This window comes from Cohaesibacter marisflavi (genome assembly GCF_900115225.1).
Lineage (GTDB): Bacteria > Pseudomonadota > Alphaproteobacteria > Rhizobiales > Cohaesibacteraceae > Cohaesibacter > Cohaesibacter marisflavi.
This window is the reverse complement of the sequence record NZ_FOVR01000012.1, coordinates 115343-172085: the sequence shown is the minus strand read 5'-3', so window position 1 is coordinate 172085 and position 56743 is coordinate 115343. Positions and strand designations below refer to the sequence as shown.

The window sequence follows — 56743 nt, the reverse complement described above, 5'->3', positions numbered from 1 at the left end:
AAAGCGACAGAAGCCGACACGGTTTCGGATCTGATCAAGCGGTACGCCACGATATCGAAAATACTCTTCCCCCACGGTGCCGGTGATAGGAACGGTGGTGGACCAGGTCCGCCGCGCCCTGTCCACCATCCGCCGCTGAAACGCCAGATCTTCTTCTTTCTGGCGAGCCTCTCGCTTTTTGACCTCACGCATGAACTTTGCCTTCTCGGCTTTGCTCATGGTCTTCCAGCCAAGCCAGTCTTCGGCCCAGGCGAGCGCTTCCTTCTTGTCCAACCCCTTGCAAAGACAGATCAACCCGAAGATGTCGCCTTTCACGTCATCATCCGCATAGTCCTTGAAAGCGCCTTTGGCGTTGCCGCCAATCCAGACAACAAAGCTCCCTGCCCGCCGGTCATGCCGCACAGGGCTTTTCGCGGTGTAGTTATTGCCCGTGGCCTTTCCGTCAGGGACCAGCTCTTTCACCAGTCGCAACACATCATCCTGAAGCGCTGCCTTCACCTCTTGCAGTCGACTAGCCATGTGCGCCTCCATGGATCTCCCCTGCCATTTCATCCAGCAGATGATCGATTGCAGGATCATCCCTGCTCTCTTCGATCTGGCGAAGGCTTTTGGAAACGGCCTGCTTCGAAATACCGGCAACACCTGCTGCCATCACAAGCGGCACATTGAGTTCAGTCACGATGAGATAGAGCGCCCGTTGGCGGCAACGGCTCGCAGCTGCGCGTGCGGGGCTCTGTTTGTCTTGGGCTTGAGGATTATCGGCCAGCACAAGCGCAACATTCAATCCGGCCACATCGGCCAGTCTAGCCAGCAGCATTCGATAGGCTGTTGTCGAGAGAGCCCTGTCATAGAGAGCTGCGCGTTTTGCTTCGTGCGCTTTCTGGGCAATGGCCCGCTCCATGCGCCGCAGGCTGGAAGGACGCGGAATTGCCTGCCCTGCCCGCCAGCGATACCATTGGCGCACTCGGACATTGGCTAAGACACAGATTTCTGCGATTGAAAAATTCTGATCCGCACAGGCAGAAGAAATTTTGTCCATCTTGTGCACAAACACATCAAAAGATGCACCCTGTGCACTCTCGGTTGACAAAAGACATGTCTTTTTGGCTTTTTGCAAAGTCTTGCTGTTTTCTCGGCGTCTTCCGCTGCCTCTCATGGACTAGTCCTCCCGCCGCTCTGATGGCCGCGCAGAACGCAAAGCGTTAAGTGCCCGCTGTACTCGCTCAAGATCAGCTTCCGCTTTCTGCTGATCTTCGGCCGCTCGCAGCCGGTCCACCCAATCAAACCCGCCATTGCGTTTCATTGTGCGAATGCAGTCATCATCCATCGCCGCTTTCAGCAGTGCGGGCCCATAGGCGTGTAGAAGCCGTATAAAGTGCTCAAGGCGTGGAGAAGAAAGCCCTGCCAGCCAGCGCTCGACCGTGCGTGGTGGCAGTTTGGCTTTCCTGCCCACTTCTTTAGCGGTGTTGGTTGGATGTTGCTTCCGCAGAAAATCCGCCAGCCTGTCGCGCAAGATGGCGTCACGTGCGCATAACAAGGGGTCTTGTAGTGTGGATCTGCGTTTGATGAAGAGAGGATACTTCATTCTGTTAGCTCCATGTTTCTAGAGGGAGCATCAATGAAGTCGGAGGCCTTTAGCTGAAAATTCGAAGCAAGAATAAACCTCTTAATCATTCTCAGGGTCAAATTCTGTTGACCTCTAAGAACGCGAGAAACAGTCATGCGAGACACGTTGGCGTTACGAGCGAACTCCGCTTGGCTTATGCCTTCGTTTTCTAAAAAGAGTTGAAGAGGATGAAGAGGTGGATCGTTTGTCATGATCGACTTGTAACATCATAGTTTAATTTCTTCAATTCAAAATGTAACATAGAGGGTTATTCCATGTTACAAAATTTACAATATGCTTGCGCTATGGATCAAAAAGAGCTTCAACCCAACTTTATCAGACAATGGCGAAAGCACCGCGGATTAACTCTGCGAGAGCTTGAGGAAAAGATGTTTGATGAAAATGGGGATACTACGGTTTCATTCGTCAGTATCGGTAGAATTGAAACGGGTAAGCAGCCGTATAATCAATTGGCACTAGAAGCTATAGCTAAAGCGCTGGACACAACACCTGTTGCTTTGATTTCCCAACACCCTGACGATGTTGATCCGCTCACCGATTTTATAAAAGGGCTATCAGATCAAGAGAAACTGAAAGCCCTTAATGTTTTAAAAGCGATGTTTACATCTCGTTGAATTGACGGGATTCTTAGTGTTCAAATCCTTTAGCATTAACGCACCTTCGGTTGGGTCTATACCCTTTTGGCACATCCGCCTTCGCCATCATTTCCACATCTCCGCGCATTTTAAGATCTTTTGTTCGATCGAAAACCGCTTCAGGATTTTCAATATAGTTTGAAGCGTCGAGTTCCATCATTATACATGCTGGTGTCGTGTATTCTTCTAAATTGTGAGAAACCAAGACCGGCCCTTGATATAGCTCCAAAGCTTCAGTTTGGCTTATCCCTAAAATTGCTCCCGCACTCAGCGCAAGAAAATGGATGCAGCGTTTCCTCACCTCTAACTCCTTTTGGTTGGATTAAGACTCTTTTCTCCTTAGAAGTGTAGCTCTTTGGTTTTGTTATTTTGTAACGTCAGTATTTAATTCACTTGATTTTTGTAAACCGTGATGTTACATGTCCTGCTAATGCAATGAATTCGATTTTACCATTTGAGAGTACAAAATGATGACTCCAACCCTCATTCAGACCCATTCTATGACACTTAATCGTCAGCAGATTGTCTCACTGCTGGATGTTACAGAAAGTGGCTTTGACCGTGCTAGGCCAAAGCTTGAAGAGGCAAATTTCCCGAAAAAACTACCCGGAATGAACCGCTGGTCCAAACCGGCTGTCATCGCCTGGATCAAGGCAAGCGGCAATCAGGATCTGATGCTCCGGATCCTCATTGGTGAGCCCAATGAGCCGGAAGAAGAAGAGCTGGAAATTCCGGATGTTCCAGCCGAACTAGCTGCAAGATATGGTGGGGTATCAGTATGAAACTCACCCTTCCTGCCAACGTTCCGGTAACATTTTACCCGACGTTGGGCGATGATGACCGTAAACGCTTTTCCCTCATGCAGCCCATAGGCGACATAACAGATGAACGCGGCGGCTCTGTGAAGGCGCTGACGGATGGTCGCGTAATAGAGCTGCGCCATTCCAGCGAAGCGAAGGTAATTGTCAATCTCAATGACATTCTGGCCGAAGTGATCAAGGCCACCTTCTATCGCCTCCACCTCGATGCCACTCTTCCCAAAATGGAGAAATCAAAATGAAGAAGTCCCCGAACGAATATGATGCCTATGTCGGCGCTCGCGTGCGCATGGCCAGGTCCATTGCCGGCATAAGTCAGGAGAAGCTCGGTGAGCATCTCGACATCACATTCCAGCAGATCCAGAAATACGAAAAAGGGTCTAACCGTATCAGCGCGTCCAAGCTGGTGGAAATCAGTCACGCCCTAAACAAACCAATCAGTTGGTTCTTTGAAGACATCGAGAATAACAGCAAGGGTGATGACGGATTGGAAACAGCCTTCCAGTCGCCTCTTGGCAGTCGCCTTCTGCGCACCTTCTATCAAGCCACAAATGAGCAGCGAAAAATGATTGCAGATCTTGCTGCCACTGTCGTGGGCGGCAATCAGAAGCAAAGCGCCCCCGCAGAATGAAAAAGCTGCCTGTAGCATTAGCGACCAAACCACTGCTACAGCCAGCTCCAATTCATACGATGTGACATCGCCCTCCTATCTTGCCCGTAAAAGCAACCATGGGCAACACCTAAGGGGCGAGCCTAACGGCTTGCCCCATTTTTTTTTGCCCACGAACATGAGGGAAATGTCACGCAGATTTGCCAAACATATGACTCATAGGATCCTCGATGGCAAAAGTTACTCTAAAAATTCCATATGTCGTTTGGCGAGATGGTCGGCCACGGTTCGTGCCTGGGCCGAGTGTACGCGCTCTGGGCTTTACGGGGTGCGATCTTAAGCACCCCGATGGAACTTGGCTAACCCTCGATCAAACCATCGCCTGGTCGGAAAGCTTTGGGAATGAGCTAGAAGTCAAAAGACAGCAAGCCAAACTGAAACAGAAGGCATCAAAGAAGAAACCACGCAACCTTTCCCGGCAGGGTTACATCACGGTTGGCGAGCTATTGGCTAAGTGGCTTGTGGAGCGCAAGACCGAGCATATGCAGACTGGAAAGCCATCCAGCAAGACGCTGCGGAGCTATGACTATAACATTCGTGCGTTTCAGGACTTTGATGAAGAGCTTTGGACGGCTCCGGCCGTTTCCGTCACCGACGTGCTTGCCAGTGGCATTTACAAAAAACTGCGCACCGAGAAGGGTGTCTCTATGTCCAAGGCGATCATAAGCACGGTGCGCCCTGCATGGCGTTGGGCAAAAAAGGAGATGGGACTTGTAACCAACAATCCTTGGAGTGATCTGCGCATGACGACTCCGCAGCCTAGATTGCGCGTCGGCACGGTTGATGAGATGAAGCTGCTGATTGCAACTGCGGACGCCATGGGGCGCCACGATGTAGGGGATGCAATTATGCTCGGGATCTGTTCAGGCCAGCGACAAAACGATCGCTTGCTGTTTCAGCTCTCAGGAATGGATGATCATGTTTTGACATTCAAGCAGTCCAAGACTGGCGCTATAGTTCAGATGCCTGCAATCCGACCCTTATTACAACGCCTTGCTGCAGCCAAGATCCGTAGAGAAAAATTCCGCAAAACCTTCCCGACTCTTTTGGTCGATGAGAAGTATCGCTGCTGTTGGGATCGGGGCGACGATGGTGATCGATACCGAAAAGAGTTTCGCAAAGTCTGTGACAGGGCTGCTGAAAAAATGCCGAGTCTCAAAGGGTTCAGGGATCAGGATCTGCGCGATACGGCCGTGACATGGCTCGCCAATGCGGGCTGCACCCTCCCCCAAATGGCTTCCATTACCGGTCACTCGGTCGAGAACATCCATAAGATTTTGAAGCACTATCTGGCCCAAACACCGGAACAGGCTTCCCTCGCCGCCCAAAAGCTTCTCGTCTACATCGAAAAGAATGGTGATTTATGAGATTGCGTCGAGGGAAAATTAACCACGGGACTCAACTTGGACAATCGTTCTTGAACTGTACAATTGTAAGCATTAGTTTGTTCAAAGATAAGAACAAATAGAGAACTGAAATGCCTCAGCAAAAGATTTCGAAATTGCGACATGATGTCGAAAACATTCAGGGACTAGCTGGCACATTGGTGCTACTTGATGGCTATCCTGGAGAATATGAGAAGAAAGTTCGGTCAGCGGTCCATTGCTTGCACAGCTATCTGGAAAGCTATATCGATGAGCTTGTGAGGGAATTTGACGACTTGGAAGAAGCCACCAAGTCCATATGAGATACATTGCTAATCGGGGTGCCTAGTCTCAAGGCACTCCCTGTAACTCGATGAAACATAAGAAGTTTCAGTCCCTTAGAAGTCAGCTGCTCTATCCAACTGAGCTAAGGGGCCATCTTGTTGCGAAGGGAACTGTATCCCCTGCTGGGTATATCTGCAGCATGGAAGTGCTGCTGAGATTAGTGGGTCCAGTTTCCCTCAACGCGCGTGGTGGAGAAATTGTCAGAGTAAGCTTTGACGTTTCTCTTGCGCTCTTTGGGTTTCATAACCAGATAGTCGATATTCTCACGTTCAGCATATGCTATTGCGGCTTCTTTGGTGGGAAACGACAAATTAATCTGCTGGCGTGTATCCGCTGAAGACATATGGCCCATCAGAGGGTCGATTTTTCGGGCAGAAACGGGTTCAAAGGTCAAATGCCAATCCTGACTTGTTGCCTGACCGGACTGCATGGCATTTTTCGAGGGTTTGAAAATTCTCGCTTTTGTCATGGTGCCCTTTCTGACAGGTCTGCCGAATAACCCCATTGAATGGTCGGAGCGAGAGGATTCGAACCTCCGACCCTCTGGTCCCAAACCAGATGCGCTACCAGGCTGCGCTACGCTCCGTGCCAAGCATCGGGCTGATCATGAAACCAGCCCGAAGCGGAATGGCGATTGAATAGCAACAGCATGCCTCCTGGGCAAGCGCAAAAGATGACTCTCTGTCTATTTTGATAATTTGGGTGTGAACAATTGATGAAGCAGTTCGTCACCCACTTTGATATTAAGCTTGTCCACGGTTCCTTTCGGAACTTCAAGAACATATCGAACCGGCCCTGCGGATCCGATGACAGATTCAGAAAGTGGCGTGGTTCCCTTGACGATATGATGGATGCGACCGTCAGGCTCTACAAAGATCATATCAAGGGAAATATAGGTATTCTTCATCCACATATAGACGGGTTCGGTCTTATCAAAGTCGAAGAGCATACCATTTCTATTCGCAAGCTTTGTGCGATACATAAGCCCTTTCATCCGGCTGGATTCATCAAGCGCCAATTCTACCTTGAAAGCGTGGTTTGTCTGCCCACTTTTTATGATGAGATGGGTTTCATCCGATAAAAAGGCCCCGACTTCATCTTCTGGTATCGTTTCTGGAATCTGAGCTGAGTGGGCGTGTGCCGAGAGCCAAATGGCCAAGCCAGCATAAACAATCAGACTAAGCAGGATCAGTGACTGGAGTGAAAATTGGCTTTTGCGCATCTGCATTGGAAATTACCTTAGGTAGGGCGCTGGCAACGAAAAAGCTGCCACGCCCGACGGAGTATCCTGTGAGGGCTGGCACAGATCTATATTTAGACTCAGAAATGGGCAATGAAATGACCAAGCCGAAGACTTGGTGCCGGCAAGAAAGAAAATAAGGTCAATCTAATGGGATGAAGGAATGTGAGCACCGGTAGACGGGCGAATTTCAGTGGCCATCTTCCCTTTTGGGCTGGGGCCATATCTGACAAGCACTTCCTGATGCGGGCGCAATTCGGTGAGGCCATAAATGCGCAGCGTTTCCATATGAATGAAAATGTCAGCGGTCCCCTCACCTTGTGTCAGAAAGCCAAAGCCTTTTTCCCGGTTGAACCATTTCACCCAAGCTTTTTCCAACTCGCTGGTGGGGTTCACTTTGACATGGGTGTTTGCTGGCGGAAGCTGTGATGGATGGACGGCGCTGCTCTCATCCATGGAAAGGATGCGCAGGGCCTGAAGCCCTTTTGGGCCTTGCAGAACTTCACAAACAACGCGCGCGCCTTCATATGCAGTGCGGTATCCGTCGCGGCGCAGGCAGGTTACATGGAGCAATATATCCGAGCTGTTATCATCCGGCACAATGAAACCGAATCCTTTTGCAACATCAAACCATTTGATTTTGCCTGCAATTTGCGTGACGTCCAATGCCGCATCATCGGCAGTGCCAATGTCAAAAAGTTGCTGCTCTGGTACGACTTTCACACCCATAGCCCTGCCTCAACGCAATTCGTAGCCTCGTTCCCGACTCAATACACTGGTCGATTCTCGGAACGAGGATATCATCTTGACCAGAGACTGCATCAATAATTTTTTAACTTTTTAAGTGATTGGGGTTTGAGACTCTTTGCCCGGAACAAGCTTTTGGCAACTGCCCAAATAATGGTCCTGCAAGTGATCAAATAGTAACTGACTTCCTCAAGAATAGCGTCAGGCTATCAATTTCATGATTGAGCCTATTTCTTGTTGGGACGTCATATCGGCGAGTTCGTCAAGGGGTGTTGAATCTCTATTGATTATGACCAGCTTAGCGCCATGCTGCTTGGCAATTTGCGGGAGTCCTGCGGCTGGATAGACAACCAAGGAAGACCCGAGAACGATAAAGAGATCGCAGTCTCCGGACAGTCTCATCGCACGCATCATTTTTTCTTCCGGCATCGCCTGTCCAAAATTGATGATGGACGTTTTGACCAATCCACCGCAGTGGGGACATAGAGGAGAGTGGCCGGTTTCTTCGATGTGTCGTTTTGCTTCTGCCAGGGTCATTTCCGCGCCGCAATCAAGGCAACTGGCGACGGTTCCGTTGCCGTGAATCTCGATGACTTTATCCGGATTCTGGCCGCTTCTCTGATGCAGTCCATCAATATTCTGGGTGATCGTGCAGTCCAGTTTCCCGCGCTTTTCAAGACGCACGAGCGCTTTGTGACCCTCATTTGCTTCCGCTGCCAAAAATTCTTCATTTTGGATGAAACGTCTACGCCAGTCTTCTAGACGCGTGTCTTCATCTGCAACGAAATCATCAAACATGATCGGGTCCATCTTAGCCCATAGGCCATTGGGAGAGCGAAAGTCGGGGATGCCGCTTTCAGTGCTGATGCCTGCCCCGGTGAAGGCGACGATATGATCGGAATGGTCAATCAGTTCCAGGAGCTGTTGGGCAAGCTGTACAGGGCTATTGAAATTCATTTCATCAATCCTATAGTTAGTGGACGACTTTATTCAGCTCTAGGGAAGCATTCATATGAAATATCTCCATACGATGGTGCGAGTTAGCAGCATTGAAGAATCTCTCGATTTTTATTGCAACAAACTCGGTCTGAAAGAAGTCCGCCGTTCAGAAAATCCCGATGGGCGTTTTACGCTCATTTTCCTCTCGGTTGATGGTGAGTTGGAAAATTGCGTTGAACTGACCTACAACTGGGATCCTGAAGAATATGGCGAAGGTCGCAACTTCGGCCACCTCGCTTATGAAGTAGACAATATTTATGAATTTTGTCAAAAATTGATGGACGCCGGTGTTGTTATCAACCGTCCGCCTCGCGACGGCAATATGGCATTTGTTCGGTCTCCTGATAATATCTCTATCGAGTTGTTGCAGAAGGGTGATCCGTTGCCACCGGCCGAGCCATGGGCATCCATGAAAAATACCGGTAAATGGTAAGCCAACATCTGCGTTGACCTGTTGTCGCGTATAAATTCCAGCCTTTCCGATTGTTTCGGGAAGGCTTTTTTGTAGCCTGATAGTGGAACATATGCGCTGTCATCACATAATCGATACAACGGATGGGTGGATGGTTGTTAGCTTTCCATGCATTCGCGCGGGCACATTATATATTCACCATTTTCAGGGCTATAATGGATTAGAATCAGTATTTCTTTGTAGATTTGGTTTGCTCCAATTATCTCGGTACCGGCAACATGTAGGCGCATATGGCTAATCCCACAGAACCCCTGTTTTTCTCCGAAGCAATCGTATTTCTGGGCGCGGCTGTCGTTGCGGTTCCAATTGCAAAGAGAGCCGGAGTTGGTGCGATTATTGGCTACCTCATCGCAGGCATTGTGATTGGGCCATTTGGGTTGGGGGCAATTCAGTCCGTTGAAAAAATCCAGCCAGTGGCCGAGTTGGGCGTCGTCTTGTTGTTGTTTGTGCTCGGGTTAGAGCTCAATCCAAACCGGTTATGGCGCATGAAGAGCGATATATTCGGGCTGGGAACCAGCCAGATCCTGTTGACCGGGTTCGTTCTTTCCGGTGTCATGATTTTGCTCGGGCTTCCCAATACGGTTGCCATCATCGGCGGCTTTGGCATGGCGCTTTCATCGACGGCATTTGCTGTGCAAATTTTAAAAGATCGGGGCGATTTTTCGTCTGTCTATGGGCAGCGTGCTTTTGGTATCTTGTTGATGCAGGATATTGCCATAGTGCCCTTGTTGGCGATGGTAGATATTCTTGTATCAGGCGGCGCTACACACGCAGAAAGCTCAGCCTGGAACCAGATCGGAATCACGGTTGCTGCCGTGCTTCTAGTGATCGTCGTTGGTAAGTATCTCCTTTCCCATCTGTTCGCTATTCTGGCCAATACGCAAGCGCGCGAAATGATGCTGGCGGCGGCGTTATTGGTGGCACTTGGCAGCGCGGCGTTGATGCATTGGGCTGGATTGTCGATGGCTTTGGGGTCTTTTCTGGCTGGCATCATGCTCGCCGAATCCAGCTACCGGCACACGCTTGAAGCTGATATCTTTCCCTTCCGCTCGCTCCTGATGGGCCTCTTCTTCATGACAGTGGGCATGACACTTAATTTGCCAATCACACTAGCTTATCTCTGGCAGATTATTGTTGGCGTAATCGTGGTCATGGGGCTGAAGGGGCTGGTTTTGTGGCTTCTTGCGAAAATGACCGGCTCTCCGAACGCAGACGCCATGAGAATTGCTGTTACCCTCCCTCAAGCTGGCGAATTCACCTTTGTTCTGTTTGCTGCTGCCACCTCAACCGGTTTTGAAAGCGATCTCTTCACGGTCATGTCTGCGGTCGTCATTCTCTCCATGATCATGACGCCGCTGGTGGGCAAGGCCTATGCCGCCTATATCGCTCGTCGAACCGTCACGGGGGAACGAGAACCAGATGCTGCCCCTGAGAAATTTGACGATCATGCTCCACAGGTACTGGTGGTGGGGTTTGGGCGTTTCGGCATGGTGGTGGCCCAGATGCTCATGTCCAACGGGCTGGGCGTCGTTGCCATTGACAACAATGCGCGCCGGGCTGTTCAAGCGCGCCGGTTGGGCCTTCCCGTTTATTATGGCGATGCGACACGCGAAGATGTGCTTCGGGCTGCGGGGGCTGAAGATGCCCTGCTTATAGCGTTATGCGTTGAGAATGAACAGGTGATGGCCCATGCGATCGAGCTAATCAAGCAGTGCTTTCCCAAGGCCAAAATCTTCTGCCGTGCGACGGACAGGGCACATGCTGTGCAGCTCGCCTTAAGCGAAGTTGACTACCATATTCGAGAAACCTTCGAGAGTGGCATCACCTTCGGGCGGGAAGCTCTTGACCAGCTTGGCATCTCAACGGAGCGAATTGTTGAGATCGAAACGGAGGTCAGACAGCAGGATCTTGAACGCGTTGTTCTTGATTCCGAATCCGACGCAGCAAAGAATAGCGAGAAACTAAAAGAAACGACCGCGCCCGACAAATCAAAGAAAAAGAGTGCTGTCGGCTGAAGGAGCGAGCGCTTGGCATATGCTCTGCTCGCTCATTTCTTTACAGCTTATTTGGGAATGGCAATTGGGTAGTCGGGATATTTTGTCCATTCGGCCATAGAGCCGTCATATAGACGCACATCCTTGTTACCTAGCAATTCATGCGAGACGAACCAACCCAATGAGGCTCTGTGGCCAGAATTGCAAAAAGCGATCTGGGGGCCGCTCATAGGAATATTGCGGTCGGTAAAGATCTTTTTGATTTCCGGCAGAGACAGAAACTGTCCACCCTTAATCGGTTCTACAAGCTTGTCAAAGGGGAGGTTTTTTGAGTTCGGAATGGTCCCGGGCCGTGCGCCCCCTACCTTGCCATAAAATTCGCCCTCGGAGCGATAGTCGACGAAGGATGTGCCTTTTTTCCATTCTGCCAATATTTCTGCGGCCTCAGGCGCCTTGGAGAGATCGGCCATAGCCTCATAATCAACCCGATTGACCGGTACAGGCTGTTTCGACCAATTCGCTTCGGGTAGTTCGCTATAGGCAATCAGGCCGCCATCAAGAATGGAAATTTCTTTATGCCCTAAAATCTTGAAAGTCCAATAGACTCTGGTTGCTATGGCCATTTCATTTGCATTGACGCCGATTGGCGCCAGAATGACATGGGTGTCCTTGGATATACCCAGAGAACCGATCAGTTCAATGAGATAGCGCGTGTCGGGCAACGACATGCCTTTTTTGGGCTTGGGTTGTCGCCATTTATTGAAATCGGTGTTGACGGCCCCGAGAATATGAACGCGGGCATATCCTTCTGCGGGTTGCAGATCCAGTATGGTGATGTTTTCATCAGCATAATGAGTTTGCAACCATTGGGGCGACACAAGTGGGGTCGCGGCTTGAGCGACGCCGGTAATTGTAGAAAAAACAATCCCCGCGCAGACAGAGAGCGCTGCGCGAAGGTAAATGGATGGATCTTTAATATGGCATTTCAAATTCATCGAGACGCAAGCCTTCTGTTGAACTTAAACTGACATATTAAATAGCACTTTCCTCAGTAGAAGACCAAGAGGAGAATAATGACGATTGCCAGTGCAATAAACGCCCACATTTGCGGGCCGCCCAGAAAGCCCTTTACTGCCGCTTCTTCAGCTTCCGCCTCGAGTTCTTCAACCGGGTTTTTTGCCTCGTGAAGAACGTCTTCAAACTCGGGTTTATCATTGCTCATGTCATTTCCCTCCAGTTGATCAAATTCGGCTACAAAGCGCGAAAAATAGTCCGACACGATTGCCTTGCTGACGGTGGGGTCATTTTTGACCAGCTTGCCATTCAGTGTCGTATGCAGAGTGCTGTTTAACTCAAGGACCGTCATTTCCCCCTCTTCTTCAGTGAGGGTGATTTTATGACCGCCCTTTGGCAATAAAGCTGCAGGATCTGTTCCTTGCCAATCTACTTCAAGATAGGGACTATATTCCCCCGCATCAACGAAGTGATACAGATAATGGATGATTTTTCCATCCAAGACGGAGCTATTTATGGTCGCAAGAAGTGTATTTGAGTCCAGTTGTTCAACGTCAATACAATTAGGAAGGAGTCTTTTTAAAGTTACGGGCGACTTAAGACATCTCTTTATTCTTTTGTAATTTGCTGGAAGTCTATATTCACTCTTAAACTGCATGGGGGTGCCTTATTTCGTGTCGTGCGCCTATTGCTATTTGAATGCTGGTTTGGCATGTGGCAGCTATTTCGTTCCTTCGATCATAACATGCGGGATCCGTATTTTTAACTAATATGTTGGCCCGGTACAAATTCGTGTTCGTCATGAACGAGAAAATACCTACTTTGTGACTGGAAAGAGCCGCTTTTGTTTGATATCAAACACGCCTTATCCCGAATAGGAGTTATCTATGAGCGTGTCCGAGACATCCACTCTTGCGACAAGGGTCAAGAGGCCTGAACGAAGCGAACTACTGATGCCTGCAGGTAATCTAGAAAAGCTGAAGATGGCGGTGCTTTATGGCGCTGATGCGATCTATATGGGCACGCCAGACATGAGTCTCAGAACCAAGTCCCAGATGACGCTGGAAGATGTGGTTGAGGGGATCGAGTTCGCCCATGCACATGGCAAGCGGGTTTATCTAACGCTCAATCTGTTTTCTCACAACAAGGACATCGACAAGCTGCCGCAATATGTCGAGACAGTGCGCAAGGTGAAGCCGGATGGGCTAATCGTTGCCGATCCGGGTGTCTTCATGTTCGTCAAGGCGCAAGCGCCCGAGTTGGAATTGCATGTCTCAACGCAGGCAAATGTTTGTTCGTGGCAATCGGTTAAATTCTGGGAAAGCCAGGGAGCCAGCCTCGTTGTTATGGGGCGTGAGGTTTCTTATCCGGAGCTCGCCGAAGTGCGGGAGAAATGCCCTGATCTGAAGCTTGAGGCCTTTGTGCATGGCTCCATGTGCATGACCTATTCCGGCCGCTGCCTGTTGTCGAACTTCATGGCTGAGCGCGGCGCCAATCAGGGCTCATGTGCCAACAGCTGCCGCTGGAAATATAAGGTGCATATGAAGTTGCGCGATGGCACTGTGCGCGAACTGAAGCTGAGCGAAGAAAATCTGGAACTGTTCGACTTCTTCCTAGAGGAAGAGCAGCGCCCCGGAGAATTGATGCAGATTGTCGAGGATGAGCGCGGTTCTTACATCCTCAATAGCCGTGATCTTTGCATCATGCCCAAGCTGCCAGACTATCTTTCTATTGGCGTTGATAGCCTCAAGGTCGAAGGGCGCGGCAAAAGCCCCTATTATGTGGCCCTTGTTGCGCGCGCCTATCGAATGGCGATTGATGATTGGTATGAAGACCCGGACAACTGGGATCCTGAAGCCTATATGGAAGAGCTGGCTACGGTTCCGAACCGCGGTTACACGCTTGCCTTCCATGAAGGGCGCTTGACCAACTATGCGCATGGCTATGAAGAAACCTCGACCTTTGCAGAGTGGGAATTTGCGGGCATGGTCAAGGAAGTGCGCGATGATGCCTTTGTTGTTCTGGTCAAGAATAAGCTCGAAGCCGGTGATGTTTTCGAGTTTGTCTCCCCTCACCTTCGTTCGCCCATTCCGATCCGCCTTTATGAATTTGAGGATGCCAAGAATGGCAAGATAAAGGATGTGGTCAATCCGGGCACCAATCCTGAAATCCGCATTCCCTTCTCGCTGTTTGATCACGAAGATCCTGGCTTGCTGGCCCAGCATGTGCCCGTTATGACCGTCGTACGCAAGGAACGCGCCTTGACGCCGGCGCAGTGGGCGCGACTGAAGCATGATGCTGAAGCCCATGAACTTGAGCTAGGTACCGGCGATGAAGGTCTCTACGGCCGCAAGAATGTGAAGCTTCAAGACGCTCTGGATGCAGACCAGACAAAGCGCTCAACCAAGAGCCCGCGCCTTGGCACAGAAGGCTGCTGTGGTCGTGGCTGTAATGGCTGCACCATCTTCTGGAATGATCCGAAATATGAGAAGGCGCGTACGCTGCTTGCCAAAAATGAACAAGGCAAACTGCTGACCAAGCAACAGGCGCAGCAAGAAGTTATCAAGAAGGTTTCATAACAAATAAAAAGGGAGGGTTTGGCATCCTCCCTCCTTTATATGCAATTGGAATGTTTGCTTTTATTCAGCCGCAATAATACGGGATTGGACGCAGTAATCCGTGTGGTGCACGACATCACCCAGCTCGGAAATGGTTTCGAGCCATTCGCGAATGACAGCGGGATCTGAGGGGGCGGCCTGTACGCCGGGTTTCAATTTGCCCTTAAAGGCGGCTTCCGTCGCCAGACTGACGGTGTTGGCGACAAGACGCGCCATGGCGCTGGCATGTCTGGTTCCGACGCTATCCATACTTTTGGCCTTGTGCCAGATTGTGATGCCGTTTCGCATAACTTTTAATTCAACCGTCAGCACGACGCGATCAAATTCGCCATCTTCATACCGATAGTCTGCCCAGAGCTTGTCGCTTAGAGGGCCAAGCTCGGCATCCACCTTGTCCGCTTCTGTTGTTTCAATGGTATTGAAAATATCTTTCCATGCTTCGGCCCAACCATTCAGGCGCAAAGTACCGCGCACGAAACGCTTCATGGTCCAGTCTTCCGAGATGCCATAGTGCGGCATGAAGACAACCGAGTTGCGGTTTGGGTAGGACTGGAATGTTTCCATGCCCTCAGCAAGGGCCACATCATAGGATTTTACAGCGTCCCATGGTTTGGCGATGTCGATTTCCTTGCCTTCAACGATGGCTTTGGCTGGGTTTTTCAGCGCCTTGAGGACGCCAAGGGGCGACCAACTGAATTTGTAAGTAAAGTCGTTGGCAATGGTTGGAAAACCACCACAATAGGATTGGTAGTCGTGCTCGTTGTCGGGCGAGAATTGCGGACTGGCTTTATAGTCTTCAATGAGCAAATGAGAGAGTAAATGGTCAATGCCGGGGTCGAGCCCCACTTCATTGATGAAGATAAGTCCCTTTTCTTTCGCTTCCGCATCAAGCTCGACCATCTCCGGGCTGATATATGATGAGGAAACAAAGTTTGCCCCCTTCTCAAGGCATAGCTTGGCGATGTTGAGATGCATGGAGGCGGGCAACATGGAAACGACAATGTCGCCCACTGCAATTGCCTTTGCCAACTCGTCGTTGTCGGCTGTATGCAGCGTTACGTTGCCGGTAAGGCCTTTTGTTGCTGCCTTGGCTTTTTCAAGATCCTGCTCCCAAAGATTGACGGGGTAGTCTTTGGCGACAAGTCTGCGGATGCCGGGAACGGAGGCCAGTCCGGCGCCGAGCCAGTGAATTTTCTTGAGTGGTTCGCTCATTGATAACGCTCCAGAGGAAGGGTGTTAGGCAGCTTCTGACTGTCTTTTGTCTGAGCTTTGCGCTTCCTGGTGGGGCGTTCAAGTGGCTTTGTCGGTTACTTTGGCAAAATGACGGGCATTTTCGTCAATCTGTTTGTGCTAATGACGCAAATGGACAGAATGCCAATGAATTGGGCATGCCTAATAATTAATCTCTGTGCATTAGTCTTTCGTTTTATGCTTATCCCTAATGGAGCGAAATAAAATATGTTCTTGCGAGTCAAAAAGGCCCGACAGATGCCGGACCTTTGATGCAATGGCTAAATGATGCGCTTATCAGGACACATGTTCGGTCAGGTGGAACTCATCCCCATGCGCCTTGATTTCTTCAAACCAGCGATGGATCGTTGTAGGATCTGACGGTGCTGCGGATACGCCCGCAGGGAGAGAGCCTTCCAAAACAGTTTCAACCGCGAGGCTAACAGTAATGGAGACGAGCCGCGCCATGGCTGAGAATTCTTTGCTGCCTTTGGAATCAAGGGCATAGTCTTTGTGCCAGACAACCTTGCCATCTTTGCTGGCCTTCAGGTCAACAACCAGAACAACCCTGTCCGGTTCGCCCTCATCATAAGCATAGTCCGTCCAGAGCTGCTCGCTCATGGCCGCCAGTTTTGCATCGCCATCCGGACCTGCCAATTCATTTTCAACGAAATGGAAAATATCGGCCCACGCATCTGACCAGCCATCAAGGCGCAAGGTGCCGCGTACGAAGGTGTGGACGTTCCAATCGCTGCCCATGCCATAGGCTTGCATGAAGGGCAAGGAGTTGCGGTTTGGATAGGACTGAAAGACTTCTGCGCCACCTGGCAGATTGGCAGAATAGTCTGAAATCGCATCCCATGGTTTCTGTGTGTTGACTTCCTTGCCGCCCATGATGGCTTTTGCCGGGCTTTTGAGAGCCTTGAGAACCCCAAGGGGAGACCAGCTGAATTTATAGCGGAAGTCGTTGGCAACAGCTGGGAAGCCGCCGCAGAAGGACCGGAATTCGTGGCTATTGGCCGGATCGTAAGCGTCGCTTGCCTTGTAATCGCTCATAAGGAGATGGGCTAGCAAATGGTCAAGACCGGGGTCGAGGCCCACTTCGTTGACGAAGGTCAGCCCCTTGGCCTTTGCTTTTTCGTCCAATGCAGCCATTTCCGGACTGACATAGGAAGACGAAACAAAATGAGCGTCTTTCTCAAGGCAAAGTTCGGCAATTTGTAAGTGCATCGTGGCAGGCAGCATGGAAACAGCGACATCTCCGGGCTTCAATTCTGCACTGAGAGCATCAAGGGTGAATTCCTTGACATCGAATGAGCCGCTCAATCCTTGCGTTGCTGCCTCTGCTTTGGAGAGGGTACGGTTCCAAAGTGTGATTTCTCGATTTTTGGAAATAAGGCGGCGGATACCCGGCACGGAAGAAAGCCCCGCACCAAGCCAATGAATATGTGACATACTACTGTTTCCCTCGTATTTTGTTTCCCTTTGGTATACCAGTATTTTTGTCACCTGCAAGGCGTGACTGCCTGACTTGTCGAAAGAATGGCATTTGTTACAGGGGTAGCTTGATTTTTGCCTGTTGTTCGCAATACATCATCTTAACAGAACCAAAACCAGAGCATTCCACTGTCCGATTAAAAGTGAGACCCGCTATCGATGCAAAGTGATATAGACATTGCCCGCGCCGCCACACTGAAACCAATCGCCCAGATAGGCGAACACCTTTCTATTCCCGCAGAACAGCTAATCCCCTTCGGACATGACAAAGCCAAGCTCTCGCAAGACTGCATGGACGCACTGGCAGATCGCCCCAATGGCAAGCTTATTCTGGTGACGGCCATAAGTCCTACTCCCGCGGGGGAAGGCAAGACAACCACCACAGTTGGGTTGGGTGATGCGCTCAATGCGATTGGCAAGAAGGCAAGCGTCTGTATTCGCGAAGCCTCGCTGGGGCCCTGTTTTGGCGTTAAGGGTGGCGCAGCTGGTGGCGGCATGGCGCAGGTTGTTCCGATGGAAGAAATGAACCTGCATTTCACGGGTGATTTTCATGCGGTAACAGCGGCGCACAATCTGCTCGCCGCGATGGTCGACAATCATATCTACTGGGGCAATGACCTCGATATTGATGTACGGCGGATCAAATGGCGTCGCGTTGTTGACTTGAATGACCGATCCTTACGGCAGATCACGACAGGGCTTGGCGGTGTCGCTAACGGATTTCCTTCAGAATCAGGGTTTGATATCACCGTTGCCTCAGAGGTGATGGCCATTCTTTGTCTGGCAGAAAACCATAAGGATTTGCAGCGCCGTTTGGGCGACATTATTGTTGGCTATCGAAGAGACCGTACACCTGTTTCTTGCCGAGATATCGGCGCCGACGGGGCCATGACGGTTTTGCTCAAACAGGCCATTCTGCCTAATCTGGTGCAGACGCTGGAGAATAATCCTGCCTTTGTGCATGGCGGCCCTTTCGCTAATATTGCTCATGGCTGCAATTCGGTGCTTTCCACCAAGGCTGCACTCAAGCTTTCCGATTATGTGGTGACGGAAGCTGGCTTTGGAGCAGATCTTGGAGCGGAGAAATTCTTCAACATCAAGTGCCGCAAAGCAGGTGTCGCGCCTGATGCTGCCGTGATTGTGGCAACTATCAGGGCGCTCAAGATGAATGGTGGCGTAGCCAAGGCCGACTTGGGCACCCCGGATGAGGATGCCGTTTTGGCTGGATGTGCGAACCTTGGTCGCCACATCGAAAATGTCAAAAAGTTCGACGTTCCTGTCGTTGTTGCTATTAATCATTTCACCTCGGACACCGTAGAAGAAACCGCCGTGGTGCAGCGTTATGTTGAGAGCATGGGGTGCAAGGCCATTCTGTGTACGCACTGGGCGGATGGCTCCAAAGGGGCTGTGGCGTTGGCCGAAGCCGTTGTAGCCATGACAGAGCAGGAAAAGCCGCAATTCAAGTTGCTTTATCGGGATTCCATGTCGTTCGTGACAAAAATCGAGATTGTGGCCAAGGAGATTTATGGCGCAAAGGGTGTTCTTATCAATCAGAAGATCCGCCAGCAACTGGAGCAATGGGAAGCGGAGGGCTATGGCGAGCTGCCTGTTTGTATGGCCAAAACCCAATATAGCTTTTCAACGGACCCGACGCTCCTGGGGGCACCAAGTGATTTTGACGTCCCTGTCAGAGAAGTCCGTCTTTCTGCCGGGGCCGGTTTCATCGTCGTGATTTGCGGGGAAATCATGACAATGCCAGGACTGCCGCGCAAACCGGCGGCCCTGTCTATCCACCTTAATGAAAAAGGCGACATTGAAGGCTTGTTCTAAGGAGTCTATAGCTGTTGGCAACTTATTGCCGCATGAGCATGGAATCACACGTCTTGAAAGAGAGAAGCACATGACCGCAACACGCATTGATGGCAAGGCGATTGCCGCAGCGCTGAGAGAAAAAATTGCCGTTGAGGGCAAAAAACTGATCGATGAGACTGGCGTCGTACCAGGCATTGCGGTGGTCATTGTTGGTGAAGACCCTGCCAGCAAGGTTTATGTCGCGTCCAAAGGCAAAGCTGCCAATGAATGCCATTTCAAATCGGTGGAACATGCTCTGCCAGCAGATACTTCAGAAGACACACTCTTGTCTCTTGTAGGCGAGTTGAATGAAGATGATAGCATTCATGGCATTCTCGTTCAGCTCCCCCTGCCCGATCATATTGATGAATCCAAGGTGCTGGAATTGATCCGCCCTGACAAGGATGTTGACGGGTTCCATCCAATCAATGTGGGACTGCTCACTGCAGGTGCCAAAGACAAGGCCATGGTGCCCTGCACGCCAGCGGGGTCGCTTATTCTGGCCAAGAGATCTCTGGGCGATCTTTCCGGCAAATCCGCCGTGGTGGTCGGGCGCTCCAACATTGTAGGCAAACCGATGGCGGCTCTTTTGCTGGCAGAAAGCTGCACGGTGACCATCGCGCATAGCCGGACAAAGGATTTGCCAAGCGTTGTGAAGGCTGCGGATATTGTTGTTGCTGCGGTTGGTCGCCCCCAAATGATCAAGGGCGACTGGATCAAGGATGGTGCGTGTGTCATCGACGTGGGGATCAACCGCATCCCCGCTCCCGAACGTGGAGAAGGCAAAACGCGGCTTGTTGGCGATGTTGATTATGATGGCGCTGCAGAGCATGCGGGTTTCATAACGCCGGTTCCGGGTGGCGTTGGTCCGATGACCATTGCGTTGCTGATGGCCAATACACTCACCTCCGCACGGCGTGCCGCTGGCTTGGAAGACCTTGACTATGCAGCGCTTCTTGGCTGATGCGCTCGGACTGTGAGGCGGTTTGGTCTGGCTCATCAAAGAGCCGTCCACATAACCTTCTACTCATTGAAGTGTCATGAATTTGATCTTATCTTTAAAGGGCCGGAACGGTCTGATGGAGTAAATGATGCCTAACAAAGACGTCACTGAATATCTTATTGCGAAAGTGAAATCGGAAGGTTTGCTTGAAGGTTATAAGCGTGCACGCAAACCCAAGCCACCTCAACAGAGTGACGATACCTTCCTGAAGGCTGGCTATCGCATTTTGGAAGAAACTGGCGCCATGCCGCGCGAAATCGAACTGAAGAAGGCCATCGCCGAAGAGTTCGAAAAGTTGAGCGAAGCCAAGACTGACGAGGAAAAAGAAGAGCATTTCCGCAGATTGGCTGAACTGCAAATGGTGCTTGGCGTAGAGCAGGATGCCCGTCGCAAATTCTATACCGAATGATCTTTATGCATCATATGAAATGAAAGAACCCGCCCTGTTTCAAGGCGGGTTTTCTTTTGGCTCACTAATGCTAAACTATTCTATTTATTCATTTTTTAGGCTACGTTATATTCCAACGCAGCATCCAGAAGATAGTCCGAGACATAGTCGGAAAAGGAATTTCTGACAAGAATAGCATAGTGATCACGCGTTGCCCTTTGCCATATTGTGACATCGCATCGCGCATATAGGCTATTGACGCAGTGCCCCTTTCTCCATTTATTGGAATAGAAATCAATTGAGCAGCCCTTGCTTAGCACATCGCGAGAGGATGGCCCCGCAAGGGACAGCATGACTTTGCTATTTGAGATATCAACCAAAGCACAGTGATACTCTGCGAGAGCCAAAGCCATCTCCGGCAGAGGCTTTAAAGAATCTGTTTCATTGGCAATGATCAGCCACTCATCAGGTCCCATCCAGAGAGCGGCAACTTCGCCTTTCTCCTGACTGCTGCATGGCTTGACTGGAAGGGGCGACCCGATCAGATTTTTGACTGCCGCCAGAAACGATTTGTCCGCACTATCGCCGCGCAACGTGATCAAATTAGGCTCACTTTCAAGCGAAAGAGTAACGGCTTGGCCGGAGCCGTTTTTGAGTAGATCTCGTTTGGCATATAAAGGGGATTGAGCTGAAAGGTGCTGCAAGTTATCCATCCCGATGGGCTCCTTCAATGTCATAGAAAATCGGGTCGACAATCGTCACCTTGTGCCAGTTACCCAATGAGAAGCTGTGTAGCTGCTCGCCCTTCCGGCCAAGACCACCTTGAATGAGAGCAAGCGCGATGGAATGACCCAGATGCTCACTCCAGTAACTGGATGTGACATGCCCCACCATGGGAATTGGTGTTGGCGCGTCGGGATTTTCAACGATCTGCGCCCCCTCTTCCAGAACAAATTCCGGGCTTTCTGTCATCAATCCCACGAGCTGCTTGCGATCACTGCGCACAGTGTCCGGTCTGGCGTGAGATCGCATGCCGATGAAATCCGGTTTGTTTGTGGAGACAATCCAGTTGAGCCCGAGGTCTTGCGGTGTCTGCGATCCATCAGTGTCTTGCCCAACCAGGATATAGCCTTTTTCGGCCCGCAAGATATGCATGGCCTCGGTGCCATATGGCGTTATATCCCATTCCTGTCCAACGTTGGCCACATGGCTCCAAAGAGCAAGTCCATATCGTGCCGGGATATTGATTTCATAGGCCAGTTCTCCAGTGAACGAGATCCGGAATATGCGGGCCATCACGCCGCCGATCTGGACTTCTTTGTGCGTGAGGAACGGGAAGGCTTTTGCGCTCCAATCTTCGTCAGCGTTGAGCCGCTCCATGACATCCCGCGCTTTGGGGCCATTGATGGCAATGGTTGCCCATTCTTCCGTAATAGAAGTGCAGTAGACCTTGAGATCAGGCCACTCTGTTTCCAAATAGTCTTCCATATGGCTCAAGACATGTGCTGCACCAGCAGTCGTTGTCGTGGTGACGAAATGCGTGTCATCAAGGCATGTGATGACGCCATCATCCAACACCATGCCATCTTCTCCGCACATGATGCCATAGCGACAATTCCCGGGCTTCAGGTTCGTGACGGAGTTTGTGTAAAGCCGATTGATGAACTCGCGTGCATCCGGCCCTTGAATATCGATTTTCCCCAAAGTCGAAACGTCGAGCATACCGACGCCCTTGCGTACCGCCTTGCATTCTCGCCTGACCGCTGCGTCCATGTCTTCGCCTGCTCTGGCATAGTACCAAGGGCGGTTCCATTGACCGACATTTTCAAATAGTGCTCCGGCCTTCACATGCGCTTCATGCATCGGGGTTGTGCGCACGGGGTCCGTCAGGGGGCCAACAAAGCGTCCGGCGACTGCCCCGAATGAAACTGGCGTATAAGGCGGACGGAAGGTCGTGGTGCCCGTTTCTTCAATGGAAGATGCGGTTTGCCTAGCCAATATAGCCAAGGCGTTGATGTTGCCGGTTTTGCCCTGATCCGTTCCGAAACCACTTAAGGTATAGCGCTTCATATGCTCAACGGAGTCAAAGCCCTCTCGCTTGGCAAGGGCAATGTCTGCGGCAGTCGTGTCATTTTGAAAATCAACGAACTGTTTGAGTTTCCCTTGATCCGCCGGATTTTGTGCGGGGACCTGCCAGCAGGCCTCGGACACACCGGTGTCAGGTTCCTCAACCGCATAACGGCGGGCCGTTTTTCTTGTAGGTTTACCGTAGGCCGTTGCTGCTTTGATGCTCTCACGGCTGCCCGCACGCAGCGCCTCGTTCAAGCTGAAGTCACCATTGGCCGCTCCAATGACGGAGCATTCTTTCTGGCCGTATATATCCGGCACAAATGCGCATATTTCTGCGTCATAGCGCAGTTTGCCAGAAGCCTGACTAAAGAGATGAACAGCCGGACTCCAACCGCCAGACATCATCAGAATGTCGGCCTCAAACCGCTCCTCCTTGCCGGTGATCGCATGACCGTTCCATGGTGCAGCATTGACCCCCTTGAAGCGATTGACACCAAGTGTCGCGGTTACAACATGGCCAGACAATAAACGCGTTCCGGTAGCGAACAGCTCTTCAACCAGTGGGCCCTGAGGTTCCTGCCGTGGGTCGATGACGGCAACAAGATCGCCACCAGCCTTTTTGAAATCCAGCGCGGCCTCATAAGCCGCGTCATTGTTGGCAAACAGGATGGCGCTTTTGCCCGGAAGAACAGCGAAGCGATTGACATAGCTTTGAACCGCGCCTGCGAGCATGATGCCCGGCCGATCATTGTCTGAAAAGACCAGAGGCCTTTCATGGGAGCCTGTGGCCAGAATGACCTTGTCAGCGCGAATGTGCCATAGGCGCTCTCTCACATTGGCTGGGGTGGATGCCTCTCCCTTGTGATCAAGACGTCTTTCAATGGCAATGATATAATTCTGGTCGAAATAGCCAATCGCAGTGGTGTTCGGCAAAAGAAGCGCAGTGTCACAGGTTTCCAACTCTGAAGTGACGCCAGAAACCCAATCCATTCCACTTATCTTGTCGATGGTTCGGTTTTGAGAAAGCAGAGAGCCTCCAAATTCGGGCAAAGCATCAACCAGAGCCACCCGTGCCCCGGAAAGTGCGGCGTCTCTGGCGGCTGCCAATCCTGCTGGCCCCGCTCCGACCACCATCAGGTCAACATGTCTGTGCATATGGTCATAGACATCGGGATCCGGATCGCTCGGCGCTTTGCCCAATCCTGCGGATCTGCGGATGATTGGTTCAAACACCTTCTGCCATAGCGTGCTTGAGCCGAACATTGTCTTGTAATAGAAGCCGGCGCTCATCAAACGTTGGGCTATGCCACTTAATCGTCTTGCATCATATCGCAAAGAAGGCCATGCGTTGACCGACGCGGCAATGAGCCCCGGATGCAAATAGGTTTCCGTCGCTTTGGGGTTTGGTTCGCTGCGGTTGGACACATTGATTTGCATTATTGCGTTGGGTTCTTCAGGCCCAGCGGTCATGATGCCGCGCGGTCGGGCATATTTCATGGAGCGAGCAACAAGATGGATATCGTTGGCGAGCAATGCGGACGCCAGCGTATCACCCTCATATCCCAGATAGTAGGTGCCATTGAAGCGAAGCCGGATCGGAACGTCGCGATTGATCCGCCCGCTAGAGGGCAGTCGATTGACACTCATTTCGCGCCTCCTTTCCGGCTCTCTTTTTTAAGTTCCGCAATAGACGGTTTCTCAAGGGCCGTGTAGGAGCCGATGATTGTGTGATTGCTCGTGTCGCGCAAAAGATTGAACCATCGGCGACACCCATGGACATGGAACCAGCGTTCGCGCATGAGCCCCTTTTTGTTGGGGCGGCCAAAGAGATAGGCTCCCCACGCTTCGTCTGAAACCTCGGAGGGGGAGTCAGGGCGTTCAATATGAGCCTCACCGCCATAGGAAAACTCGGTTTCGTCACGGTCACCGCAATAGGGACATTTGATTTTCAACATATGCTCAGTTCCCTCTAATGCGCGACGCCAGCGGCGCCATGTTCATCAATCAAGTGACCTGTCGAAAACCGATCGAGCGTGAAGGCTGCGTTCAACGCGTGCGGCGCTTCATTGGCGATGGTGTGTGCGAAAACAAAACCGGATCCGGGTATGGCCTTGAACCCTCCGGTGCCCCAGCCTGCGTTGAGATAAAGATTCTTAACTGGCGTAGTTGAGATGATCGGGCAAGCGTCTGGAGTTGTATCGACGATACCACCCCACATGCGCATCAGTTTTAGACGCGAGAAGATTGGAAAGAGTTCCAGTAGGGCAGAAATCTGAAGCTCCACCACATGGAACGAGCCCCGTTGAGCATAGGATTGGTAAGCATCAATGCCTGCTCCCAGAACAAGCTCGCCTTTGTCTGATTGGCTCACATAGACATGGACAGCGTTCGACATGACGACTGTATCGAGCACGGGCTTGATTGGCTCGGAAACCATGGCTTGCAAGGGATGACTGGTAATAGGCACAGCAAAGCCAGCCATTTCTGCTAGAACCGAAGAGTGCCCAGCGGTGCAAATACCGATCTTGTGAGCCGTTATGGTGCCGCGATTGGTTTCAACTCCAGTTACGCGGTCGCCTTGCCTGGTAATGCCTGTGACTTCGCAATTCTGGATGATATCAACGCCGCGCATATCGGCTGCGCGCGCGTAGCCCCAGGCAACGGCATCGTGGCGCGCCGTACCTGCCCGTTTTTGTAGGGATGCCCCAAGAACCGGATAACGGGCCTTCTTGTCTGTGCGAATGATCGGGCAGAAGGCCCTCACCGCTTCTGCATCGAGCCATTCTGCATCGATACCATTGAGCTTATTGGCATTTACCCGTCGCTTTGTGTCTCTAACATCCTGCAGGCTATGGGCCAGATTGAGAACGCCTCTTTGGCTAAGCATGATGTTGTAATTGAGATCTTTGGAAAGCCCCTCATAAAGTTGCAGCGATTTTTCATATAGATGGGCGGCATCATCCCAAAGATAATTGGAGCGTACGATGGTTGTGTTGCGTCCGGTATTTCCTCCGCCGATCCACCCCTTTTCCAAAACCGCAACTTTTCGAACGCCATGGTTTTTTGCCAAATAGTAGGCAGTAGCAAGACCATGCCCTCCTCCACCAATAATGATGACATCATAGTGGTTTTTTGGAGTTGGGCTCCGCCATTGCCTCGGCCAATCCTGATGGTAGGTCATGGCGTTGTGAGCGAGAGATGCGAATGAAAAGCGCATTGAATTGCCTCAATGGTGATTGCTGGTCAGCTGCATAGTCCTATTGAATCAGTTTTTTCCCTTAATGGTATGGAAGCCGACCATAGCGTCGAAATCAACCCAGACGAGATAATGCTTTTGTGCGTTTCTAGGGTGTTAGGTGCATTGAAACTAATTTCACGACTGATTTAGAGTTAGTATTTATTACCCTTATTTATTTTTAGGGTAAGTTTTTAATCCTCATGGGTCTCAATCAGAGCTTCAAGCAAACGACATTTCTTCGGAGCCATGTTAATTGCCGGGCAACCAAACGGGGCACGACTGCTAATGGGCTAACACTGTCGCGTGTCTCACGCGACCATGTGCTTGATTAATCGCATTGCGATAGCGGAATATTGACCGGACGGCTACGAATATCTGCTACATGAATTAGAATATCTGGCTGTCTATCATGACGTGCAAGGAAGGAGGTATTTATAGTCATTATGGGCGAAAAACGTCGCTATTGTGCCGATTTTCAAGACTATCCGCGATGAGGTTGAGCATTACTTGGATATGGAAATATATATATTGTATTTACCATTTTTCTTCTTCCATTGCGGCGTGTTTTGTCCGATGCATTGCTCCTGATTGATTTTCGAGCAAATTGGGAATTTTTGTGGCAAATATTTCGTCATTGACCGCAGTTTTAGCGATTTAAATTATAAATTCGTTTAAATAACTTTCATTGAAATCACTTTTCAAAACGGCACACATGACGTTTTTGTAAGTAATTTCATGATTTTAGATGAAAATATTTTAGATTAGAATTGGTATTTGTAACATTAATGTGAAATTTCCAAACAGACGTAAATCTAATCTTTGAGTTTTGATTTTTGTGATGTAATCTTTAAGCGTTGGTTTTTCTGAAGCGTTTGGTTTGCCGCGCGCGTAAGCGGCTACTCAGGGCCTCACGAAGAAGATGACTACCCCATGGTGTACATGAGGTACCCATGGACAAGACCCTTAAGTCAAAAGGAAATTTGAAATGGCAACCGGAACTGTTAAGTGGTTCAACCCAACCAAGGGCTATGGCTTCATTGAGCCAGCTGAAGGTGGAAAAGATGCGTTCGTTCACATCTCTGCGGTTGAACGTTCCGGCCTAACAACCCTTACCGAAGGTCAGAAGGTTGAATATGAAATGGTTGAAGGTCGCAACGGCAAAGAAAATGCCGATAGTCTAAAAGTGCTTGGCTAAAGCGATCTAACAGTCCATTGAAGGCTTAAACAATCTTGAGACCCTGGTGCCAGCATCGGGGTTTTTTGCTGTCCATATTTTTGTGGCATGTGTCTCTTTTGTCTATTTATTTTTCTCTTCCTCTTGCAGAAATTTGATCTTATTCCTACCTAGTCTATAGTGAGTCCGTACCAATCAACGGGCTCGGTTAAGGAAGTGTCTTCACGCACATGTCACGCCAACTGCGAAGCATTCTTGTTATCATGCTTTTGTTGTTCGGGCTTTATGCCGGGACAGGTAAGACATTTGCGCTTGATCACAAGCAGCCGGTGTCTTGTAGCGAAGCGACCAAGATTTCCGCCTCTGACGGCACGCAATTAATCGGCTGCGGTGAAGAACAGCAGTATCAAACCTGTTCTTCAGATGGTTCGTTTTCTTTTTTCCTGATTAAAAGCGACCTTGATACGCACAACGGGCCTTTTCATATCATCCCCTACTCTATTGTAGAGATAGATCTTAGGGGAGCGACCATTCCGCCTGATACCCCTCCTCCCATATCCTGAAGTGATGAGAATTTTTGTTCGTGTTTAGCCCACTCTTTTCAGGAGTGGCGCCAATCGCGATTGCAGTGATCGTTTATCTCGCAGCAAAGCTTAGTAGAGTATTGTGCGCTCTTGTTGACGCGCAGAAGCTCCTTAGACGGCGTTGTAAAAGGCATTTCTCATTGTCTGACAGAGGACAAATTATGGGCACACCAAACAAACATGCGACCATTATGGGTGAGCGTATGAAACCGGAATTGTCGGAACAGGATGAACTGACGCAGTTTCTGCGCAAGGCATCCAGTTTGGGGTTTTCGGGAAAGGAAATAGATCAGCTCAAGGCTCGATACGGGGCGCACATTGATATTGAATTGCGATAATCGGCCAGCGCCAATTCTCGGCATAGACCCTTGAGGCTTGGCTCTAGGGCTATTTTGAAGGCGGCCTCGCCCGCAATTATATCCTTTACCCGCATTTACAGTAAGCTGCTACTCAGCAGCTTACGCGGGACTTGACTGCACATATAAAAACGCTGACGCGGTCTTGTGAACCACGCCAGCGTCAATCTTTATAAGCTCAAAATCTTGCGCTTGCGCCTTAGTCTTTGAGGTTCTCTAGAGCAGTCCAGAGCTCTTCGAACAGGGCTTCGCAGTCGCGTGGAGAGTTGGCGACCAGCGGATCAATCATGAAGCCACTGAAGATCTTCTCCTTGTCATTTTCCATGACACCTTCCAGCACAAGGCCCTGCACCGTCAGGTTCCGGCTCACGAGGGACTGCACAGCAGCAGGCAGAATGCCGCAAGATACGGTTTCGATCTTGTTTTCGCTGACCAGACCGTAGCTTTCCACGATGCTGCCCAAAGGAGCAAAGTTGTTCTGCCCCGTGTTCGGCATGTTCACCTGTGTACGGCAAGGCTTGTCGGCAGCACCGCTGAGCGCCTCAATCATCAAGACACCTTCTTCGCCCGAAGGTTTGAGGTCGGATTCAAGGAATTCCTGGCGGGCTTCGTCCTGCGATGCCTGGCGTTTGACGCGCCATTCGTATGGCGTGAGAACAACGCCCCAGCTATTCAGCTCTTCACCGCTCTTGATATACCATGGAATGAACTCTGCCAGATGGCGGTCCCCCGCTGCTCCAAGTACGCCAAAGCGCTTGAACAGATCCTTGGCAATCTCGAAGTCGGAGTCAAACCAAAGCTCTTCCTTGGTGCGGTTTGCAGCATTGGCTTTCAGGGTATCAACATCAAGAGGCTTCATGGCCGACTTGAATTCTTCGAAGATGTCTTTGCCGTTCCACTGTGCGCCTGTTGCGAAGGTGAAGTGGTTCACGCCAGCAATGTCGAGTTTGATGTCATGACGTGCTGGAAGCGGCACATCATAATGCTCGCTTACCCACTTGCAGAGCATTTCCTGCGTGTGGAACACTTCGTGGCAGCAACCAACGGCCTTGATGTTCGGCTGTGCGGCTACGAGAGCCGCGGTGCACCATGCCATAGGGTTGGTGTAGTTGATGACCCATGCATCAGGGCAAACGTCCATGATGTGATTGGCGAAATCAGCCATGACCGGAATAGACCGAATGGCGCGAGCGATGCCGCCAGGGCCCGTCGTGTCACCAACGCTTTGGTAGATGCCATATTTTTCAGGGATCTTGAGGTCTATGAAACGGTTTTCGGTCGGGCCAGGTTCAATGGAAATAACGACAAAATCCGCACCAGCCAGTGCGCGGTCGAGATCGGCCTCGACCTCAACTTCGAATTTTCCGGTTGCTTCCGGGCGGGAGAAAATGTGCTTGCTGACTTCTTTGTTCTTTTCAGCAGCTTCATTGTTGATGTCATACAGAACGAGACTGCCGCTAAGGGTTTTGGAAAGAGCGAGGTCGGCCATGAGGTGCAGAGCCCACTGCTGACTGCCTCCTCCGATATATGCGATTTTTACGTTTTTCATAAGCTAGGCTTTCGAGTTTGTAATCATGTGAATGAGTTAAACTGAGATGCGGCCAGCACCGTAGACCCTGGTCGCCAAAATTGGCGGCCAAGAGCCATTTTCAGTGACGAGGAACCTGTGATCAGAGCCCGATAAGGCGTGGCAGGAACAGCGTCAGGGACGGAACGTAGGTAACAAGCAACAGCACACCGAATAGAACCGCGAAGACCGGGAGAAGGAACGGAATGATCTTTTCGATCTTCGTATCTCCCACTGCCGCACCTACGAAGAGCACGCAGCCAACAGGCGGAGTGATGTTCCCGATACCGAGGTTGAAAATCATCATTACGCCGAAGTGGATCGGATCCATCCCGAACATGCCGGTACAGATTGGCATCAGGATCGGTGTGAAAATAAGGATCGCTGGTGTGGCGTCCATGAAGGTGCCCAGAATGAGCAAGGAGATGTTGATGATCAGCAGCAGAACGATACGGTTATCGGTCAGTTGCAGAAGCGTTTCGCCGATCATCTGCGGGATCTGGGCATAAGCCATGATCCAGCTCATCAAGCTCGAAACGGCCACCAAAAAGAGAATAACGCCGGTTGTAAGGGCGGTATCGCTCAAGGTTTTCAGCAGCATTTTGCCACTGATGGTTCTGTAGTAGAAAGAAAGCAAAAGGCTGTAGACAACAGCAACCGCAGCACCTTCCGTAGCGGTGAACACGCCACCAACAATGCCGCCCATCACGATGACAATCAGCATCAGGGCTGGTACTGCGTCCCAGAAGACCTTCAGTTTCTGACCGAACGTGCGGTCGGATTTCTCGGTTGGCAGGTTGTGCTTCTTTGCCATGAAGTAGGCTACGATCATCACGGCTACACCCCACAGGATGCCGGGAATCCAGCCGCCCATGAACAAGCCAGCGACAGAGACGCCACCACTGACGATCGAGAACAGGATCAGCAGCCCGCTCGGCGGAATAAGCATGCCGACGGGGCCGGATGCAATGTTGATCGCAGCGGAGAAAGCCGGGTTATAGCCCTTTTCCTTCTGAATCGGGGCCATAGTGCCGCCGATAGCTGCTGTGCAGGCCATGCCAGAACCGGACAATGTACCAAACAGCATGTTGCCCATAACGTTGGCGTGCGCCAGCGCACCTGGCATGCGGCCACCAAACATAAGAGCAAGATCAATCAGCTTCCTGGCAATGCCGCCATGGTTCATGATGTTGCCGGCAAGCATGAAGAAGGGAACTGCCAGCATCCCAAAGCTGTTGATGCCGCCGAACATCTTCTGGGCGCCCTGAAAGGCCACCATATCAAAGGGCAGAATTACGAGGATCGCCGCCAGAGAACTCAGGCCGATACCGATTGCAATCGGAATGCCGGAGAACATGAAGACCAGAAACAACGGCAACAGGATCATAATGACGAGATTAGTATCCATTCGAACCGCTCCTTATATCTTTAACGACCTCAACAAAATTTTGGGTTTTGAGCAGGACTGAAAGGAATCCCGAGAAGGGAATAATCATATACACCCAGTTCATAGGTAGGTTCATGCTGTCCGAATACTGACCCTCACCTATGAGGACCAATGCGATGCCGCCCTTGATCATGACGATCAGGCAAAACACCAAAACACATGCGAAGCTGAAGACTTCAAACATGATTCGGGTCCGCCCCTTGAACATGTCCTTGAAAAGTCCAAGTGACATGTGGCGATCAGTGATACCAAAGGCGAGAGCAGCCCCCAGATACACCAACCAGATCATCGTGAACCGCATGGCTTCGTCCGTAAATTGGGGCGGAGCATTGAGAATGTAGCGTGCGAAGACCTGCCAGGATGCCATCACAACGAGCAGGACCAGAAAGACCGTGATCAGAGACAACACAGCCTTTTCCAAATAATTCCGAAATTTCACCATGAAGGTTTGTGCCTTAATTAGAGGAGAAAGGCAGTGTTTCCGGCTTTAGCCGGAAACACATCATACGAGGGTTAGATACCGCTCACCTTACTCTTGAGCTGCTTCAATGCGAGATACGATCTCGGCAGCTTCTTCATTGTTGGCGCGCAGCTCGTCATAGAGCGGCATAACGCGCGCTTTGAAGGGGTCCAGATCAACATCCTTGAAGGTTACACCCTGCTCTTTGGACTGCTCGATCGCCTTCGCAACTTTTTCTTCTTCAAGAACAGCAACACGCTTGGTATAGTTTTCCGCTTCTTCCTTGAAGATTGCTTTCTGCTCGTCGTTTAGCTTGTCCCAGGTTTTGGTGCTGATGATCAGCACGTCCGGGATGGTGAAGTGACGATCGAAGGAGAAGTGACGAATGACTTCGACGAACTTGCCGTCGATCAGAGAGGTCGGGCTCCCTTCAGCGCCATCCACGATGCCCTGCTGCAGAGCTGTGTAAACTTCACCCCAAGGCACAGGCGTTGCCGTTGCTCCGAGCATTTCGACAGCCTGTGTCATTGAACGACTGTTCGGCACACGGATTTTCAAGCCTTCCAGATCAGCCGGGCTGTTGATTTCCTTGTCTACGGTGTAGAAGCTACGAGCCCCTGCAGTATTCCAAGCAAGGCCCATGAAACCGGAATCCGGATGAGAGTGGAACACATCATCTTTGACTGCGTTCATGGCTTTTTCAACGCCAGCTGCATCTTTAAAGAGATACGGCAGCAGGAAAGCACTGTAGACCGGGTTGAATTTTTCCAGATCCGTTGGTGCAGTCCGCACCATATCCAGAATACCCATGCGCAGCTGGTTGATCATTTCGGATTCGGTACCGAGCACGCCTGCGCCAAATACCTGCACCTCGACGTCACCACCGGTGCGCTCTTCAATTGCAGAGCTGAACTCATTCAGTGCGACAACAGTTGAGTGATTGTTGTTGTGAGAATCCGACACTTTGAGTGTAAGAGCAGATGCAGAAGAGCTAAGAGCCCCGAATGCGATTGAAGCAACCAGAAGTGTTCCGATCTTTCCAAGTCTCATGACTTTCTCCCTTTCGAAACGAGAATTTTAAACTTGAGACAAAGAAAGTATTTTTACGTATTATCCGGCATGACTACTTTTTGAAGCCTCCACCATGGTCGGATAACTGTGTGTTATAGTGCAATCACTCGCAAAAATACCCTCTTTTTGCATATGACAATTTCAGGTTTACTGGAATTGACAAATGGCTTGACGCGAATATAGATTTCTCGAGGCTTTAAATCCAATACAAAAAAACGGCTCTAATATAAATGAATTTTATAGCTGAGAGCGCCGTTTATTCGGGAGAAATCGGAAAATGGATCGCACGCTAGAGCAATTTCTTGAAGTCGCAGACGCAGGGTCTTTTGCTGCGGCGTCCAGTAAGTTATTGATATCTCAACCTGCTTTGACCTATAACATCAAGAAGCTTGAAGAAAAAATGAAGGTAAAACTGTTCAAGCGGTCCTCTCGCGGTGTGCGTCTGACCACTTATGGTGAGACTCTCTATAAAAGTGCGCATCTTATGCGCCGGATTTATGCAAATGCTATAGACAATATTGATCAACTTCGTGAAGAACGCGAGCATGGTATAAGTATTGGTACGGGGTATTCTACCTGGACGCAATTCTTCAAAGATTATTTAATCAAGCATCATCAGGCTTTTCCAAAGGTTTCTATCAATGTCAGTGTCGGGAACATGATGGCCTGTATGGACCATCTGCTCGCCGGTGATATTTCATTGTTCGTCGGGCATATTATCCCAGACTTCAATAAACGTAGCGAAGTAGAATTCATACCTCTTGGCATGGCTGCCGATGCCTATTATGTCCGGCCTGAGCACCCCCTGCTTGCGGAACCGCGTCATCGCGAAGAGATCACCCAATGGCCAACATGTATCGCTGTTCAACCCGAAGACCGACAACTCGGCCAACGTGCAGATGCAAATGAGCCTCGGTCTGACTGGTTTGGCCACACCTTCATGTCAAATTCCATGACGGCTTGTGTTGATATGGTGCTGGAAACCGACATGGTGCTGGTTCATTCGACACAGCTGAATAGTTTTCTTAGCAGTAAGGGGCTTGTTCAAGTTGAAATGGCTCCAGATGAGGAAATCCCTCGCTGGCTCATGGGGATCTATGTTTTGCTCGAGAGAAAATCCGATCCGAGGATTGTTGAAGTTATCGAAGCGATTCAGGCCTTTGCGCCGAATTTCGGGTTCGAGCCGGAAGAATAGCTCTGCACATGTTTGATGGTTTTATCGTTGCTTTAAACGGTAGTATCGGAGTGCGTCTTGGTGTTCTTTGCACTAAGCCTTCCCTTGCGTTTGCGCTGTCTGCTCAGGCGCTTTGGGCATTTGTCTGTTCTGTCGTCGATATTTGCGGAAGTTATTGAGTTATTCTTACAAATTTGTAAGAAATTTGCCCAGTAAACTGTCGCAAATGCTCAGTAATTAGGCGATTCTAATCGGGCCGAATCAATGTTCCAGCTCTCGTTGGTCCTGATTTTGCTAATTTGAAAAGCGAGAGACCAGCTTGTCCAGTTCAAACTCCGATAGCCTAGCTCAATCTGATTGGGCTTCCTATGCAAGAAAAACGGCGCCAATACTGCTTGCTCTCGTTTTGTTCGTGCTCGGTGTTTACGCGCTTTATCACCTTTTAAAGCCAGTCAAGGCGGCAGACGTTATTGCTCAGGTGCGCATGACCCCGTGGTGGACATTGTTGTCTGCTCTTTTGGCAACGGCTGCCGGATATGTTGCGTTGATCGGTTATGACTGGTCAGCCTTGCGGTCCCTAGGCAAGAAAGTGCCTGCCAATGCCATCGCAGTGGGCGGATTTCTTGGCTACAGCTTCGGCAACACAATCGGTGTCAGCGTGATTTCTGGCGGTGCCGTGCGCTATAGGGTCTATTCGGCCTTTGGCTTGAGTTTGTTCGAGATTGCTAGCGTTTCGACCTTTGCAGCGCTCGCTTTCGGCTTCGGTATCACGGTGATCGGCCTTGCTGCTCTGGCGATTCACCCTTACGCGCTGGTGAATATTCTGCCAATCGCACCCGACAGCCTCAGAGTTTGGGCTGGCGTGGCCGCTGTGGCCGTCGTGCTACTCCTGTTGCTTATGTCTCTGAACGGAAAGAGCCTACGATTGGGCAAATTCGAACTCTCGGCACCAACGCCGGGAGTGCTTTTCTCTCAGTTGGCCTTTACCTTGATTGACACCTCCATGGCAGCCCTTACGCTCTATGTCTTGCTGCCGGGGGCTCGCCCTGATTTTCTTACCTTTCTGCCAGTCTTTGCTGCCGCATCAATGGCGGGCGTTCTGAGCCATGTGCCGGGCGGTGTCGGTGTTTTCGAAATCATTATTATTGCAGCGCTGCCCAAGGGTGTGCCGCTTGATCAGATCGCCGCTGCGCTGCTTCTGTATCGGCTTATTTATTATCTTATACCCTTTGCTCTTGCCCTAGCCTTTGTCGCAATCAATGAAGCCCGCTTTGCCGGTGGGTTTATCACCAGACTGTTCGGCGATGTGTCTGAGCCTCTCCGTCCGGTCATGAAGGCAGCCAGTGGCGTGGCTCCCACTCTTATTGGCCTCGCTGTCTTCGGCATAGGCAGTTATCTGGTTCTTATTGCGCTCATGCCTTCAGTCCGGCCTGATGAAATCGATCCCGATGATCTGCTGGCTTCCATTCTTCTTGAGGGTGGCGCCCTCCTCTCTGCCGTTTTGGGTGTCTTGTTGGTCATCTTGAGCCAAGGACTTGTGCGCAGAATATCCGGAGCCTACTGGCTCACTTTAGCTGCTCTCGCTGTAGCTTCTGGTGCAGCTTTGATGAACAAACTCGATCTGGATAGCGTCCTGTTGCTGCTGACTACGGCGATTGTGCTTTGGCCTTTTCGAAGCCTCTTTAACCGTTCGGCCAAATTGACCCGTAGTGTACTAAGCCCGGGATGGTTTGCTCTTGCGGGCGGAATAGCGGTCAGTGCAGCAACAGTGTTTTTCTTCATGCATGAGGCGACCCCGTACAGCACAGATCTCTGGACTGATTTTTCAAGCATAGCTAATACCTCCCGTGCTTTGCGCGCCGGATTGGCCGGATCATCCTTCTTTTTGTTCGTAACTGTTTGGCTCGCCATTCAACCTGCGACTTTCCATACTAGGCCTCCTGATCAATCGGCCCTACAGAAAGCCCGCGCCATCATTGATCAGCAGAATGACCCTAAAGCCTGTTTGGCTCTGACCGGAGACAAGGAGCTGTTTTTTAACGACAGTGAAGATGCTTTCATCATGTATGCGGTGCAAGGCAACAAGTGGATCGCCTATTCTGACCCTGTTGGACCGAGGGATTCTATCGAGCCCCTCGTCTGGTCATTTTGGGAAGAGGCTTACGATAACGGTGCTCATCCAGTCATGTTCGAGGTGAGCAAAGCCTATCTTTCGCTCTGGATCGAAATGGGCTTTTCCCTCCATAAGATCGGGGAAGAAGCCGAAATTCTATTGCGCGATTTCACCCTTGCTGGCAGTAAGTTCAAATCCATGCGTTCAGCACACAATAAGGCACTGAAGGATGGGTTCGAATTGTCTATCAATGAAGCCCCTCACGATGCAACTTTGATAGCCCAATTGAAGTCGATTTCAGATGCGTGGATTGCGGACAAGATTGGTGGAGAAAAAGGCTTTTCGTTAGGACGGTTTGACCCGGACTATTTGCAGAATTTCCCGATTGCCACCATCAAGCACCATGGGCAGATTGTGGCCTTTGCCAATATTCTTCGTCCGGGGGACGGCTCTCGCGTTTCAATAGACCTGATGCGCTACCCGCCTGAACAGGCCAACGGCGTTATGGAATTCCTATTCATTGAACTGATCGAGTATTCTCGTAGAACCGGTGCTGCGGAATTCAGCCTCAGTCTTGCTCCGCTTGCGGGTCTGCAAGTGCGCAAAGGTGCCCGTCTTTGGAACCGTTTCGGAGCCATTATGTATCGGCACGGTCGGTCCTTCTATAATTTCGAAGGGCTGCGTGCCTTCAAGCAGAAATTCCATCCGGAGTGGCAACCGCGGTTTGTCGCGGTTCCCCCCGGGGTTTCTCCTATCTCGGCGCTAAAAGATGTAACCCTGGTCATATCAGGCGGTGCGGGAAAACTTTTCTGGAAATAGGAACTCCATGACGGTAAGTCGCCTCTGCGCTGTTTGTATTGTCTAAAGGGGCGCTTGACGTTCTAGCTCAAAGCACCCACTTCGCGCAAAACCGCGGCGATTTCATCGCGGGCTTCCTTGCCCAAGGGCGCCTGGGGCGAAATGGGGTCGCCCACCTTGAAGCCCTGCAGATCTAGGGCAGCCTTGATGCATCCCGCTATGGAGTATTTGGCAAAGATTTCATTGATCCGCCAGAGAGGGCGTTGCAGCTCCATCGCCTTGTCCCAGTCACCCTTCTGGGCGGCTTCATAAAGCGCGATGCTCTGTTTAGGCACGATGCAGGCGGGGCCAGCCATCCAGCCCACGCCACCAATCATCATGACACAGGCGGGAATATGCGCGGAGGCGGAGAATACCTCCATACGCCCTCTGGTGCGTTCGATGATGGAAAGCAGGCGCCCGGTATTGGTTGAGGCATCCTTGATATAGCGGATATTATCGATTTGGCTCAAGCGCTCGATAACCGGCAAGGTTAGGTCTGAGCGCTGGAATTGCGGGTTAGTATAGAGCACAACGGGCTTGCCATCCGCAGCTTTGGCAATCTGGGTAAAATAGCTCTCGACCCCGGCTTCACTGACCGGGAAATAGGCTTCCAGAATGGCAAGAATGCCGTCCGCTCCGGCATTGATCATGTGGCGGGTCTGGGCGACAGCGTCTGCGGTCGAGGTTGAGGCCACGCCCGCAATGACAGGCACCCGCCCCTTGTTCGCCTTGATCACGGTGTCCACGACTTCGTTGCGTTGCTGCTGTGAGAGATAGGCGAATTCGCCAGTGCTGCCCAGCGGGGTCAGCCCATGCACGCCGGCCTCGACGAGATGATCAACGAGATCAGTCAGTATGCCCTTCATCACGACACCATCAGAGGTGACAGGCGAGACGAGATAGGGAAAGACACCACGAAAAGACATGATCAAACTCCATTAAAGAGTGGAACCGGACCTGAATAGACGACAGATCCGAGAAAAAACTCAGGCCACATCTGCCGAGAGCGGGATGGACGGTTGAGCCCCGTTCTTGCAACAGGCCAGACTTGCTGCTTTCACCGCCTTGCGAGTGGCGGAGACAGGATCGGCTCCATCGGCCATCATCTGGCAGAAATAACCGCAGAAGGTGTCACCAGCTCCTGTAGTATCGACCACCTTGTCCAGCTTGGGGGACGGCACCTGAACTGGTTCCCTACCCGGTTCGACCACCAGCGCACCTTCGGCGCCCAGCGTTACGATCAACAAGCGATCCTTTTGAGCCACGAAAGCCTTTGCCCGCTGTTCCATAGGGTTGGCCCCAGGCATCAGGGCATCAAATTCGGTTTCGTTGGAAATAACCACATCGGCTTTGTTGGCCAGAGGCAGGTAGGCGTCCTGAAAGGGTGCGGTATTGAGCACGCTTTTGGCTCCGGCCTTTTTTGCCAGATCAAGGGCATGATTGATGGCTGCAAAGGGGATTTCCTGCTGCAATAGCAAAAGGTCACCCTTTGCGAGATCACCAAGTGTATTGTCTGCGGTTTGAGGAGTAACCTCCCCATTGGCACCCTTGACGATGGCGATGGTATTCTCACCGCTGTCTTCCACCTGAATGAAGGCCAGTCCGGTGCTTTTCTTGCAGGCCCTCGTGCGCGTGAGGTCAACACCGGCTTCCTCAAGCAAAGCAAGCGCAAGCTGAGCATGACTATCTGCTCCGGTCAGCCCTACCATGCGCACGGTGCCCCCAGCCCGACGGACGGCAAGCGCCTGATTGGCGCCCTTGCCACCAGCGGACATGTCAAAACCATGGGTGGTGATGGTCTCGCCGGGGCGGGGAAAATCCGCAACACGGATCACCATATCGAGATTGATGGAACCGAAAACCGTAATCATTTTGCTTGTCCTTTTCGTCACGGCACTAAGCTGGGGGCACATTGTCCCATTGGCGATGGGAGCCCGCCCTATCCTTCATCATTGAGGTGGCAGGCAGACATATGCCCTGAAGCAACCGCCTTGAGCATTGGCCGTTCCAGTTTGCAGCGTTCCATGGCATGAGGGCAACGCGGATGGAAGTGACAGCCCGAGGGTGGTTTCAATGGCGAAGGTATCTCTCCCTTGATCGTATGGAAAGAGGAATGCCGCCGTTTCAGGCTGGGGACTTCACTTAAGAGTGCCTGAGTGTAGGGATGGTTTGGCTTGGCGAACAATTCCGCCGTTGTCCCCTGCTCTACGATCCGGCCCAGATACATCACGACAACCCTGTCGGAGATATGACGCACAACGCCGATATCATGGCTGACAAACAAATAGGCCAGATCATATTCATCACGCAGATCCATGAACAGATTGATGATCTGGGCCTGAATTGAGACGTCAAGAGATGCCACGGCTTCATCACAGACCACCAAATCCGGACGCAATGCCAGCGCGCGGGCAATCCCGATCCGCTGTCGCTGACCACCAGAGAACTGGTGCGGAAAGCGGTTCTGGGTGGTGGGATCAACACCACATTGCAGGAGCACTTTCTCGATATGCTCGGCCATCTGCTCTTCTGGCACGACCTTGTGATAGCGGGCAGCCTCGGAAACGGACTTGCCGATACGGTAGCGCGGATTAAGAGAATCGAGCGGATCCTGAAAGATCATCTGGATCTTGAGATGGAATTTTCTGGTCGCTTCCCCTGAAGCATGGGCAACATCCTGCCCCCGATAGAGAATGCGACCTTCTGTCGGGTCATCAATGCCCGCTACGATACGCCCGAGGGTCGACTTGCCACAGCCGGATTCACCGACCAGCCCGACCACTTCACGCTGATGAATGGCAAAGGAAGCATCGTCTACGGCATGCACCGTGCGGCGGTTGATGGGTGCGCCCAACCGGGCGGCCAGTTTGGCGGCAAAATCGGGCTTGCGCTCAAAGCGGCGCGTGACATGATCGATTTCCAGCAAGGGTGCCTGCTGATCCGGGGAAGCCTTCACCTGCGCTTCTTGTTTTTCGCTATTGGAGATCATGAGACCTGTTCTCCCTGATTGATCGGATGCGCACACCGCACCGAGCGCGCCGCGCTGGTCTGGGTCAGCTCTATGTCGTTCAGGCAATCAAGCTGAACATAAGGGCACCGCGGATGGAACCGGCACCCCTTGGGCATCCGGTCAATGGGGGGCGTCATGCCCGGTATCTGGAACAGACGCGAACCGGGGTCATTGTCCGCTGGAATGGACCGGATGAGCCCTTGCGTATAAGGATGAAGCGGGTTGTCGAGAACATCATCCAGTGGGCCCTCTTCCACAACCGATCCCGCATACATAACATAGACGCGTTGGGTCAATTCGGCGACCACGGTGAGATCATGGGTGATCCAGATGAGGGCCGTGCCGCGCTCTTTGCAGAGCTTTTGCATCTCGGCAATGATCTGCGCCTGGATGGTCACATCAAGCGCCGTTGTCGGCTCATCAGCGATGATCAGATCGGGATTGTTGAGCATGGCAATCGCGATGGCGACACGCTGACGCATACCGCCGGAGAATTGATGCGGATAGGCATAGAGCCGCTCTTCGGGGTCGGGAATCCCCACCATACCGAGCGCATCGCGACAGCGGTTGCGGGCAACCGTCTTGTCAATGCGGGGATCATGGGCGGTGATGGCCTCAATCATCTGCGTATCGATCCGGAGCACCGGATTGAGGGTCATCATGGGGTCCTGAAAGATCATCGCCATGCGATCACCCCTGAGAGAGCGCAGACGCTTGGCAGACACTTTGCGCAAATCCTCACCATTGAGCAGGATTTCGCCTTTTGATACCCGGCCCGGCCGGTCAATGAGGCCCATGATAGAGAGGCCTGTCACCGACTTGCCGGACCCGGATTCGCCCACCAAACCTACAATTTCACCCGGCTTGATGGCCAGATTGACGTTGCGCACGGCGGCAACGGCTCCCTTGTCGCCGTCAAAAACGGTTTCAAGGCCGCGCAATTCAAGAGCATAGTCAGATCTGCTGGTCATATTTGTAGTCATGATCTAGTCCTTGAACTTCGGATTGAGCACATCGCGCAGGCGGTCGCCTACAAGGTTGATGCCGACGATCAGCAACAGCAAGGCCACGCCGGGGAAGACTGAAATCCACCAGTCACCGGAGAGCATATATTTGTTACCGTTCGAAATGAGCAGACCAAGCGAAGGCTCAGTCACCGGCAAACCGATGCCGAGGAAGGACAAAGTGGCTTCCAGACTGACCGCATAGGCCACACGCATGGTAGCAACAACAATCAGCGGCGGCAGGCAGTTTGGCAAAATGTGGTTCATAGTCACCATGCGCGAAGGCAGGGCCAGACAGCGGGCCGCGTCCACATAGGTTCGCCCGCGTTCCACGAGAGCCGCACCACGCACGGTTCGAGCATAATAGGCCCATTGGGTCACCACCAAGGCAACGATGATCTTGTCAACGCCCTGCCCCAGAATGGCCAGCAGAATGAGCGCCACCAGAATGGGAGGAAAGCTGAGCTGAATGTCGACCAGGCGCATAACCAGCGTGTCGGTGCGACCGCCAAAATAGGCGCTAATGAGCCCCATCACAGAGCCAATCACCAGCGCAATACCTGCAGAGGCAATGCCCACGAAGATACTGGTCCTGAGACCATAGAGAATGGCGCTATAAAGGTCGCGCCCCTGATCGTCCGTACCCAGCCAATAGGTCATGCCCGAAAAGCTTTCCGAGCCCGGCGGCAGGCGGTTATCGAGAATATCCAGCACGGCCAAATCATAAGGGTTTTGCGGTGCGATCCAGTGAGCGAATAAGGCCGCCAGAAGCATCACCACAACAATCACCGTGCCCACAAGCCCCAAGGGGTCTGTCAGGACGCGCTTGATGGCGCTGCGAATGGGCCGCGCAGGTGGCTCGGGCGGGAAGCTGTTGGCCGCTGCAATCTGGGCGGCGAGGTCTTCAGACGAGCCCGATGCATTCATGTTGCTGGTCATATCGGTCATTCTGATCCCCCATCGATTTTGACGCGTGGGTCAACCAGCGTATAGGTCAGGTCCACGATCAGGTTGATCACTGTAAACATGAGCACCGTAATCATCAGGTAGGCGAGAATAACCGGGCGATCGAGCGTTGTGATGGCATCGATGATCAGTTTGCCCATTCCCGGCCATGAAAAGATGGTTTCCGTGACCACGGCAAAGGCGATCAACGCGCCAAGCTCCAGACCGACGACGGTGATGAGTGGAATGAGCGTGTTCTTCAGAACATGCAAGAAGACGATCCTCCATTCGCTCACCCCCTTGGCACGCGCGAAGCGCACATATTCAGATTGCAGCGCTTCAGATACGCCTGCTCGGGTCAGGCGAATGACAAGCGATATCTTGAACAGGGCCAGATTGAGCGCAGGCAGAAAGATATGGGATAGGCCGTCGGTAGTGAATATGCTGAGTGGCACCCCCAGAACATTGACCGTTTCACCACGCCCTGAGGCCGGCAGGATATCAAGCTTGACAGCAAACAGCAGGATCATCATCAGCCCGACCCAGAAAGTGGGCAGAGAGAAACCAAGGATGGAAAAAGCCATAATGCCGCGCGATTCCGGCTTCGATGGACGCAGGCCGGCAATCACCCCAAGCGGAATACCAAAAACCAACCCAAGGAACAGGGCGCTGAAGGCCAGTTCCAGTGTGGCGGGCATGCGCTCGAAAATGAGGCCCAGCGCGGGGCGGTTATAGAGAAAGGAATTTCCCAAATCACCCGATAGCGCTCCTTTGAGGAAGTGCCAATATTGCACCCAGACCGGCTGGTCGAGCCCCATGCGCACGATCAGTTCGGCGCGTTCTTGAGGCGTTGCCGTTGCGGAGATCATGACATCCACCGGGTTGCCAACCAGATACACGCCAACGAAGACGAGGATTGACATCACCAGCAAGGTGAGAAGGGTCTGTCCACCACGGCGAAGAAGATAAGCTGTCATTGCAGGTCTTCCTCCCTGTTTGTTAAGCTCTGATGCTTGTTGGATTTGGTCCTGCGTCCGGTTTGGGCGAGAGACTTGAGATGATCAAGGAATAACGCACGTATGCCATCGCTATTCACCTCCTCAGCGATGCAATGCGGCAAAGTACACCCTTCGTTACTCGATGTATCACTGCAGATTTTCTTGCGGACACGGCTCGTGTGGCCAGCAAGTTCCGGACCAGTGGCCACGCTAATGCGCGAGCGTCGGGTCAAAAACAATTCGGGCGCGACGAGCCAGACGACGGGCAGAAGATCATGAACGGGCCCGCCAGGACCGCCATAAAGCTCAGGATTCTCGCGATCACTGGCACGGAAAAGACGTGCAAAAACTTGCCCTACGAGTCCTGCTTCGCGTGCAATCTGATCCAGATCCCGATGTGTCAGGCGGCATGTCCAGGTAGCATCCAGCGGGAAAAGCGTCAGTGCAATACCGCTCTCGCAAACCATGCGCGCCGCATGTGGATCGCTGAGCATATTCATCTCGGCATATGGGGCTCGGTTACCCAGAGCCTCAAAAGCGCCCCCCATGGCAACGATATTCTCGATTCCTTCGAGGCAAGCCCTTTTCCCAGCCAGCTTCATTGCCAGAGCAAGATCTGTCATCGGTCCCGTCACAACAAAAGTGATCGGGTTACCCATGGCTGCAGCGTCCCTGATGGCCTGCGCCATCGCCAGAGCCGCGCTATTTTCCGCATTGTCCACGCCAGCCTCGACAGCAGGTAGGCTGCTTTCAAGATCTACGAGATGATCGCGAAACAGGCCAAGCGCCTTGTGTGCACCGTAAATCTGCTCACGAAGCAGAGGGCCGCTAGAGCCTTCGTAGCAAGCCACCTTGCAAGATGGGACCGCCAGCGCGCATGTGAAGCGTGCATTCTCCAGTGCCGTTTGCATAGAAACATTGCCAGCCACGGCGCCTATGCCGATGAGGTCTATGTCTCTGTCTGCAAGGGCAAACAGAATGGCTGCCATATCATCGATACCGGGGTCTGAAGAAAGAAATATCCGTTTTCCCATCACATCACCCTGCTTGGGAGAGCGATCTGATCCGCTCACTCATGATGGAGAAGACACCGTCTGCATTCACTTTCTGGACGATTTGTGCATCCGCCTTTTCTCCGGTTTGGCCATACCAGTCAGCCACCGTCTGACCATAGCAGAGTTGGCTGTCGCATTCGACGAAGACCTTGGCGAGTTCGGTCTGGAACAGATGTGGCGCAACCAGATAGACGGTTACCAGAGGGTCATGCATGGGGCCGCCATCCGATCCGTAGCGACGCGGATCGTTGCGCGACCAGCCGCTCAAGAGCTCATAAGTCGCAGCGAGCGGCGAACCGGCCTCCCCGCCCTTAAACCATGAGACCCGCTCGGGAGATGTCATCGCCTGATGGGTGGCATCGAGTGGAAGGGCAACATAGTCTAGGCCTGCGGAATAGACTATACGGGCGGCGTGGGGATCTGCCAGCATGTTGAATTCGGATGTCAGGGTGCGGTTGCCTGCAATCCTGTAAGCACCGCCCATAGAAACTACACATTCAATTGATGAGAGCAGCTCGGGGTGTAGCTTGATTAGAAGGGCCAGATTGGTCATCGGCCCCAGTGTGCAAATGGTCAGTTTTTCGTTGTTGGTTTTTGCTGCGCGCAACAATTCAGCCATTTTGCCCACCGCATGCTGGGGGGATGGCTGCGTCACCGGATCGGGCAAAACCAGCTTGCCCAGCCCGCCCGCTCCGTGAAATTTGCCAAAGATCGGCTCACCGATCATCGGACTATCACAACCCGCATGAACAGGAATATCTGTTCTACCGGCAAGCTCCAGTATCTTCAGTGCATTTTGGGTGCAGACTTCAAGCGGCACGTTGCCGCAAACAGTGGTAATTGCTTTTACATCCAGCTCGGGAGAACCCAGCGCGAAAAGGATGGCCAACGTGTCATCAACGCCGGGGTCGCAATCGATGATGATGGATTTCTTCTTGGTCGGGGATGCCTTCGCAGACATGGCATAGTCTTTCTGTTAGGGCGAAGCGGTGACTTGATGTCATCGCTTCGCCCTTGGCTCTTGGGGTCTTACTGCGGGGTCTTATTACTTTGCCGAATGGACGTTGGCTGCGAGCGTGTAGCCGTCCGTTCTGCCATTGTAGGTCAGGCTATTTTCCAGCCCCCATGTATGCGCCAAAAAGAAGACAGGGATTACACCCATATCATCTATGGCGATTTTCATGGCGTCCTGAAGCGCCTTGTCCCGCGCATCCGCATCCAGAAGGCTACGGCCACGCTGTAGGGCTTCATCGAAAGCCTTGGAGCTATAGCGACCGCGGTTTCCTCGCCCGGAATTGTCGCCGTAGGTCTCTAGCAGTGGCCCAAGAACGCCGGATGCTTCACCGGTTTCGACGGCTGCACCGCCCATGATAAAGCTGAATTCCAGCGCTGACGCGCGCGAGAAATAGACGCTTTTCGGCAGGGTCACGATGTCTGTGTTGATGCCAACACGGGTGAACATCTGCCCGATGGCCTGTGCAACAAGGCTATCATTGGGATAGCGGTCGTTGGAGGCATGGAAGGTCAGATCAAAACCGTTCGGATAGCCTGCTTCTGCAAACAACTCCTTGGCTTTCTTGGGATCATACGGATCCGGCTTCAGACTATCGACATAACCGGTATAGCCTTCAGGTACCAGCTGACCGGCGGGCACACCCTGTTTGTCCATAATCCGATCGATAATCGCCTGACGATTGATGGCCAACGAGAGACCATGGCGGACGCGAACATCCTTAAGCGGGTTCTGTCCATCCGGGCCCTTGGCGAATGGGGAGTCGTCGCGGTCCTGATCCATATGCAGATACATGACGCGGTTGGAGCTGTTGCTGACGATGCCAACGCCGTCTTTATTCTCCAGCGTTCCGATATCAGCAGGCGGCACCTGCTCGATCATGTCAACATCGCCTGAGAGAAGAGAAGCAACGCGAGCGGATGGGTTTGAAAAGACCTTATAGGTTACATTGTCCCACTCAGAGACGTCGCCCCAATAGTCATCGTTGCGTGCCAGCTCGATGGTGCTATCCGGAATCCAGCTGACAAATTTGAATGGACCGGTTCCGATCACGCCCTTGCCGGTGTTCAGATCAGAGCTTGGGGTTTCCCCTTCTTCTGACGGCAAAATAGCAATGCGCGAGAGGTTGTTGGGCAAAAGCGGCATGGCTGTTTCGGTCTTGAATTCGACCGTCATCGGGTCAATCGCCGTTACCGCAGTAATGCCCTTCACATAAGGCATGAAAGAGCTTGGGCTATTTTCCGAGGCCAGCTTCACGCGAGCAATAGAGGCCACGACATCGTCAGCATCGAAGTCTGATCCATCGTGGAATTTTACGCCTTCACGCAAATGGAACTGCCAGGTCGTATCGTCAACGGCGGTCCATTCGGTTGCAAGGGCTGGTTTAAGCTGCTGACGATCATCCTGATTGACCAGACCATCAAAGATATTACGAGCCATGGCACTATTGGTGCCGATGACATAGAACTGGGGGTCCATTGAGGTTGGTGAACCGGCGATCCCGATCTTCAGATCAGCAGCAAGAGCTGCAGGGGCAGAGAAACAGGTTGCCAGCAAGCCTGCAGCGAGTGTCATCGCGACGCATGGTTTCGATACCATGTATTTTCCTCCCGAAATTTATGATCCAGAGTACCTCCACGGTCTCTGGACAGTTGCAGCCTAACGCCGCAAATCAATAGAACACAATTCAAATTTTCTTGCCGATCTATGCCGAAATGTTATATTCTACTTTTTATGCATCACATCCAACAGCGCCAAATTGAGGCTTTTCGCGCCGTAATGATCGCAGGATCAATCAGCGCCGCCGCAGCCAACCTTAATATTACTCAGCCAGCAGTTAGCCGTTTGATCCGGGACCTTGAGGCGGAAATCGGCTTTCAGCTCTTCAATCGGGTGCGCGGCAGGCTGGTTCCCCGGGCCCAGGCGTCTAAACTCTTTCACGAAGTTGAGCGGGTTTTTGTTGGGCTTGACCATATTTCTCGTGTTGCGCAGGATATTAATGCTGAATCGGAAGGGTTTATTCGGCTTGGAACCGTGAGCTCTCTAAACAAGTTGTGTGCTTCTGTCGTTTTGCCAGAGGTTCTTGCAGTGCACCCCCGCCTGAGCGTTATTTTCGATACCGAAAGCACTGAACGTGTTTTGGATCTTGTCAGCTTAAGACACTATGATATCGGGCTGATTTGTAGTGAATATGTGCCAACGGGGTTGTTCAGCGTTTTGCTTGGCAGAGGCGATGCTGTTGCTGTTGTGGCACAAGAGCATCCCCTTGCGCAAAAGGAATGCGTCTCCATGGAAGATCTTTCCAGAGAGCGCCTCATTCTTCCCGGCAGAACATCGCCCCTGCGACTGTCCTTGGAAAAGACGATTAACGCTGCCAACATCAACACGAGCAATTCCATTGAAGCGTCATTGGCCAATGGTTGCCGACTGGCCTCATCTAATCTGGGCGTTACAATCACAGATCCGCTTGTGGCAAAAACCTCATCTGCAAAAGTCAAGATTCTCAAACTTGAGCCCGCAATGTCAGTCTCTTACCAGTTGGTCAGATTAGAAAAGGCCAGACCGACTGGCCCATCAGCCCTATTCGAAGCCAGTTTCAAAACGGCGATAGAGAAATTGCTAAACTGACTATGAGGGGAAAGACAGCGCGCGCAAGCAGACCAACCTTTTTAAAATTTGCCTGCCAGGTTTTTGGTCGACGACCTCTTTTTTAGTTCGAAGCCGGAGTTAACAATCCGCTTTTTGACGCTTTGAGGTTGGTCTATTTCAGCCAGCAGCATTTCAAATGCCATTTTACCTATCTCATAGCGAGGCGTGGCAATGGCTGTGAGAGCTGGATGCATATGCTTGGTCATTTCCATATCGTGAAAGCTGCATATGCCAAGTTGATCAGGCACTGAAATCAGGCGCCTCTGTGCCTCGACAAGGACACCTATGCCGATGTCATCATTGTTGCAAAAGATAGCGTCAACGGTCTCGTCTTTTGAAAGCATTTCTTCCAGCATATGACGGCCGAGCCCAACCGAGGATGATTGTGGGGTCGTCACCATTCTTCGTTCATCCCAGAGATTCGCCTCTTGGCAGGCTTTCCGGAACCCATCCAGTCGACGGCGAGAACGGGCGTCAAGCCGCGCTCCGACACAGCCGGGATTGCGATAGCCGCATTCGATTAGGTGGGCAGCTGCTGCATACCCTGCGGCTTCATGGTCGAATCCTACTGCCATATCTATCGGGGTTCCACCATAATCCATGATCTGAACAATCGGACAGTGTGCAGAAGACAACATCTTTCTTGCTTTTTCTGTCTGTTCAAAGCCTGTCAGAATTAGTCCTGCCGGTTTCTGCCGCAGAAAAGTGCCAATCAACGCTTCTTCCTTAAGCGCACTGTAACGAGTGTCGCCAATCTGGATGAAAAACCGCGTCTCCTCACTGACTTCATAAATCCCATCCAATACATCCTCAAAGACAGTGTTGGTGAGGGATGGAAGCAATAAGCCAATATTGTGCGTGACCCTGGAGGCAAGAGCAGATGCTGCCGGGTCCGGGCTGTATCCCAGCTTCTCAACTGCGGCCTCGACCCTAATGCGCATCTGTGGTGACACCAGTTCCGGCGAACGAATGGTGCGCGAAACAGTGATTGCACTAACATTTGCCGCTTTCGCCACATCAACAAGGGTTGGCTTGCGGGATGATGATGATCGTCTTTTAGCCATGAGTTTATCATAACTTATAGAGTATTTCTGTCTATAGACATTTGGTTGATTGACGAATGATTGCGCAATCATTTATCACTTATGGCGAGGCAACGACAATTCGCTTTGGAGGAAGGGAGAGTCCTGCCTACCCATCACAGAATGGGAAAGCCCATTTACGGATTCACGGGAGGAATCACACAATGAAGCTTGTTACTGTTCGTGCGCTGGCCCTCGGCGCCGTCTCTATTCTGGCATTGGCTTCTGGTGCTTTTGCGCAAGACTATGCCCTGCGCTTCCAGTCATCAGACCCGGCCGGCAACCCCAATTTCGGACTACAGCAAGACTGGGCCAAAATGGTCGCAGAGCAGACAGACGGCAAGGTCACCATCGAAATGATGCCAGTTGAAACCATCGTTGCTCATAGTGAAACGCAGGATGCTGTGGCTGCGGGGATTATCGACGGTCACTTTACAGACACCTCTTACTTCGCGGGTAAGGAACCTGCTCTCGGGCTTATTGCCAATCCAGTCGGAGCCTGGTCAGATCCGAACCAGATGCTCGATTTCGTCTATAACGGCGGTGGCAAAGAACTCATGAATGAGATTCTTGAACCTTATGGACTTCACTTTATAGGCCCGACCACACCGGGGCTTGAAGCCTTTGTGTCCAAGGTGCCGCTTGACGGTGTCGATGACCTGAAAGGTCTTAAGCTTCGTGCGCCAGAAGGCATGGTGCAGAAGGTTTTTGCAGCCGCAGGAGCCGCTCCGGTTAACTTGCCTGGCTCGGAAGTCTTCACCTCGCTCGACAAAGGCGTGATTGATGCCGCCGATTACAACACCTTCTCGACCAACCAGTCGCAAGGTCTGCATGATATTGCCAAACACCCTGTCTACCCCGGCTTCCATTCCCTGCCGTTGATCGAGGTCAGCATCAACAAGGCGACGTGGGATTCCATGCCGGCTGAGGTGCAAGATCAGGTCGCCAAAGCAACCAAGGACTTTGCACAATATCAGATCCAGAAACTGAATGAACGCGATCAGGCGGCCGTTGCCAATTCGGCTTCCGATGTGGTGATTCACGACTGGCCAGCAGCCGAACGTGCCAAGTTCCGTTCTATCGCCAAGAAGCAGTGGGCGGAAGCAGCCAAGGCATCGCCCTATTCTCAGAAGGTCTATGACACTCTGATTGCCTATCTGGAATCAAAGGGACTTATGGGAGCCGACTAGGCACCGGACTGCAAGAGCCGTCTGCTGGGAGAGGCGTCGCCCAGATGCCTTCCCGATGTGCGCCTAACCTGACGCGCTGATCCCGAATGTTAAAACGCCTCCCCGATGAGGCGAGGATCCAGTCGTTCCAGACTGGATCCATTCTCCCCCTTGGCCACCCACAGGTGTCAAATGACCGGATTAGAAAAACCCAACGAAGAGGCCAGTATCGCTGACCACAAGAAACCGCCGAAGGCATGCCCTGAGGCAGGTTTGTTCGGCAGGATCGTAAACCGAATGGGGATTGTTTTCTCTGTCGGTATTCTGGTCTCTGCAGGAATTCTCTTTGTCGAAGTTGTCATGCGCTATGTCTTCAATAGTCCGACAACATGGGCACATGAAACCGTCGTATTTCTCAACGCATGTGCCTTCATCTTCGGCGGCCTATATGTTGCCGCCCATAACAAACACATTCGGGTCGTGCTGGTTTATAGCATGATACCGGATGGACCGCGCCGCTATCTTGATGCCGTAATCTCGTTTGTATGCATGGTGTCTACCGGTTTTTTCGCCTTTGCATCATGGTCAAGCATCCAGCGTGCGATATGGACACCGCAGGGACAATTCCATCTAGAAACGAGCGGCTCGGCATGGAATCCGCCCTTCCCCGGCACACTGAAGGTGTTCCTATTCGTCATCATGATTGCCCTGACGATCCAGTTTTTCATCTACACACTCAAGTTTGCCTTCAAAGCGGGAGCTAAATGATGGACTTCCTCATGAATATCAAGGCGTTGGGCATTGAAGGTGCCACACTCGCCATGTTCGTCACGCTTGTAGGCCTACTCTTAACCGGTATGCCGCTGGCTTTTGTTACCTTGCTGGTTGCTCTTATATTCGCGCTTGGCTGGATGGGGCCCCATGGTCCTGCCACTGATTTCAAGCCGCATTTTCAGTTTCGTCAATTCCTTCGTCTTTGTTTCGGTGCCTATGTTTGTGCTAATGGCTGCCATATTAGACCGATCAGGCATAGCGAGGGACTTGTTTGATGCCATGAAACTGCTCGCGGGTCGTATTCGTGGCGGTGTCGCGTTGCAGACCTTGCTGGTTGCCGTCATCTTGGCTGCCATGTCTGGTATCGTCGGCGGCGAGGTCATCCTTCTGGGGATGCTTGCCTTGCCGCAAATGCTGCGTCTTGGTTACGACCGCAAGCTTGCCATTGGTGTTTGTTGTGCTGGTGGCGCGTTGGGTACTATGGTGCCTCCCTCCATCGTTCTGATCATCTATGGCTTGACTGCCAACGTCTCCATCGGCGATCTGTTTACAGCATCCTTCCTTCCCGGCTTCATGCTGGCCAGTTTCTATGCGGCCTACATTCTCTTTCGTGCCTATACCAATCCAGCTCTCGCACCCATCGCCGAGCCAGAGGACATGACACGCACCGAAAAGCTGCGCCTGCTCAAGGCTCTGTTCCTTCCCGTCATGGTAGTGATCTTCGTTTTGGGGTCCATTTATGGCGGTATTGCCTCTGTAACAGAAGCTTCCGCAGTAGGCGTGGTAGGCGTACTTCTCTCGACCGTCATTCGGGGTGAATTTAACAAGACCCTGCTGCTTGGTGCCATCCGGCAAACGCTTGCAACCGTGGGCATGATCGTATGGATCGGTATTGGTGCATCTGCCCTAGTGGGAGTGTTCAATCTTATGGGAGGTACTCGGTTTGTCTCGGCTCTTATTCAGGGCGTATCGAACGAACCGATTGTGATTATCCTGTTCATGATGGGCATTCTGTTCCTGCTTGGCATGTTCCTTGACTGGGTCGGTATTGCGCTGCTCTGCATGCCCATCTTTGTCCCAATCGTCAAAGACCTCGGCTACGACCCAGTCTGGTTCGGTGTGGTCTTTGCCATGAATATGCAAGTCAGCTTCCTATCCCCACCATTCGGTCCGGCTGCCTTCTATCTAAAGTCGGTTACACCACCGGATATCTCTTTGGGTGAAATCTTCAAATCGCTCTTGCCGTTCATCTGTCTCCAGATCTTGGCAGTCGCCACCTTGCTCATCTTCCCGGGCATCACAGGCCGCTAGGCAGATGAATAGCCAAAAGGAATTCGTTATGTCCAATGAAAAGAAACGCCGCCCTCTCCGTTCGGAGCTCTGGTTCAACGACCTCTCCAACCCTGAAATGACGGCCATCTATATCGAACGCTATCTCAATTATGGAATGACGCTTGAGGAACTGCAATCTGGCAAACCGATTATCGGCATCGCCCAGACTGGGTCAGACCTGTCACCCTGCAACCGGCATCATCTTGAACTAACGAAGCGGGTCCGCGATGGCATTCTCACCGCTGGCGGCATCCCGATGGAAATTCCGGTTCATCCTATTCAGGAGACGGGCAAACGTCCGACGGCCATGCTTGATCGTAACTTGGCCTATCTCGGCCTTGTGGAAGCCCTGCATGGCTATCCGATTGACGCGGTCGTGTTGAATATCGGCTGTGACAAGACCACTCCTGCCCTGCTTATGGCTGCGGCAACCGTTAACATTCCGGCTATTGCTCTTTCCGTCGGCCCAATGCTCAACGGCTGGTATAAGGGCGAGCGTTCCGGTTCGGGCTCGATTATCTGGGAAGCCCGTCAACAGTTCGCAGCGGGAGCCATTGACGCCAAGCAGTTTCTTCAGATGGCTGCGTCCTCAGCTCCGTCTGTGGGCTATTGCAACACGATGGGGACAGCTTCGACCATGAACAGTCTGGCAGAAGCCCTTGGCATGCAGCTGCCCGGTTCTGCCTCCATTCCAGCCCCTTACCGGGAACGGTCGCAGATTTCTTATGACGTGGGAGAACGCATCGTAGACATGGTGTTTGAAGACCTCAAACCTGCCGATGTCATGACCCGCGATGCGTTTGAAAATGCCATTGTGATCTGCTCGGCGATCGGTGGGTCAACCAATGCGCCTATTCACCTCAATGCCATTGCTCGGCATTTGGGTGTTGAGCTCTCCAACGAGGACTGGGATGCAATTGGTTATGAAGTTCCGCTGTTGACCAATGTACAGCCTGCGGGAGAGTATCTCAGTGAGGATTTCTACCGTGCAGGTGGCCTGCCTGCGGTTATAGGCGAGCTGCTCCGTGCCGGCCTCATTCCTCATCCAGAAGCACTCACTGTTACTGGCAAAAAGTTTGGCGAACTCTATCAGGAAGCCGAAATAGAAGAGCAGGAAGTCATTCGTTCAATTAGCAAGCCACTGGCAGCGCAGGCTGGGTTCCTTAATCTAAGTGGAAATCTTTTCGATACTGCAATCATGAAAACGTCAGTCATTGATGACGAATTCCGTAGCCGATATCTATCCAATCCGGACGACCCCAATGCTTTTGAAGGGCCAGCCTTTGTCTTTGATGGCCCCGAGGACTTCCACAATCGCATTGACGATCCTGATCTCGGGATAACGGCACACAGCATTCTGATCATGCGGGGTGCCGGACCAATCGGCTATCCGGGAGGTGCGGAAGTCGTCAACATGCGTCCGCCGTCTTATCTGATCAAGCAGGATATTCACGCTATGCCATGCATAGGGGATGGCAGACAGTCAGGCACCTCCGGCTCGGCATCGATCCTCAACGTATCGCCAGAAGCCGCAGCAGGTGGCAACCTTGCGATCATCAAGGACGGAGATTTCGTGCGTGTTGACCTGAATAAACGCGCCGTAATGCTTAAGGTTTCAGACGAGGAAATTGCCAAGCGACGCGCCGACTTGCTTGCCAGTGGTGGACCAAACGTGCCTGAGAGCCAGACACCGTGGCAAGAACTGTTCCGCAAGCATGTCCGTCCATTCTCAGAAGGTATGGTTCTGGAAGGCGCAGATAAGTATCGGGACATCGGAAACACCAAAGTTCCGCGTCACAGTCACTAAGCCACACAAGATGATTGCCGGAGATACGACAACAGTCCTCCGGTAATCCTTTCCCCCAACTCGGAGCAATCCTCTGCTCGTATTCCTCTTGCTAAGTTGATTTTTATCGCCGGAGCAATTCATGACGTCAGATTCTCAGAAGCCCATTCTTTTTGTTGGCGCCCTCACCGAGGACAGTATTTTTCGAGTGAGTGGATTTTCCAGTGGGTCCGGCAAGTTTATAGCCGAGCGGGCGACTCGCAACGCTGCCGGTATGGCTTCAAGCGCAGCAACGGCTGCCGCTCGCATTGGCGGCAAGGCAACGCTTTGGGCCAGCGTCGGTGACGATGCCTCAGGAAAGGAATTGATAAAGGATTTGCAGTCCGAAGGCGTCGATTGCGGTCTTGTCCGCACCGTTATTGGAGGTAAGAGCGCTCGAGCAATAATTATCGTTGACGAAACCGGAGAGCGCTGGATCGTCGTCGATTATGACCCGGTGACACAATCCTCCCCTGAGGGGCTACCAACCAATGACTTCTCACAGTTTAAGGCGGTGATGTGCGATGTGCGCTGGCCTGGTGCCGCTGCGCTTGCCTTGGATGCAGCCAGGGACGCCGGAGCAATGGCCATTCTTGATGCAGACGTCGCCCCACGTGATGTACTCCTTGATCTGGCAAAGCGGGCCACCCATTTGATTGCATCAGAGCCTGGCGCCTCCCTTCTATGCGACAGGAAAAGTTCTCCCGAAAATGCCGTTACCGCGCTCAATGACCGATACGGCGTTGTTGTCTGTGTAACAGCAGGTGGCGACGGCACCTATTGGTGCCCGGCTCAAGGAGGCCCCGTACGGCATGTCGCTGGCCCCAAAGTCGAAGTCGTTGATACATTAGCCGCTGGAGACATATTTCACGGCGCCATAGCGCAAGCTCTATGCGAAGGCCAACCAATGGAAGACGCCATCCGCTTTGCCAGTTCTGCTGCGGCACTCAAATGCACCGTGTTCGGAGGACGTCTTGGTGCGCCCGGACGCGCAGAAACCATCAAGCTCATGGAGGAAACCTATCATGGATGAGCAAACCCTGATTTCCAAACTGAAGGCCGGCCCGGTCATTCCCGTTATAAATCCTGCGTCCGTAAAGGCTTGCCTTGACGCAACCGATGCGCTCGTTGCTGGTGGCGCTATCGCCATCGAAATTACCCTGCGCTCAGAGATCGCCCCCAAAGCCTTAGAAGAATGCCGCAAGGCCTATCCGGATATTGTCATCGGGGCTGGGAGTGTGATGGATGTGGAACGCTATGATCAGGCTGAGGCGTTGGGGGCTGATTTTACCATTGCTCCGGGGCGGTGCTTTGATGTCGAGAAACGGGCGAAGGGGCGTTCCGTTGTGCATGTGCCTGGCATCGTAACGCCATCCGAAATCATTCAAGCACGACTTGATGGCTTCCATCTTCTCAAATTTTATCCGTCCGAAGCCATGGGCGGTGCCAAAACCCTCAAGGACTTCGGGCACATTTTCCCGGATATCATGGTCATGCCTTCTGGTGGCATAAGCTATGAGCGCCTTCCAGGCTATGCATCAATTCCCATTGTTCTCTCCGTTGGAGGATCATGGATGTATGCCCAAAATGGTAATTATCGCGAGGCATCAGACATGTCCGACAAAATGAGAAAGTCTCTATATGCCATGCTCAAGTCATGAGCCCTAACGTTGAAACATGCAAGAAGGCTGAAAACTGCGAGTTTTTTTGCTGTGATTGGCACGTCTACGCGAGCGCCTAATACAAGAAAGCCCTGCAATAGCCACGAAAGCTAAGGCAGGGCCCCAAGATAGTGGTCATCGATGCAAATATGTCTGCAAGACGCTATCTACACCATCTTCAGCGAGACATATTGCCCACCGGATGAATGCCTCCCGGAAAAGATCATTCTGGGCGATATCCCCGTAATACTGTCGCTGGTTCAGCCAGTTTGTCGGGTCATCAACCGATGCTTCTGCCACCTTGTTCAGTGCAGCCCAGTTGGGATCATTCGGTTCAATCACAGAGCCGTCTTCTCGTTTGCCATAACAATAGCGCATCCACAAAGCGCTCATCAGCGCCAATCCGTCTATCGGCTGGCCATTTGCCAGCGCATCACGAATGGACGGAATGATGAAGCCCGGTTGACGACTGGAGCCGTCAAAGGCAACACGGCGCGTCGTATCAACAATTTCGGGATTTGAAAAACGGGCTTCAATAAGCTCGAGGTATGAAGATGGCGTCATGTCCGGCACGGGCTTTACATTTGGCAACACCTCACGCTTCATCGTATTCAGCAAAAATGCCCGAATAGCTTCATGGTCCATGCAGCCAGAAATGGTCTTGATACCGAGCAGATCACCTGACATGGAGATTATCTGGTGGCCTCCATTAAGGATGCGCAATTTCATGGTCTCATAGTCATGGACCGACGGTGCAAAGGTAGCTCCGGCCCTATCCCAATCTGGGCGACCTTTGCAGAAGTTATCTTCGATAACCCATTGCCTGAAGCTTTCGTGGGTTACAGGCACTGCATCATCGATGCCGAAAGAATGAACCAACGCCAATTCCTTGGCCCCAGTGGCTGGAACGATGCAATCGACCATCGAATTGGGAAATGTGCAATGCGTCTCGATCCAGTCGGCAAGATCCGCATCTGACAATTTGGCGAGCGAAACAAGGGTGCGCTTCAATATGCCTCCATTGCCTTGCAGATTGTCACAGCACAAGCCGGTAAAGGGGCCGGTTCCCGCCTCCCTTCTCTGCTTGAGCGCTGCAATCATGGCCCCAAAAGCGGTTCGCGGGCTATCTGGGTTGGCAGCATCATGCTCCATATCAGGATGTGTGGCGTCAAACTGTCCTGTCGCCGGATCGAGATAATATCCCCCTTCTGTGACAGTCAGAGCGACAATCCTGATATCAGGTTGGGACATGCGCTCGATAAGCGGGCGATTGCCCTTTTCGACAGGCACATAGTCAATCATCGACCCGGTGACTTCGGCGGACTTCTCCTTGGGGTCCAATCTGATGAGCGTGGTCAGAAAATCCTGTGCCACCAACCGCTCTCTTTGCGCCCTGTCATGATCGCGCACGCCAGCGCCGACAATCGCCCAGTCCTTGGCCAGCCCCATCTCCATCAAGCGATGCAGATACCATGCCTGATGCGCCCGATGAAAATTGCCAAGACCGATATGGACTATTCCGGCAGAAAGGGTTGAACGATCATAGGTCGGAGTTTTAACGCACGAAGGTATATCTCCAAGAGTGTCATTTCTAAGCGGGATCAGCTCAACCATTGTCCAC

The 56743-nt window shown here is 51.9% G+C and carries 56 protein-coding genes, 1 tRNA gene and 1 pseudogene (2 of these 58 cut by a window edge); 24 read left to right on the top strand and 34 right to left on the bottom strand.

Going from position 1 to position 56743, the window contains the following annotated elements; translation table 11 throughout:
• From BM258_RS19080 to BM258_RS25110, 4 genes are all read right to left on the bottom strand, one after another.
• Positions 1-519, bottom strand: the 5' portion of a protein-coding gene (locus BM258_RS19080) for a DUF7146 domain-containing protein (protein WP_175528165.1). 579 nt of this gene lie to the left of the window's left edge; the window shows 519 of its 1098 coding nt (coding positions 1-519); it begins with the start codon at positions 517-519; the stop codon falls past the left edge of the window.
• The gene (locus tag BM258_RS19075) at positions 512-1039 is read right to left on the bottom strand and encodes a hypothetical protein (protein ID WP_139229323.1); all 528 of its coding nucleotides are present in this window, start codon (positions 1037-1039) and stop codon (positions 512-514) included. Before BM258_RS19075 ends, BM258_RS19080 begins: the two co-directional genes overlap by 8 nt.
• Before the next feature lie 120 nt (positions 1040-1159).
• A complete protein-coding gene (locus tag BM258_RS19070; RefSeq protein WP_090074824.1) occupies positions 1160-1585 on the bottom strand; it encodes a hypothetical protein in 426 nt (141 codons plus the stop codon).
• Positions 1582-1818 carry a helix-turn-helix transcriptional regulator gene (locus BM258_RS25110; protein WP_090074823.1) on the bottom strand — a complete coding sequence of 79 codons (237 nt, stop codon included), beginning with the start codon at positions 1816-1818 and terminating at the stop codon, positions 1582-1584. Before BM258_RS25110 ends, BM258_RS19070 begins: the two co-directional genes overlap by 4 nt.
• Positions 1819-1881: 63 nt before the next feature.
• Between BM258_RS25110 and BM258_RS19060 the strand changes: the two genes are divergently transcribed.
• Complete coding sequence (locus BM258_RS19060) at positions 1882-2241, top strand: helix-turn-helix domain-containing protein (RefSeq protein WP_090074822.1); 360 nt, start codon at positions 1882-1884, stop codon at positions 2239-2241.
• 13 nt (positions 2242-2254) lie between these two features.
• Here BM258_RS19060 and BM258_RS24315 read toward each other — a convergent pair whose 3' ends face one another.
• On the bottom strand, positions 2255-2563 hold the full coding sequence (locus BM258_RS24315; RefSeq protein ID WP_139229322.1) for a hypothetical protein: 309 nt from the start codon (positions 2561-2563) through the stop codon (positions 2255-2257).
• Positions 2564-2729: 166 nt separating this feature from the next.
• Here BM258_RS24315 and BM258_RS19055 point away from each other — a divergent pair, with 166 nt between their 5' ends.
• The 5 genes from BM258_RS19055 to BM258_RS19035 all read left to right on the top strand — a co-directional run bounded on the left by BM258_RS19055 (position 2730) and on the right by BM258_RS19035 (position 5437).
• Positions 2730-3044, top strand: coding sequence for a hypothetical protein (locus tag BM258_RS19055; protein ID WP_090074821.1), 315 nt, complete (start codon positions 2730-2732; stop codon positions 3042-3044).
• Entirely contained in the window at positions 3041-3322 is a 282-nt protein-coding gene (locus BM258_RS19050) for a hypothetical protein (protein WP_090074820.1), read from the top strand. The genes BM258_RS19055 and BM258_RS19050 overlap by 4 nt, the downstream gene beginning before the upstream one ends.
• A complete protein-coding gene (locus tag BM258_RS19045) occupies positions 3319-3711 on the top strand; it encodes a helix-turn-helix domain-containing protein (protein ID WP_090074819.1) in 393 nt (130 codons plus the stop codon). The genes BM258_RS19050 and BM258_RS19045 overlap by 4 nt, the downstream gene beginning before the upstream one ends.
• 209 nt (positions 3712-3920) lie before the next feature.
• A complete protein-coding gene (locus tag BM258_RS19040) occupies positions 3921-5117 on the top strand; it encodes a tyrosine-type recombinase/integrase (RefSeq protein ID WP_090074818.1) in 1197 nt (398 codons plus the stop codon).
• A 110-nt stretch (positions 5118-5227) separates the two neighbouring features.
• Positions 5228-5437, top strand: a complete 210-nt coding sequence (locus BM258_RS19035; RefSeq protein WP_090074817.1) for a hypothetical protein — start codon at positions 5228-5230, stop codon at positions 5435-5437.
• 179 nt (positions 5438-5616) lie between these two features.
• Here the strand turns inward: BM258_RS19035 and BM258_RS19030 are convergent, their stop codons facing one another.
• The 5 genes from BM258_RS19030 to BM258_RS19010 all read right to left on the bottom strand — a co-directional run bounded on the left by BM258_RS19030 (position 5617) and on the right by BM258_RS19010 (position 8403).
• On the bottom strand, positions 5617-5928 hold the full coding sequence (locus BM258_RS19030; protein ID WP_175528164.1) for an ETC complex I subunit: 312 nt from the start codon (positions 5926-5928) through the stop codon (positions 5617-5619).
• Positions 5929-5968: 40 nt separating this feature from the next.
• Positions 5969-6045 (bottom strand) — tRNA-Pro (locus BM258_RS19025).
• 99 nt (positions 6046-6144) lie between these two features.
• Positions 6145-6687 (bottom strand): DUF192 domain-containing protein, encoded by a 543-nt coding sequence (locus tag BM258_RS19020; RefSeq protein ID WP_090074815.1) that lies wholly within the window; start codon positions 6685-6687, stop codon positions 6145-6147.
• A 159-nt stretch (positions 6688-6846) separates the two neighbouring features.
• Positions 6847-7428: a cold-shock protein gene (locus tag BM258_RS19015; RefSeq protein ID WP_090074814.1), complete on the bottom strand. Its 582-nt coding sequence runs from the start codon at positions 7426-7428 to the stop codon at positions 6847-6849.
• A 219-nt stretch (positions 7429-7647) separates the two neighbouring features.
• Positions 7648-8403, bottom strand: coding sequence for an SIR2 family NAD-dependent protein deacylase (locus BM258_RS19010; RefSeq protein WP_090074813.1), 756 nt, complete (start codon positions 8401-8403; stop codon positions 7648-7650).
• 55 nt (positions 8404-8458) lie between these two features.
• On the opposite strand from BM258_RS19010, the gene BM258_RS19005 reads away from it, so the two are divergent.
• Both BM258_RS19005 and BM258_RS19000 read left to right on the top strand, forming a co-directional pair.
• Complete coding sequence (locus tag BM258_RS19005; RefSeq protein WP_090074812.1) at positions 8459-8878, top strand: VOC family protein; 420 nt, start codon at positions 8459-8461, stop codon at positions 8876-8878.
• A gap of 269 nt (positions 8879-9147) precedes the next feature.
• Entirely contained in the window at positions 9148-10932 is a 1785-nt protein-coding gene (locus BM258_RS19000; RefSeq protein WP_090074811.1) for a monovalent cation:proton antiporter-2 (CPA2) family protein, read from the top strand.
• Between the two features lie 47 nt (positions 10933-10979).
• Here BM258_RS19000 and BM258_RS18995 read toward each other — a convergent pair whose 3' ends face one another.
• Positions 10980-11789 carry a sulfurtransferase gene (locus BM258_RS18995; protein ID WP_175528163.1) on the bottom strand — a complete coding sequence of 270 codons (810 nt, stop codon included), beginning with the start codon at positions 11787-11789 and terminating at the stop codon, positions 10980-10982.
• 170 nt (positions 11790-11959) lie between these two features.
• A complete protein-coding gene (locus BM258_RS18990; protein ID WP_139229321.1) occupies positions 11960-12583 on the bottom strand; it encodes an SRPBCC family protein in 624 nt (207 codons plus the stop codon).
• 229 nt (positions 12584-12812) lie between these two features.
• Here BM258_RS18990 and BM258_RS18985 point away from each other — a divergent pair, with 229 nt between their 5' ends.
• Positions 12813-14504: a U32 family peptidase C-terminal domain-containing protein gene (locus tag BM258_RS18985; protein ID WP_090074808.1), complete on the top strand. Its 1692-nt coding sequence runs from the start codon at positions 12813-12815 to the stop codon at positions 14502-14504.
• A gap of 60 nt (positions 14505-14564) precedes the next feature.
• Here BM258_RS18985 and BM258_RS18980 read toward each other — a convergent pair whose 3' ends face one another.
• Positions 14565-15755, bottom strand: a complete 1191-nt coding sequence (locus BM258_RS18980; protein ID WP_090074807.1) for a saccharopine dehydrogenase C-terminal domain-containing protein — start codon at positions 15753-15755, stop codon at positions 14565-14567.
• Between the two features lie 315 nt (positions 15756-16070).
• Entirely contained in the window at positions 16071-17228 is a 1158-nt protein-coding gene (locus BM258_RS18975) for a saccharopine dehydrogenase family protein (RefSeq protein WP_090074806.1), read from the bottom strand.
• 201 nt (positions 17229-17429) lie between these two features.
• Here BM258_RS18975 and BM258_RS18970 point away from each other — a divergent pair, with 201 nt between their 5' ends.
• The 3 genes from BM258_RS18970 (at position 17430) to BM258_RS18960 (ending at position 20533) form a co-directional block, all read left to right on the top strand.
• The gene (locus BM258_RS18970; RefSeq protein WP_090074805.1) at positions 17430-19100 is read left to right on the top strand and encodes a formate--tetrahydrofolate ligase; all 1671 of its coding nucleotides are present in this window, start codon (positions 17430-17432) and stop codon (positions 19098-19100) included.
• Between the two features lie 70 nt (positions 19101-19170).
• Positions 19171-20085, top strand: a complete 915-nt coding sequence (folD, locus tag BM258_RS18965) for a bifunctional methylenetetrahydrofolate dehydrogenase/methenyltetrahydrofolate cyclohydrolase FolD (protein WP_090074804.1) — start codon at positions 19171-19173, stop codon at positions 20083-20085.
• 127 nt (positions 20086-20212) lie between these two features.
• A complete protein-coding gene (locus BM258_RS18960; RefSeq protein ID WP_175528162.1) occupies positions 20213-20533 on the top strand; it encodes a DnaJ family domain-containing protein in 321 nt (106 codons plus the stop codon).
• Positions 20534-20628: 95 nt separating this feature from the next.
• Here BM258_RS18960 and BM258_RS18955 read toward each other — a convergent pair whose 3' ends face one another.
• From BM258_RS18955 to BM258_RS18940, 4 genes are read right to left on the bottom strand one after another with little or no spacing between them, the layout of a single operon-like run.
• Entirely contained in the window at positions 20629-21225 is a 597-nt protein-coding gene (locus BM258_RS18955; protein WP_175528161.1) for a sarcosine oxidase subunit gamma, read from the bottom strand.
• Positions 21218-24229: a sarcosine oxidase subunit alpha family protein gene (locus BM258_RS18950; RefSeq protein ID WP_090074801.1), complete on the bottom strand. Its 3012-nt coding sequence runs from the start codon at positions 24227-24229 to the stop codon at positions 21218-21220. Before BM258_RS18950 ends, BM258_RS18955 begins: the two co-directional genes overlap by 8 nt.
• Positions 24226-24537 carry a sarcosine oxidase subunit delta gene (locus tag BM258_RS18945; RefSeq protein WP_090074800.1) on the bottom strand — a complete coding sequence of 104 codons (312 nt, stop codon included), beginning with the start codon at positions 24535-24537 and terminating at the stop codon, positions 24226-24228. Before BM258_RS18945 ends, BM258_RS18950 begins: the two co-directional genes overlap by 4 nt.
• Positions 24538-24551: 14 nt before the next feature.
• On the bottom strand, positions 24552-25799 hold the full coding sequence (locus BM258_RS18940) for a sarcosine oxidase subunit beta family protein (RefSeq protein WP_090074799.1): 1248 nt from the start codon (positions 25797-25799) through the stop codon (positions 24552-24554).
• Positions 25800-26805: 1006 nt separating this feature from the next.
• On the opposite strand from BM258_RS18940, the gene BM258_RS18935 reads away from it, so the two are divergent.
• From BM258_RS18935 to BM258_RS24540, 3 genes are all read left to right on the top strand, one after another.
• Positions 26806-27015: a cold-shock protein gene (locus BM258_RS18935; RefSeq protein ID WP_090074798.1), complete on the top strand. Its 210-nt coding sequence runs from the start codon at positions 26806-26808 to the stop codon at positions 27013-27015.
• 209 nt (positions 27016-27224) lie between these two features.
• Entirely contained in the window at positions 27225-27557 is a 333-nt protein-coding gene (locus BM258_RS18930) for a hypothetical protein (protein WP_090074797.1), read from the top strand.
• A gap of 182 nt (positions 27558-27739) precedes the next feature.
• Positions 27740-27916: a hypothetical protein gene (locus BM258_RS24540; RefSeq protein ID WP_175528160.1), complete on the top strand. Its 177-nt coding sequence runs from the start codon at positions 27740-27742 to the stop codon at positions 27914-27916.
• A gap of 217 nt (positions 27917-28133) precedes the next feature.
• Here BM258_RS24540 and BM258_RS18925 read toward each other — a convergent pair whose 3' ends face one another.
• The 4 genes from BM258_RS18925 to BM258_RS18910 form a co-directional block, all read right to left on the bottom strand.
• Positions 28134-29483, bottom strand: coding sequence for a family 4 glycosyl hydrolase (locus BM258_RS18925; RefSeq protein ID WP_090074796.1), 1350 nt, complete (start codon positions 29481-29483; stop codon positions 28134-28136).
• A gap of 121 nt (positions 29484-29604) precedes the next feature.
• The gene (locus tag BM258_RS18920) at positions 29605-30909 is read right to left on the bottom strand and encodes a TRAP transporter large permease (protein ID WP_090074795.1); all 1305 of its coding nucleotides are present in this window, start codon (positions 30907-30909) and stop codon (positions 29605-29607) included.
• Positions 30899-31357 (bottom strand): TRAP transporter small permease, encoded by a 459-nt coding sequence (locus BM258_RS18915; protein WP_175528159.1) that lies wholly within the window; start codon positions 31355-31357, stop codon positions 30899-30901. The genes BM258_RS18920 and BM258_RS18915 overlap by 11 nt, the downstream gene beginning before the upstream one ends.
• Before the next feature lie 120 nt (positions 31358-31477).
• Entirely contained in the window at positions 31478-32458 is a 981-nt protein-coding gene (locus tag BM258_RS18910) for a TRAP transporter substrate-binding protein (protein ID WP_090074793.1), read from the bottom strand.
• Positions 32459-32756: 298 nt separating this feature from the next.
• Between BM258_RS18910 and BM258_RS18905 the strand changes: the two genes are divergently transcribed.
• Positions 32757-33674, top strand: coding sequence for a LysR family transcriptional regulator (locus BM258_RS18905; protein WP_090074792.1), 918 nt, complete (start codon positions 32757-32759; stop codon positions 33672-33674).
• 298 nt (positions 33675-33972) lie between these two features.
• Positions 33973-36585 carry a bifunctional lysylphosphatidylglycerol flippase/synthetase MprF gene (gene mprF / locus BM258_RS18900; RefSeq protein ID WP_090074791.1) on the top strand — a complete coding sequence of 871 codons (2613 nt, stop codon included), beginning with the start codon at positions 33973-33975 and terminating at the stop codon, positions 36583-36585.
• Positions 36586-36647: 62 nt separating this feature from the next.
• On the opposite strand, the gene BM258_RS18895 is transcribed toward mprF, so the two are convergent.
• From BM258_RS18895 to BM258_RS18855, 9 genes are all read right to left on the bottom strand, one after another.
• Positions 36648-37532, bottom strand: coding sequence for a dihydrodipicolinate synthase family protein (locus tag BM258_RS18895; protein WP_090074790.1), 885 nt, complete (start codon positions 37530-37532; stop codon positions 36648-36650).
• 60 nt (positions 37533-37592) lie between these two features.
• Entirely contained in the window at positions 37593-38477 is an 885-nt protein-coding gene (locus BM258_RS18890) for a ribokinase (protein WP_090074789.1), read from the bottom strand.
• A gap of 68 nt (positions 38478-38545) precedes the next feature.
• Positions 38546-39595, bottom strand: a complete 1050-nt coding sequence (locus BM258_RS18885; protein ID WP_090074788.1) for an ABC transporter ATP-binding protein — start codon at positions 39593-39595, stop codon at positions 38546-38548.
• Positions 39592-40599, bottom strand: a complete 1008-nt coding sequence (locus BM258_RS18880; protein ID WP_244544771.1) for an ABC transporter ATP-binding protein — start codon at positions 40597-40599, stop codon at positions 39592-39594. The genes BM258_RS18885 and BM258_RS18880 overlap by 4 nt, the downstream gene beginning before the upstream one ends.
• 3 nt (positions 40600-40602) lie before the next feature.
• A complete protein-coding gene (locus BM258_RS18875; RefSeq protein ID WP_407062736.1) occupies positions 40603-41559 on the bottom strand; it encodes an ABC transporter permease in 957 nt (318 codons plus the stop codon).
• A 5-nt stretch (positions 41560-41564) separates the two neighbouring features.
• Positions 41565-42542, bottom strand: coding sequence for an ABC transporter permease (locus BM258_RS18870; RefSeq protein WP_090074786.1), 978 nt, complete (start codon positions 42540-42542; stop codon positions 41565-41567).
• Positions 42539-43597, bottom strand: coding sequence for a nucleoside hydrolase (locus BM258_RS18865; protein ID WP_090074785.1), 1059 nt, complete (start codon positions 43595-43597; stop codon positions 42539-42541). The genes BM258_RS18870 and BM258_RS18865 overlap by 4 nt, the downstream gene beginning before the upstream one ends.
• A 4-nt stretch (positions 43598-43601) precedes the next feature.
• A complete protein-coding gene (locus BM258_RS18860; protein ID WP_090074784.1) occupies positions 43602-44579 on the bottom strand; it encodes a nucleoside hydrolase in 978 nt (325 codons plus the stop codon).
• Positions 44580-44663: 84 nt separating this feature from the next.
• Positions 44664-46229: an ABC transporter substrate-binding protein gene (locus BM258_RS18855; RefSeq protein WP_244544769.1), complete on the bottom strand. Its 1566-nt coding sequence runs from the start codon at positions 46227-46229 to the stop codon at positions 44664-44666.
• A gap of 108 nt (positions 46230-46337) precedes the next feature.
• On the opposite strand from BM258_RS18855, the gene BM258_RS18850 reads away from it, so the two are divergent.
• Positions 46338-47258: a LysR substrate-binding domain-containing protein gene (locus tag BM258_RS18850; protein ID WP_090074782.1), complete on the top strand. Its 921-nt coding sequence runs from the start codon at positions 46338-46340 to the stop codon at positions 47256-47258.
• Between the two features lie 41 nt (positions 47259-47299).
• On the opposite strand, the gene BM258_RS18845 is transcribed toward BM258_RS18850, so the two are convergent.
• Positions 47300-48415, bottom strand: a complete 1116-nt coding sequence (locus BM258_RS18845; protein ID WP_244544768.1) for a LacI family DNA-binding transcriptional regulator — start codon at positions 48413-48415, stop codon at positions 47300-47302.
• Between the two features lie 110 nt (positions 48416-48525).
• Here BM258_RS18845 and BM258_RS18840 point away from each other — a divergent pair, with 110 nt between their 5' ends.
• From BM258_RS18840 to eda, 6 genes and pseudogenes are all read left to right on the top strand, one after another.
• Complete coding sequence (locus tag BM258_RS18840) at positions 48526-49551, top strand: TRAP transporter substrate-binding protein (RefSeq protein WP_090074780.1); 1026 nt, start codon at positions 48526-48528, stop codon at positions 49549-49551.
• Positions 49552-49722: 171 nt separating this feature from the next.
• Positions 49723-50298, top strand: a complete 576-nt coding sequence (locus BM258_RS18835) for a TRAP transporter small permease subunit (protein ID WP_090074779.1) — start codon at positions 49723-49725, stop codon at positions 50296-50298.
• Positions 50295-51615 (top strand): annotated as a pseudogene (locus BM258_RS18830) (TRAP transporter large permease). The gene BM258_RS18835 and the pseudogene BM258_RS18830 overlap by 4 nt, the downstream one beginning before the upstream one ends.
• Before the next feature lie 28 nt (positions 51616-51643).
• Positions 51644-53443: an IlvD/Edd family dehydratase gene (locus BM258_RS18825; protein WP_090074863.1), complete on the top strand. Its 1800-nt coding sequence runs from the start codon at positions 51644-51646 to the stop codon at positions 53441-53443.
• A 121-nt stretch (positions 53444-53564) separates the two neighbouring features.
• Positions 53565-54494, top strand: coding sequence for a PfkB family carbohydrate kinase (locus BM258_RS18820; protein WP_090074778.1), 930 nt, complete (start codon positions 53565-53567; stop codon positions 54492-54494).
• Complete coding sequence (gene eda, locus BM258_RS18815) at positions 54487-55122, top strand: bifunctional 4-hydroxy-2-oxoglutarate aldolase/2-dehydro-3-deoxy-phosphogluconate aldolase (protein WP_090074777.1); 636 nt, start codon at positions 54487-54489, stop codon at positions 55120-55122. The genes BM258_RS18820 and eda overlap by 8 nt, the downstream gene beginning before the upstream one ends.
• 135 nt (positions 55123-55257) lie before the next feature.
• Here the strand turns inward: eda and BM258_RS18810 are convergent, their stop codons facing one another.
• Both BM258_RS18810 and BM258_RS18805 read right to left on the bottom strand, forming a co-directional pair.
• Positions 55258-56736 (bottom strand): mannitol dehydrogenase family protein, encoded by a 1479-nt coding sequence (locus BM258_RS18810; protein WP_090074776.1) that lies wholly within the window; start codon positions 56734-56736, stop codon positions 55258-55260.
• Positions 56724-56743: the end of an L-iditol 2-dehydrogenase gene (locus BM258_RS18805; RefSeq protein ID WP_090074862.1), read on the bottom strand. The gene runs 754 nt beyond the window's last position; only the last 20 of its 774 coding nucleotides appear in the window; the start codon falls outside the window, past its right edge; the stop codon is at positions 56724-56726. The genes BM258_RS18810 and BM258_RS18805 overlap by 13 nt, the downstream gene beginning before the upstream one ends.

Coding starts and splice junctions, on each gene's coding strand:
- BM258_RS19070 (WP_090074824.1), bottom strand. CDS start 1,585: ATGAAGTATCCTCTCTTCATCAAACGCAGATCCACACTACAAGACCCC.
- BM258_RS18955 (WP_175528161.1), bottom strand. CDS start 21,225: ATGGATAACTTGCAGCACCTTTCAGCTCAATCCCCTTTATATGCCAAA.
- BM258_RS19075 (WP_139229323.1), bottom strand. CDS start 1,039: ATGGACAAAATTTCTTCTGCCTGTGCGGATCAGAATTTTTCAATCGCA.
- eda (WP_090074777.1), top strand. CDS start 54,487: ATGGATGAGCAAACCCTGATTTCCAAACTGAAGGCCGGCCCGGTCATT.
- BM258_RS18950 (WP_090074801.1), bottom strand. CDS start 24,229: ATGAGTGTCAATCGACTGCCCTCTAGCGGGCGGATCAATCGCGACGTT.
- BM258_RS18930 (WP_090074797.1), top strand. CDS start 27,225: ATGTCACGCCAACTGCGAAGCATTCTTGTTATCATGCTTTTGTTGTTC.
- BM258_RS19000 (WP_090074811.1), top strand. CDS start 9,148: ATGGCTAATCCCACAGAACCCCTGTTTTTCTCCGAAGCAATCGTATTT.
- BM258_RS18945 (WP_090074800.1), bottom strand. CDS start 24,537: ATGTTGAAAATCAAATGTCCCTATTGCGGTGACCGTGACGAAACCGAG.
- BM258_RS18920 (WP_090074795.1), bottom strand. CDS start 30,909: ATGGATACTAATCTCGTCATTATGATCCTGTTGCCGTTGTTTCTGGTC.
- BM258_RS19015 (WP_090074814.1), bottom strand. CDS start 7,428: ATGGGTGTGAAAGTCGTACCAGAGCAGCAACTTTTTGACATTGGCACT.
- BM258_RS18820 (WP_090074778.1), top strand. CDS start 53,565: ATGACGTCAGATTCTCAGAAGCCCATTCTTTTTGTTGGCGCCCTCACC.
- BM258_RS24540 (WP_175528160.1), top strand. CDS start 27,740: ATGGGCACACCAAACAAACATGCGACCATTATGGGTGAGCGTATGAAA.
- BM258_RS18925 (WP_090074796.1), bottom strand. CDS start 29,483: ATGAAAAACGTAAAAATCGCATATATCGGAGGAGGCAGTCAGCAGTGG.
- BM258_RS19040 (WP_090074818.1), top strand. CDS start 3,921: ATGGCAAAAGTTACTCTAAAAATTCCATATGTCGTTTGGCGAGATGGT.
- BM258_RS18970 (WP_090074805.1), top strand. CDS start 17,430: ATGCAAAGTGATATAGACATTGCCCGCGCCGCCACACTGAAACCAATC.
- BM258_RS18985 (WP_090074808.1), top strand. CDS start 12,813: ATGAGCGTGTCCGAGACATCCACTCTTGCGACAAGGGTCAAGAGGCCT.
- BM258_RS18935 (WP_090074798.1), top strand. CDS start 26,806: ATGGCAACCGGAACTGTTAAGTGGTTCAACCCAACCAAGGGCTATGGC.
- BM258_RS19020 (WP_090074815.1), bottom strand. CDS start 6,687: ATGCAGATGCGCAAAAGCCAATTTTCACTCCAGTCACTGATCCTGCTT.
- BM258_RS25110 (WP_090074823.1), bottom strand. CDS start 1,818: ATGACAAACGATCCACCTCTTCATCCTCTTCAACTCTTTTTAGAAAAC.
- BM258_RS18980 (WP_090074807.1), bottom strand. CDS start 15,755: ATGAGCGAACCACTCAAGAAAATTCACTGGCTCGGCGCCGGACTGGCC.
- BM258_RS18960 (WP_175528162.1), top strand. CDS start 20,213: ATGCCTAACAAAGACGTCACTGAATATCTTATTGCGAAAGTGAAATCG.
- BM258_RS18875 (WP_407062736.1), bottom strand. CDS start 41,559: ATGACCAGCAACATGAATGCATCGGGCTCGTCTGAAGACCTCGCCGCC.
- BM258_RS18865 (WP_090074785.1), bottom strand. CDS start 43,597: ATGGGAAAACGGATATTTCTTTCTTCAGACCCCGGTATCGATGATATG.
- BM258_RS18850 (WP_090074782.1), top strand. CDS start 46,338: ATGCCGAAATGTTATATTCTACTTTTTATGCATCACATCCAACAGCGC.
- BM258_RS18885 (WP_090074788.1), bottom strand. CDS start 39,595: ATGATCTCCAATAGCGAAAAACAAGAAGCGCAGGTGAAGGCTTCCCCG.
- BM258_RS19010 (WP_090074813.1), bottom strand. CDS start 8,403: ATGAATTTCAATAGCCCTGTACAGCTTGCCCAACAGCTCCTGGAACTG.
- BM258_RS18990 (WP_139229321.1), bottom strand. CDS start 12,583: ATGCAGTTTAAGAGTGAATATAGACTTCCAGCAAATTACAAAAGAATA.
- BM258_RS18810 (WP_090074776.1), bottom strand. CDS start 56,736: ATGGTTGAGCTGATCCCGCTTAGAAATGACACTCTTGGAGATATACCT.
- BM258_RS18860 (WP_090074784.1), bottom strand. CDS start 44,579: ATGTCTGCGAAGGCATCCCCGACCAAGAAGAAATCCATCATCATCGAT.
- BM258_RS18905 (WP_090074792.1), top strand. CDS start 32,757: ATGGATCGCACGCTAGAGCAATTTCTTGAAGTCGCAGACGCAGGGTCT.
- BM258_RS19045 (WP_090074819.1), top strand. CDS start 3,319: ATGAAGAAGTCCCCGAACGAATATGATGCCTATGTCGGCGCTCGCGTG.
- BM258_RS19035 (WP_090074817.1), top strand. CDS start 5,228: ATGCCTCAGCAAAAGATTTCGAAATTGCGACATGATGTCGAAAACATT.
- BM258_RS18845 (WP_244544768.1), bottom strand. CDS start 48,415: ATGATTGCGCAATCATTCGTCAATCAACCAAATGTCTATAGACAGAAA.
- BM258_RS18880 (WP_244544771.1), bottom strand. CDS start 40,599: ATGACTACAAATATGACCAGCAGATCTGACTATGCTCTTGAATTGCGC.
- BM258_RS18840 (WP_090074780.1), top strand. CDS start 48,526: ATGAAGCTTGTTACTGTTCGTGCGCTGGCCCTCGGCGCCGTCTCTATT.
- BM258_RS18940 (WP_090074799.1), bottom strand. CDS start 25,799: ATGCGCTTTTCATTCGCATCTCTCGCTCACAACGCCATGACCTACCAT.
- BM258_RS19050 (WP_090074820.1), top strand. CDS start 3,041: ATGAAACTCACCCTTCCTGCCAACGTTCCGGTAACATTTTACCCGACG.
- BM258_RS18835 (WP_090074779.1), top strand. CDS start 49,723: ATGACCGGATTAGAAAAACCCAACGAAGAGGCCAGTATCGCTGACCAC.
- BM258_RS19060 (WP_090074822.1), top strand. CDS start 1,882: ATGTTACAAAATTTACAATATGCTTGCGCTATGGATCAAAAAGAGCTT.
- BM258_RS18870 (WP_090074786.1), bottom strand. CDS start 42,542: ATGACAGCTTATCTTCTTCGCCGTGGTGGACAGACCCTTCTCACCTTG.
- BM258_RS18890 (WP_090074789.1), bottom strand. CDS start 38,477: ATGATTACGGTTTTCGGTTCCATCAATCTCGATATGGTGATCCGTGTT.
- BM258_RS18910 (WP_090074793.1), bottom strand. CDS start 32,458: ATGAGACTTGGAAAGATCGGAACACTTCTGGTTGCTTCAATCGCATTC.
- BM258_RS18825 (WP_090074863.1), top strand. CDS start 51,644: ATGTCCAATGAAAAGAAACGCCGCCCTCTCCGTTCGGAGCTCTGGTTC.
- BM258_RS18895 (WP_090074790.1), bottom strand. CDS start 37,532: ATGTCTTTTCGTGGTGTCTTTCCCTATCTCGTCTCGCCTGTCACCTCT.
- BM258_RS19005 (WP_090074812.1), top strand. CDS start 8,459: ATGAAATATCTCCATACGATGGTGCGAGTTAGCAGCATTGAAGAATCT.
- BM258_RS19030 (WP_175528164.1), bottom strand. CDS start 5,928: ATGACAAAAGCGAGAATTTTCAAACCCTCGAAAAATGCCATGCAGTCC.
- folD (WP_090074804.1), top strand. CDS start 19,171: ATGACCGCAACACGCATTGATGGCAAGGCGATTGCCGCAGCGCTGAGA.
- BM258_RS19055 (WP_090074821.1), top strand. CDS start 2,730: ATGATGACTCCAACCCTCATTCAGACCCATTCTATGACACTTAATCGT.
- BM258_RS18975 (WP_090074806.1), bottom strand. CDS start 17,228: ATGTCACATATTCATTGGCTTGGTGCGGGGCTTTCTTCCGTGCCGGGT.
- BM258_RS18855 (WP_244544769.1), bottom strand. CDS start 46,229: ATGGTATCGAAACCATGCGTCGCGATGACACTCGCTGCAGGCTTGCTG.